General features: G+C 69.7%; 53 protein-coding genes (2 of these 53 cut by a window edge). 25 read left to right on the top strand and 28 right to left on the bottom strand.

Annotated features, from left to right (window positions below; translation table 11 throughout):
* Positions 1-674, top strand: partial view of an NAD(P)-dependent oxidoreductase gene (locus AC07RM_RS22435; protein ID WP_495335925.1) — the 3' portion only. Its footprint begins 196 nt before the window's first position; the window shows 674 of its 870 coding nt (coding positions 197-870); its start codon lies off the left edge, out of view; its stop codon occupies positions 672-674.
* Between the two features lie 15 nt (positions 675-689).
* Here the strand turns inward: AC07RM_RS22435 and hslO are convergent, their stop codons facing one another.
* Together hslO and AC07RM_RS22425 are read right to left on the bottom strand one after the other, a co-directional pair.
* A complete protein-coding gene (gene hslO / locus AC07RM_RS22430; RefSeq protein ID WP_057595926.1) occupies positions 690-1688 on the bottom strand; it encodes an Hsp33 family molecular chaperone HslO in 999 nt (332 codons plus the stop codon).
* Between the two features lie 37 nt (positions 1689-1725).
* Positions 1726-2250, bottom strand: coding sequence for a gamma carbonic anhydrase family protein (locus AC07RM_RS22425; RefSeq protein ID WP_495335924.1), 525 nt, complete (start codon positions 2248-2250; stop codon positions 1726-1728).
* A 50-nt stretch (positions 2251-2300) separates the two neighbouring features.
* Between AC07RM_RS22425 and AC07RM_RS22420 the strand changes: the two genes are divergently transcribed.
* On the top strand, positions 2301-3113 hold the full coding sequence (locus AC07RM_RS22420; RefSeq protein WP_495335923.1) for a ferritin-like domain-containing protein: 813 nt from the start codon (positions 2301-2303) through the stop codon (positions 3111-3113).
* Positions 3114-3116: 3 nt separating this feature from the next.
* On the opposite strand, the gene AC07RM_RS22415 is transcribed toward AC07RM_RS22420, so the two are convergent.
* From AC07RM_RS22415 to phnD, 9 genes are all read right to left on the bottom strand, one after another.
* The gene (locus AC07RM_RS22415; protein WP_495335922.1) at positions 3117-3584 is read right to left on the bottom strand and encodes a MaoC family dehydratase; all 468 of its coding nucleotides are present in this window, start codon (positions 3582-3584) and stop codon (positions 3117-3119) included.
* 70 nt (positions 3585-3654) lie between these two features.
* Positions 3655-4788 carry a thiolase family protein gene (locus AC07RM_RS22410; RefSeq protein ID WP_495335921.1) on the bottom strand — a complete coding sequence of 378 codons (1134 nt, stop codon included), beginning with the start codon at positions 4786-4788 and terminating at the stop codon, positions 3655-3657.
* Between the two features lie 90 nt (positions 4789-4878).
* Complete coding sequence (locus AC07RM_RS22405; protein WP_495335920.1) at positions 4879-5469, bottom strand: TetR/AcrR family transcriptional regulator; 591 nt, start codon at positions 5467-5469, stop codon at positions 4879-4881.
* Between the two features lie 74 nt (positions 5470-5543).
* The gene (locus tag AC07RM_RS22400) at positions 5544-6551 is read right to left on the bottom strand and encodes a Bug family tripartite tricarboxylate transporter substrate binding protein (RefSeq protein ID WP_495335919.1); all 1008 of its coding nucleotides are present in this window, start codon (positions 6549-6551) and stop codon (positions 5544-5546) included.
* Positions 6552-6571: 20 nt separating this feature from the next.
* Positions 6572-7552: a Bug family tripartite tricarboxylate transporter substrate binding protein gene (locus AC07RM_RS22395; protein ID WP_495335918.1), complete on the bottom strand. Its 981-nt coding sequence runs from the start codon at positions 7550-7552 to the stop codon at positions 6572-6574.
* A 79-nt stretch (positions 7553-7631) separates the two neighbouring features.
* Entirely contained in the window at positions 7632-8735 is a 1104-nt protein-coding gene (gene psrA / locus AC07RM_RS22390) for an iron-containing alcohol dehydrogenase PsrA (RefSeq protein ID WP_495335917.1), read from the bottom strand.
* A 28-nt stretch (positions 8736-8763) separates the two neighbouring features.
* Positions 8764-9555, bottom strand: coding sequence for a phosphonate ABC transporter, permease protein PhnE (gene phnE / locus AC07RM_RS22385; protein WP_495335970.1), 792 nt, complete (start codon positions 9553-9555; stop codon positions 8764-8766).
* 26 nt (positions 9556-9581) lie between these two features.
* Positions 9582-10412: a phosphonate ABC transporter ATP-binding protein gene (gene phnC, locus AC07RM_RS22380; protein WP_431509514.1), complete on the bottom strand. Its 831-nt coding sequence runs from the start codon at positions 10410-10412 to the stop codon at positions 9582-9584.
* Positions 10409-11272, bottom strand: coding sequence for a phosphonate ABC transporter substrate-binding protein (gene phnD / locus AC07RM_RS22375; protein ID WP_495335916.1), 864 nt, complete (start codon positions 11270-11272; stop codon positions 10409-10411). Before phnD ends, phnC begins: the two co-directional genes overlap by 4 nt.
* Before the next feature lie 223 nt (positions 11273-11495).
* Here phnD and AC07RM_RS22370 point away from each other — a divergent pair, with 223 nt between their 5' ends.
* Positions 11496-12395, top strand: coding sequence for a LysR substrate-binding domain-containing protein (locus AC07RM_RS22370; RefSeq protein ID WP_208513310.1), 900 nt, complete (start codon positions 11496-11498; stop codon positions 12393-12395).
* 9 nt (positions 12396-12404) lie between these two features.
* Here AC07RM_RS22370 and xerD read toward each other — a convergent pair whose 3' ends face one another.
* Positions 12405-13316 carry a site-specific tyrosine recombinase XerD gene (gene xerD / locus AC07RM_RS22365; RefSeq protein ID WP_495335915.1) on the bottom strand — a complete coding sequence of 304 codons (912 nt, stop codon included), beginning with the start codon at positions 13314-13316 and terminating at the stop codon, positions 12405-12407.
* Positions 13317-13437: 121 nt separating this feature from the next.
* Entirely contained in the window at positions 13438-14412 is a 975-nt protein-coding gene (locus AC07RM_RS22360) for a tripartite tricarboxylate transporter substrate binding protein BugE (RefSeq protein WP_093354595.1), read from the bottom strand.
* Between the two features lie 102 nt (positions 14413-14514).
* Here AC07RM_RS22360 and AC07RM_RS22355 point away from each other — a divergent pair, with 102 nt between their 5' ends.
* The gene (locus AC07RM_RS22355; RefSeq protein ID WP_093354593.1) at positions 14515-15432 is read left to right on the top strand and encodes an AEC family transporter; all 918 of its coding nucleotides are present in this window, start codon (positions 14515-14517) and stop codon (positions 15430-15432) included.
* Positions 15433-15749: 317 nt separating this feature from the next.
* On the opposite strand, the gene AC07RM_RS22350 is transcribed toward AC07RM_RS22355, so the two are convergent.
* The 3 genes from AC07RM_RS22350 to msuE all read right to left on the bottom strand — a co-directional run bounded on the left by AC07RM_RS22350 (position 15750) and on the right by msuE (position 18482).
* On the bottom strand, positions 15750-16775 hold the full coding sequence (locus AC07RM_RS22350; RefSeq protein WP_495335914.1) for a methionine synthase: 1026 nt from the start codon (positions 16773-16775) through the stop codon (positions 15750-15752).
* A gap of 93 nt (positions 16776-16868) precedes the next feature.
* A complete protein-coding gene (locus AC07RM_RS22345) occupies positions 16869-17852 on the bottom strand; it encodes a DUF1852 domain-containing protein (protein ID WP_495335913.1) in 984 nt (327 codons plus the stop codon).
* Positions 17853-17900: 48 nt separating this feature from the next.
* Positions 17901-18482 carry an FMN reductase gene (gene msuE, locus AC07RM_RS22340; protein WP_495335912.1) on the bottom strand — a complete coding sequence of 194 codons (582 nt, stop codon included), beginning with the start codon at positions 18480-18482 and terminating at the stop codon, positions 17901-17903.
* Positions 18483-18571: 89 nt separating this feature from the next.
* Here msuE and AC07RM_RS22335 point away from each other — a divergent pair, with 89 nt between their 5' ends.
* Positions 18572-19480, top strand: coding sequence for a LysR family transcriptional regulator (locus AC07RM_RS22335; protein ID WP_495335911.1), 909 nt, complete (start codon positions 18572-18574; stop codon positions 19478-19480).
* Between the two features lie 42 nt (positions 19481-19522).
* Here the strand turns inward: AC07RM_RS22335 and queG are convergent, their stop codons facing one another.
* Positions 19523-20596, bottom strand: a complete 1074-nt coding sequence (gene queG, locus AC07RM_RS22330; protein ID WP_495335969.1) for a tRNA epoxyqueuosine(34) reductase QueG — start codon at positions 20594-20596, stop codon at positions 19523-19525.
* On the opposite strand from queG, the gene tsaE reads away from it, so the two are divergent.
* From tsaE to AC07RM_RS22315, 3 genes are all read left to right on the top strand, one after another.
* A complete protein-coding gene (gene tsaE / locus AC07RM_RS22325; RefSeq protein ID WP_057597919.1) occupies positions 20582-21070 on the top strand; it encodes a tRNA (adenosine(37)-N6)-threonylcarbamoyltransferase complex ATPase subunit type 1 TsaE in 489 nt (162 codons plus the stop codon). The two genes, queG and tsaE, sit on opposite strands and share 15 nt — an antisense overlap.
* Positions 21067-22659: an N-acetylmuramoyl-L-alanine amidase gene (locus tag AC07RM_RS22320; RefSeq protein WP_495335910.1), complete on the top strand. Its 1593-nt coding sequence runs from the start codon at positions 21067-21069 to the stop codon at positions 22657-22659. The genes tsaE and AC07RM_RS22320 overlap by 4 nt, the downstream gene beginning before the upstream one ends.
* 179 nt (positions 22660-22838) lie before the next feature.
* Positions 22839-23123: a YMGG-like glycine zipper-containing protein gene (locus AC07RM_RS22315; RefSeq protein WP_057597702.1), complete on the top strand. Its 285-nt coding sequence runs from the start codon at positions 22839-22841 to the stop codon at positions 23121-23123.
* Positions 23124-23204: 81 nt separating this feature from the next.
* Here the strand turns inward: AC07RM_RS22315 and AC07RM_RS22310 are convergent, their stop codons facing one another.
* Complete coding sequence (locus AC07RM_RS22310; RefSeq protein ID WP_093354573.1) at positions 23205-23867, bottom strand: DedA family protein; 663 nt, start codon at positions 23865-23867, stop codon at positions 23205-23207.
* Between the two features lie 46 nt (positions 23868-23913).
* On the opposite strand from AC07RM_RS22310, the gene AC07RM_RS22305 reads away from it, so the two are divergent.
* The 3 genes from AC07RM_RS22305 to AC07RM_RS22295 all read left to right on the top strand — a co-directional run bounded on the left by AC07RM_RS22305 (position 23914) and on the right by AC07RM_RS22295 (position 26639).
* Positions 23914-24411: a GNAT family N-acetyltransferase gene (locus tag AC07RM_RS22305; RefSeq protein ID WP_495335909.1), complete on the top strand. Its 498-nt coding sequence runs from the start codon at positions 23914-23916 to the stop codon at positions 24409-24411.
* Between the two features lie 61 nt (positions 24412-24472).
* A complete protein-coding gene (locus AC07RM_RS22300) occupies positions 24473-25687 on the top strand; it encodes a dienelactone hydrolase family protein (protein ID WP_495335908.1) in 1215 nt (404 codons plus the stop codon).
* A 13-nt stretch (positions 25688-25700) separates the two neighbouring features.
* Positions 25701-26639 (top strand): LysR family transcriptional regulator, encoded by a 939-nt coding sequence (locus AC07RM_RS22295; RefSeq protein WP_296777219.1) that lies wholly within the window; start codon positions 25701-25703, stop codon positions 26637-26639.
* Positions 26640-26646: 7 nt separating this feature from the next.
* Here the strand turns inward: AC07RM_RS22295 and AC07RM_RS22290 are convergent, their stop codons facing one another.
* Positions 26647-27999, bottom strand: coding sequence for an MFS transporter (locus tag AC07RM_RS22290; protein WP_495335907.1), 1353 nt, complete (start codon positions 27997-27999; stop codon positions 26647-26649).
* A 45-nt stretch (positions 28000-28044) separates the two neighbouring features.
* Entirely contained in the window at positions 28045-29832 is a 1788-nt protein-coding gene (locus AC07RM_RS22285) for an IlvD/Edd family dehydratase (RefSeq protein ID WP_495335906.1), read from the bottom strand.
* A 160-nt stretch (positions 29833-29992) separates the two neighbouring features.
* Between AC07RM_RS22285 and mutL the strand changes: the two genes are divergently transcribed.
* Both mutL and AC07RM_RS22275 read left to right on the top strand, forming a co-directional pair.
* Positions 29993-31921, top strand: coding sequence for a DNA mismatch repair endonuclease MutL (gene mutL / locus AC07RM_RS22280; RefSeq protein ID WP_495335905.1), 1929 nt, complete (start codon positions 29993-29995; stop codon positions 31919-31921).
* A 226-nt stretch (positions 31922-32147) separates the two neighbouring features.
* A complete protein-coding gene (locus AC07RM_RS22275; RefSeq protein WP_208513732.1) occupies positions 32148-33116 on the top strand; it encodes an alpha/beta hydrolase in 969 nt (322 codons plus the stop codon).
* Between the two features lie 52 nt (positions 33117-33168).
* Here the strand turns inward: AC07RM_RS22275 and AC07RM_RS22270 are convergent, their stop codons facing one another.
* The 3 genes from AC07RM_RS22270 to AC07RM_RS22260 are packed head-to-tail and all read right to left on the bottom strand — an operon-like array spanning position 33169 to position 36272.
* Positions 33169-35415: a xanthine dehydrogenase family protein molybdopterin-binding subunit gene (locus AC07RM_RS22270; RefSeq protein ID WP_495335904.1), complete on the bottom strand. Its 2247-nt coding sequence runs from the start codon at positions 35413-35415 to the stop codon at positions 33169-33171.
* A 10-nt stretch (positions 35416-35425) separates the two neighbouring features.
* On the bottom strand, positions 35426-35899 hold the full coding sequence (locus AC07RM_RS22265) for a (2Fe-2S)-binding protein (protein WP_057596845.1): 474 nt from the start codon (positions 35897-35899) through the stop codon (positions 35426-35428).
* A gap of 31 nt (positions 35900-35930) precedes the next feature.
* Complete coding sequence (locus tag AC07RM_RS22260; protein ID WP_495335903.1) at positions 35931-36272, bottom strand: c-type cytochrome; 342 nt, start codon at positions 36270-36272, stop codon at positions 35931-35933.
* A gap of 217 nt (positions 36273-36489) precedes the next feature.
* Here AC07RM_RS22260 and AC07RM_RS22255 point away from each other — a divergent pair, with 217 nt between their 5' ends.
* From AC07RM_RS22255 to AC07RM_RS22240, 4 genes are read left to right on the top strand one after another with little or no spacing between them, the layout of a single operon-like run.
* The gene (locus AC07RM_RS22255) at positions 36490-37407 is read left to right on the top strand and encodes an AraC family transcriptional regulator (protein ID WP_495335902.1); all 918 of its coding nucleotides are present in this window, start codon (positions 36490-36492) and stop codon (positions 37405-37407) included.
* 41 nt (positions 37408-37448) lie between these two features.
* On the top strand, positions 37449-38423 hold the full coding sequence (miaA, locus tag AC07RM_RS22250; RefSeq protein WP_495335901.1) for a tRNA (adenosine(37)-N6)-dimethylallyltransferase MiaA: 975 nt from the start codon (positions 37449-37451) through the stop codon (positions 38421-38423).
* Positions 38420-39073: an ABC transporter ATP-binding protein gene (locus tag AC07RM_RS22245; protein ID WP_495335900.1), complete on the top strand. Its 654-nt coding sequence runs from the start codon at positions 38420-38422 to the stop codon at positions 39071-39073. Before miaA ends, AC07RM_RS22245 begins: the two co-directional genes overlap by 4 nt.
* On the top strand, positions 39073-39804 hold the full coding sequence (locus tag AC07RM_RS22240; protein WP_495335899.1) for a hypothetical protein: 732 nt from the start codon (positions 39073-39075) through the stop codon (positions 39802-39804). The genes AC07RM_RS22245 and AC07RM_RS22240 overlap by 1 nt, the downstream gene beginning before the upstream one ends.
* Before the next feature lie 110 nt (positions 39805-39914).
* Here the strand turns inward: AC07RM_RS22240 and AC07RM_RS22235 are convergent, their stop codons facing one another.
* The 4 genes from AC07RM_RS22235 to AC07RM_RS22220 all read right to left on the bottom strand — a co-directional run bounded on the left by AC07RM_RS22235 (position 39915) and on the right by AC07RM_RS22220 (position 46962).
* Complete coding sequence (locus AC07RM_RS22235) at positions 39915-40880, bottom strand: threo-3-hydroxy-L-aspartate ammonia-lyase (RefSeq protein WP_495335898.1); 966 nt, start codon at positions 40878-40880, stop codon at positions 39915-39917.
* A 121-nt stretch (positions 40881-41001) separates the two neighbouring features.
* A complete protein-coding gene (locus tag AC07RM_RS22230; protein ID WP_495335896.1) occupies positions 41002-44076 on the bottom strand; it encodes an efflux RND transporter permease subunit in 3075 nt (1024 codons plus the stop codon).
* 10 nt (positions 44077-44086) lie between these two features.
* Positions 44087-45286: an efflux RND transporter periplasmic adaptor subunit gene (locus AC07RM_RS22225; protein ID WP_495335895.1), complete on the bottom strand. Its 1200-nt coding sequence runs from the start codon at positions 45284-45286 to the stop codon at positions 44087-44089.
* Between the two features lie 74 nt (positions 45287-45360).
* Positions 45361-46962 (bottom strand): efflux transporter outer membrane subunit, encoded by a 1602-nt coding sequence (locus AC07RM_RS22220; RefSeq protein WP_495335894.1) that lies wholly within the window; start codon positions 46960-46962, stop codon positions 45361-45363.
* Positions 46963-47162: 200 nt separating this feature from the next.
* Between AC07RM_RS22220 and AC07RM_RS22215 the strand changes: the two genes are divergently transcribed.
* The 5 genes from AC07RM_RS22215 (at position 47163) to AC07RM_RS22195 (ending at position 52059) form a co-directional block, all read left to right on the top strand.
* Positions 47163-47894, top strand: coding sequence for a GntR family transcriptional regulator (locus AC07RM_RS22215; protein ID WP_495335893.1), 732 nt, complete (start codon positions 47163-47165; stop codon positions 47892-47894).
* On the top strand, positions 47891-48763 hold the full coding sequence (locus AC07RM_RS22210) for a phytanoyl-CoA dioxygenase family protein (RefSeq protein WP_495335892.1): 873 nt from the start codon (positions 47891-47893) through the stop codon (positions 48761-48763). The genes AC07RM_RS22215 and AC07RM_RS22210 overlap by 4 nt, the downstream gene beginning before the upstream one ends.
* 37 nt (positions 48764-48800) lie before the next feature.
* On the top strand, positions 48801-50162 hold the full coding sequence (locus AC07RM_RS22205) for an NAD(P)H-dependent oxidoreductase (RefSeq protein ID WP_495335891.1): 1362 nt from the start codon (positions 48801-48803) through the stop codon (positions 50160-50162).
* Between the two features lie 282 nt (positions 50163-50444).
* On the top strand, positions 50445-50807 hold the full coding sequence (locus AC07RM_RS22200) for a YciI family protein (RefSeq protein ID WP_093354525.1): 363 nt from the start codon (positions 50445-50447) through the stop codon (positions 50805-50807).
* A 19-nt stretch (positions 50808-50826) separates the two neighbouring features.
* On the top strand, positions 50827-52059 hold the full coding sequence (locus tag AC07RM_RS22195) for an RNA polymerase sigma factor (RefSeq protein ID WP_093354523.1): 1233 nt from the start codon (positions 50827-50829) through the stop codon (positions 52057-52059).
* Between the two features lie 12 nt (positions 52060-52071).
* Here AC07RM_RS22195 and AC07RM_RS22190 read toward each other — a convergent pair whose 3' ends face one another.
* Positions 52072-52824, bottom strand: coding sequence for an NUDIX hydrolase (locus AC07RM_RS22190; RefSeq protein ID WP_398498758.1), 753 nt, complete (start codon positions 52822-52824; stop codon positions 52072-52074).
* Positions 52825-52907: 83 nt separating this feature from the next.
* Here AC07RM_RS22190 and AC07RM_RS22185 point away from each other — a divergent pair, with 83 nt between their 5' ends.
* The 3 genes in view from AC07RM_RS22185 to AC07RM_RS22175 are tightly spaced (at most 38 nt apart) and all read left to right on the top strand, a layout consistent with a single transcriptional unit that may run on beyond the window.
* Positions 52908-53720, top strand: coding sequence for a TIGR02452 family protein (locus tag AC07RM_RS22185; protein WP_495335890.1), 813 nt, complete (start codon positions 52908-52910; stop codon positions 53718-53720).
* 38 nt (positions 53721-53758) lie between these two features.
* A complete protein-coding gene (ybiA, locus tag AC07RM_RS22180) occupies positions 53759-54325 on the top strand; it encodes a riboflavin biosynthesis intermediates N-glycosidase (RefSeq protein ID WP_398498756.1) in 567 nt (188 codons plus the stop codon).
* Positions 54326-54329: 4 nt separating this feature from the next.
* Positions 54330-54938, top strand: the 5' portion of a protein-coding gene (locus AC07RM_RS22175) for an ADP-ribosylglycohydrolase family protein (RefSeq protein WP_495335889.1). It continues 306 nt past the right edge of the window; the window shows 609 of its 915 coding nt (coding positions 1-609); its start codon is at positions 54330-54332; its stop codon lies off the right edge, out of view.

Genomic DNA, 54938 nt, shown 5'->3' with positions numbered 1-54938 from the left:
TGGCCGACTACGCGGCCTGGCGCGCGATCCTCGCGCAGCCGGGCGTGGCCGAGGCACTGCGCGGCAAGGTGCTGGTGCAGCTGAGCACCGGCACGCCGCAGGATGCGCGCGACGACTGGGCGCGACTCGATGGCGTGGCCTACCTCGACGGCGCGCTGCTGGCCACGCCCTCGCAGATCGGCCGGCCCGACACGCCGTTGTTCATCTCCGGCGAGGAGCGCGCGCTCGCGGCCTGCCGGCCGGTGCTCGAGGCCATCGCGGGCCACATCGCCTACCTGGGCGAGCCGATCGGCAACGCCGCCGCCTGGGATCTGGCCACGCTGTCGTGCATGTTCGGCGCGATGGCCGGCTTCTTCCACGGCGTGCGCATCTTCGAATCGGAGCAGTTGCCGGTGCGGGACTTCGCACAAATGATCGGCACCATCTCGCCCGTGCTCGGCGAGATGATCCGCGCCGAGGGCGAGAGCATCCACGACCAGCGCTACGGCGAACCCGAGAGCTCGATGGCGACCTGCGCGGGCTCGGGCCGGCTGTTCGTGCGGCAGGCGCGCGAGGCGCGGCTCGACACGGGCTTTCCCGATTTCCTGATGGGCTGGTTCGACCGCGCGCTCGCGGCCGGCTATGCGAACGAGCGGCTCGCGGCGATGGTCAAGGTGCTGCGGCAGCCGGGCTGAGCGCCCGGCACCGACTCACTGCACCACCGGCGTGCCGGGGATCTGGTCGCCCGGCGGGCGGAAGATCTGCGCCGCATCGACCGCGTCGAAGCGGTACTGCTTGCCGCAGAAGTCGCAGCCCACCTCGATGTCGCCGCGCTCGGCGAGGATGCTCTCGGCTTCCTCGGCGCCGAGGCCGCGGATCATCTGCGCCACGCGCTCGCGGCCGCAGGTGCAGGCGAAGTGCGGGCCCAGCATGCCGCGCTGCGGCTCGAAGCGCAGCAGCTTCTCTTCCCAGAACAGGCGCCGCAGGATGGTCTCGACGTCGAGCGTGAGCAGCTCCTCGCGCGTGAGCGTCGAGGCCAGGATCGAGATCCGGTTGTAGTCCTCGTTGCGGCCGATCTGGTCCTCGTTCGCCTGGTCGCGGTCGGCCGGCGAGGTGCCCTCGAGGTTGCCCTCGCCCTTGACCGGCAGGCGCTGGATCAGGAGGCCCGCGGCCACCTTGTCGTCGGCCGCCAGCACCAGCGTGGTGTCGAGCTGCTCGCTCTGCAGCATGTAGTGCTGCAGCACCTCGCTGAGCTTGCCGAGCTTCTCTCCCTCGTCACCGAACAGCGGCACCACGCCCTGGTAGGGCTGCTGGCCGGGCAGCTTGTCCTTGGGGTCGAGCGTGATCGCGCAGCGGCCCTTGTTGTTCACGTTGACCATGTCGGGCAGCCGTGCATCGGCCGGCAGCTCGCCGATGGTCTTGGCGGTGGCGCGCAGGCTCAGGTCGGGCTTGACCTCGGCCACGGCCACCTTCACCGGGCCGTCGCCGAAGATCTGCAGGATCAGCGCGCCGTTGAACTTGATGTTGGCCTGCATCAGCGTGGCCGCGGCCGTCATCTCGCCGAGCAGCTCGACCACCGGCGGCGGATAGGCGCCGGTGGCGGTGTTGGAGGCGCGCCGCGCGAGGATCTCCTGCCAGGCGTCCGTCAGGCGCACGATCATGCCGCGCACCGGCAGGCCATCGAACAGGAATTTATGCAGCTCGCTCACAACGGGGTTCTTTCTTCGGGTGCCCTCGCGCGCTGGCTCAGGCGATCTTCTTCAGGCCGGCCGCAAAGCGGCGAGCGTTCTTGACGTAGTGCTCCGCACCCTGGCGCAGCTTGGCGGCGGCCGCTTCGTCGAGCGTGCGCACCACCTTCGCGGGCGATCCCAGGATCATCGAGTTGTCGGGGAATTCCGAGCCCTCGGTCACGAGCGCACCGGCGCCGACGATCGAGTTGCGGCCGATCTTCGCGTTATTCAAGACCACCGCCTGCATGCCGATCAGCGTGTTGTCGCCGATGGTGCAGCCGTGCAGCATGACCTGGTGGCCCACGGTGACGTTCTCGCCCACCGTCAGCGGGCAGCCGATGTCGCAATGGAGCACCGACAGGTCCTGGATGTTGCTGTTGCGCCCGATGGTCATGGCCTCGGTGTCGCCGCGCAGCACGGCGCCGAACCAGACATTCGCGTTCTCGCCCAGCGTCACGCGCCCCATCACCTCGGCGCTGTCGGCGACCCAGGCGCCGTCGCCGAGTTGCGGCGCCACGCCGTCGAGTTCATAGAGGGCCATCGTGGGAGTCTCCGGAAAGGGAAAGAGGGGTGAAACCTAGAATTGTAGGGATGCACCCCCGATTGAGCGCCCTGGCCGCGCTGCGCCTCACCGACCCCGACGAGAAAGTGGCGGCAACCCGCGCGCTGGCAACGCACATTGCTATCAAAACCATAGCAGATGAACCCGTGCGCGTGCCCGGCGACGAGCTCGGCGTGCCGGGCCGCCCCGAGCGCCCGCTGCGCGTGTCGGCCATGGCGGTGGGCAAGCGCTCGCCGTTCAACACCGAGGGCCGCGCGGCCCTGGTCCATTCGATCTGCCACATCGAGTTCAACGCCATCAACCTCGCGCTCGACGCCGCCTGGCGCTACGACGGCATGCCCGCGCGCTACTACCAGGACTGGCTGCGCGTGGCCGACGAGGAGGCGCAGCACTTCACGCTGCTGCATGCGCACCTGCAGACCATGGGCTGGCGCTATGGCGACTTCACGGGCCACGACGGCCTGTGGAGCATGTGCGAGAAGACGCGCGACGACGTGCTCGCGCGCATGGCGCTGGTGCCGCGCACGCTCGAGGCGCGCGGGCTCGACGCCACGCCGCTGATCCAGGCCAAGCTCAAGCGCGTGAACACGCCCGATGCGCTGCGCGCGGTCGAGATCCTCGACATCATCCTGCGCGACGAGGTGGGCCACGTGGCGATCGGCAACCACTGGTACCGCTGGCTCTGCGAGCGCGCGGGCATCGACGCCGAGGCCGCCTACCCCGCGCTCGTGGCGCGCTACGAGGCGCCGCGGCTCAAGCCGCCGTTCAACCTCGAGGCGCGCACGCGCGCGGGCTTCAGCGACGAGGAACTGAAGGCGCTGGGCGGCGGCAGCGCCGCCTAGGAGTCAATCCGGCTTCTTCATCACCACCAGCTTGGGCGAGAAGTGCTGCAGCACCTCGCCGCGCTGGTTGCGCGTCTCGCAGCGCACGCGGACCATGGCGCGGCCCGGCTTGGAACGCGAGGGCACGATCTCGACGATCTCGCTGACCACGTGCAGCACGTCGCCGGGCCGCGTGGGCTGCGGCCAGCGGATCTCGTCGCCGCCCGAACCGATGATGCCGTCGGCCAGCGGGATGCCGCTGTCGACCAGCAGGCGCATGGTCACGGCCGCCGTGTGCCAGCCGCTCGCGGCCAGGCCGCCGAAGAAGGTGCGCTTGGCGGCCTCCTCGTCGGTGTGGAAGGGCTGCGGGTCGAACTGCAGCGCGAAGGCCTTGATCTTCTCGGCGTCGAGCGTGTACTCGCCGCTGGTGAAGCGGTCGCCCACGGCGAGGTCGTCGAGGTAGAGCTTGGCGCGGGTGGTGGTGTCGGTCATGGTGCGTTCCTCCTTCGCTGGTGGCACGGCGGCATTGTCGCCACCGTGCCGCGTCGTGTCGCGTGGACGCTCAGACGCGCTCGAGGATGGTCGCGATGCCTTGCCCGCCGCCGATGCACTGCGTGGCCAGCGCATAGCGGCCGTTCTCGCGCGCCAGCAGCGAGGCCGCCTTGCCCGTGATGCGCGCGCCGGTCGCGCCCAGCGGATGGCCGATAGCGAGGCCGCCGCCGTCGAGGTTGACCGTGGCCGGGTCGAGCCCGAGGTCGCGGATGCAGGCCAGCGCCTGCGAGGAGAAGGCCTCGTTGATCTCGACCACGTCGAGGTCGGCCACCGTCAGGCCGGCGCGCGCCAGCGCCTTGCGCGTGGCGGGGATCGGGCCGATGCCCATGATGGCCGGGTCGACGCCCACGGTGGCGAAGGACTTGATGCGCGCCAGCGCCTTCAGGCCATGGCGCGCGGCGAAGGCATCGCTGGTCACCAGCACCGCGGCCGCGCCATCGGTCAGCGGCGACGAGGTGCCGGCCGTCACCACGCCATCGGGACGGAAGGCCGGCTTGAGGTTGGCCAGCGCCTCGGCCGAGGTGGTGGGACGGATGCAGCCATCGGCCTCGACCAGTTCGCCCGAGGCCAGGCGCACCGGCACGATCTCGCCGGCCAGGCGGCCCTGCTCGCGCGCGGCCGCGGCCTTGCGGTGCGACTCGACCGCCAGCGCCTCCTGGTCGGCGCGGCTCACGTTCCAGCGCTGCGCCACGTTCTCGGCGGTCTCGCCCATCGAGATGTAGGCGTCGGTGTCGGCCAGCAGCTCCGGGCTCGGCGAGAAATTGAAGCCGCCCTGCGGCACCATGCTCATCGACTCGACGCCCACGCAGAGGAAGGCCTCGCCCATGCCGGCCTCGATCTGCGCGGCCGCGATGTGCACCGCCTGCATCGACGAGCCGCAGAAGCGGTTGACGGTCATCCCACCCACCTCGTGCGGCAGGCCGGCCAGCAGGCCGACGATGCGCGCGAGGTTGTTGCCCTGCGAGGCCTCGGGATAGGCGCAGCCCAGGACGATGTCCTCGAGCAGCGCGGGATCGAGGTCGGTGCGCTGCAGCAGGCCCCGGACCACGCCGGCGGCCAGCGTGTCGGGACGCACCTCGGCCAGCGCGCCCTTCTTCGCGAAATGGAACGGCGAACGGGCATAGGCGGAAATGACGGCTTTCATGATGTGCTCCTAAAAACTACCATCCAATCGGTAGGCTGACAGGTCAAAAAAGAGGCACGCGGGGCGTGCCTTCGGGTGGATGCCGGGGCGTCAGACGGGCAGCGAACTCCTCAGTTGCGCGACCGCGTCGTCGAAATCCTCCACGCGGCCGGTCATGCGCGCCGCGATCAGCGCGCCCTGGCAGACCGCGAACACATAGGCCGCGAGCGCCGCGGGGCCCGCGCTGCCGGCGCCCTGGGCGCGCTCGGACACCAGCGCGCCGAGCACGCCGGTCAGCCACAGCACCTGCATCTGGCGCAGCTCCTGCACCGTGCGGCGCAGCTCGTCGTTGATGCAGTCCCAGCCCGGCGCCAGCGCGCCCGCGGGACAGACCGCCGAGCCGGCGCGCAGGCCGTTGCGGTACATGCGGAAATAGGCGTCGAGCGACTCGCGCGGCGTGCGGGCCTTGGCCTCGTCCCAGCGGCGGAAGCCCTGGATCGCGTCGCGCAGCACGGCCACGCCCAGCGCCTCCTTGGACGGGAAGTGGTGGTAAAGGCTGGCCTTGCGCACGCCGACCGCGTCGGCCACGTCCTGGAAGCTGAAGCCCAGGTAGGAGCGCGTGGCGATGAGCTCGCGCGCCGCGCCCAGGATCTGGTCGCGCGTGCTGCCGGTGGCGAGGGCTGCTGAGGAAACGCTGGGCATGGCTACCTACTATAAGGTAGGGAAATCGGAGTGGCTATCGCGCGGGCGACAAGCCCGCGCGGCCGGCGGGGTTCTCAGTCGGCCTTGATGCCGGCCGCCTTCACGATCCTGCCATTGCTCTCGAACTCGCTGGCGATCTCTTTCGCGAAGTCGGCCGCGGGGCCGCCCGTGGGCACGTTGTCGGTGGCCGTGAGCTTGGCGCGCAGCTCGGGGCTGGCCAGCGCCTTGTTGATCTCGGCGTTGTAGCGCGCGAGCAGCGCCGGCGGCGTGGCGGCCGGCGCGAACACGCCGAACAGCGAGTTGATGTTGGCCGCCTTGTAGCCCAGCTCGCCCAGCGTGGGCACCTGCGGCAGGCTCTCGAGCCGCGCCGGCGCGCCCACCGCGAGCGGCCGCAGCTTGCCCGACTGGATGTGCGCGCCCAGCGTGGGGCTGGCGTTGGTCGAGAGGATCTCGAACTGCCCGCCCAGCGCATCGTTGAGCTGCTGGCCGCCGCCCTTGTAGGGCACGTGCGTGATGTCGACGTTGGCGGCCGAGCGCAGCTGCTCGAGCACGATGTGGCCGAGCGAGGCCGGCCCCGAGGTGGCCCAGCGCACCGCGCCCGGATGGGCCCTGGCGTCGTCGAGCAGCGCGCGGAAGTCCTTCGCCTTGCTCGCGGGTGTGGCGATCAGCAGCACCGGCGAATACATCACGCTGGCCACCGGCGCCACGTCCTTCAGCGGATCGAAGGGCAGCTTGCCCAGGTGCGGGCTCAGCACCAGCGGGCTGATGGCCGAGAAGCCCAGGGTCGCGCCGTCGGGCGCGGCCTTGGCCACCGCGTCCATGCCGATCGCACCGCTGGCGCCCGCGCGGTTCTCGACCACCACGGTGGTGCCGAGCTGCGTCGCGAGCCGGTCGCCGAGCGCGCGCGCGACCACGTCGCTGACGCCGCCGGCCGGATAGGCCACGATCAGCCGCAGGGTCTTGGGCACGGCCGGGGTCTGGGCCGCCGCGGCGCCGCAGAGGAAGGCGCCGGCCGCGGCCAGCGAGGCGAGCACCGCGGTGCGGCGCGTCGGGGAGAAGAAGGAATGCATCGGGTTCGTCATGGCCCTCGAGTCTGCCTCCATCAATCGAGCTGCAGCTTGCGCTCGCGGATCAGCTTCGACCATTTCTCGTTGTCGGCCTTCACGAAGGCCGCGAACTCCACCGGGCCCAGCGAATGGACCTCGGCGCCCGCCGCGGCGAACTTGGCGCGGATCGCCGGCTGCGCGAGCGCCTTGGCGAGTTCGCCCGACAGGCGGTCCACCACCTCCTTGGGCATGCCCGCCGGTCCCACCAGGCCCTGGAAGCCCACCGACTCCATGCCCGCGAGGCCCAGTTCCTTCACGGTAGGCACGTCGGGCAGCTGCGGATCGCGCTGCGGCCCGGTCACGGCCAGCGCCTTGAGCTTGCCGCCCTTCACCTGCGGCAGCAGCACGCTGCCCGCGTCGATCAGGATCTGCGTCTGCCCGCCGATCAGGTCCTGCACCGCGGGCGCGCTGCCCTTGTAGGGCACGTGCGTCATGTCCAGGCCCGTGACCTGGTTCATCAGCTCGCCGTTGAGGTGCGTCGAGGTGCCGTTGCCGCCCGAGGCGAAGTTGACCTTGCCGGGCTGGCCCTTGGCCCAGGCCACGAAGGCCTTGAGGTCCTTGGCCGGATGGTCGGGCCGCGTCACCGCGATGTAGCTGCCCTGGCTGATCTGGCCGATGTAGGTGAACTGCTTGATGGGGTCGTAGGGCGGCTTGCTCTGCAGGTACGGCGCGATCGCGAACGGCCCGGTGTTGGCCAGCAGCAGCGTGTAGCCGTCGGCCGGCTGGCGCGTGAGCTCGGTGGCCGCGATCATGCCGCTCGCGCCGGGCTTGTAGTCGACCACCAGCTGCTGCTTGAGCGCCTCCTGCAGCGGCACCTGCACCGTGCGCGCCGCGAAGTCGATGCCGCCGCCGGGCGGGTAGCCGACGATCAGGCGGATGGGCTTGGCGGAGGGGTAGCCCTGGGCCAGGGCCGGGGCAACGGTGGCGGCGGTCGCGGCCAGCGCGAGGCCGGCGAGGAAGACGCGGTGGATCCTCATGTCGATGTCTCTCGTGTTCGAAAGCCGCCGATTCTGCGGCAAGCCGCGAGCGACCCGGGATTCGCCGCGCCCCGCCTGCTCAGGCGGTGTCCTGCGCGATCGCGCCGCCGATGAAGTTGCGCCCGCGCGCGCCGCTCAGCGCCTGCAGCAGCATCCGCCGCGCCTCGTCCTCGCCCACGCCGTAGTCGGCGAAGCGGGTCTTCACGCCCAGCGATTCGATGAAGGCCGCGAGCCGGCGCGGCGCCTCCGCGAGCGGCAGGCCCAGCGCCTGCGCCAGCACCGCGTCGCGGTCGGCGCGCCGGCCGATCGCGCGCTCGAGCACCAGCGGCAGCGGGAACGAACAGGCGATGCCGTGCGGCAGGCCGTAGCGCAGCGTCATCTCATAGGAGATCGAGTGCGCCAGCGCGGTCTTGGTGTTGGAGAAGGCCATGCCCGCTTTCAGCGCGGCCAGCGCCATGCGCCCGCGCAGCGCCACGTCGTCGAGCCGCCCCATCAGCTGCGGCAGCACCTCGAGCGTGTCGCGCACCGCGGCCACCGCGAAGGTGTCCGACACCGGGTTGGCATTCACGTTCCAGATCGACTCGAGCGCATGCGAGAGCGCATCGAGCCCGCTCTGCAAGGTGACCGCCGCGGGCAACGACAGCATCAGCTCGGGATCGATCAGCGCATGGCGCGGCCAGGTCTGCGCCAGGTGCAGCGAATACTTGCGCTGCCGGCCGCGGTCCCAGATCGTGGCCCAGGGCGTGACCTCGCTGCCGGTGCCCGCGGTGGTCGGCACGGCGATCAGCATCTTGGCGTGCACCGGCACGAAGGCCCGCTCGCCGGCCAGGCCGGCCACCAGGTCGTCGAAGCGCGCGCCCTCGCCCGCCACCATCAGCGCCTTCGCGGTGTCGATGGCGCTGCCGCCGCCGACCGCTACGATCGCCTCCACCTGCGGATGCGCGCGCCAGAACTGCGCGTAGGTCGCGGCCAGCTCGGCCACGTCGGGGTTGGGCCGCACGTTGTCGATCACGCAGGCCAGCGCATCGCCGAGCACCGCCTCGAGCCGGCCCAGCAGGCCGATCGCGCGGGCCTCCTGGAAGGTCACCAGCGCGGCGCGGCGGCCCGCGAGCAGCTTCGGCAGGGACGACAGGGCCCCGGCCCCGTACGTGCTCTGCACGGGGTTGAAGTAGTGGAAGGTCATGGTCGGGGTCGGTCGTCGGCGCGCGGCCTCAGGAACGGCTGCCCTGCTGGATCCAGGCGCGCAGCCGGGTCGAGAGGTAGTCGGCGGTCATCACCATGACCACGATGACCAGGATGCAGGTCGCCGTGTCCTGGTACTGGAACAGCTTCATGCTGCCCACCAGCTCGAAGCCGATGCCGCCCGCGCCCACCATGCCCAGCACGGTGGCCTGGCGCAGGTTGGTCTCGAAGCGGTAGACGATGACGCCGATCCATGCCGTCACGACCTGCGGGATCACGCCGAAGACGATGGTCTGGATCGGGCCCGCGCCCGTGGAGCGCAGCGCCTCGATCGGCCCCTGGTCGATCTCCTCGATCGACTCGGCGAAGAACTTGCCGAGCATGCCCGCGCCATGCAGCGCCAGCGCCAGCACGCCGGGAAAGGGCCCGAGGCCGACGGCCGCCACGAAGATCAGCGCGAGGATGATCTCGTTGATGCCGCGCGTGATGTTGAGCACCTGCCGCATCGCATGGAACACCGCCGGATTGGGCGAGATGTTGCGCGCCGCGAAGAAGCACAGCGGCACCGCGAGCACCACCGCCAGCAGCGTGCCCCAGAGCGCGATCTGCACCGTCTCGATGGCGGGCTTCACCAGCTTGCCCATGAACTCCCAGTTGGGCGGCAGCATGCGGCCGAGGAAGTCGGCGATCCAGGGCATGCCCTTGGCGAGTTCGCCGAAGCTCACCTGCGCGCCGATCGCGGCCCACCAGAGCACGCCGAGCCCGGCCGCCGCGGCGACCAGGTACTTCCACCAGCCGGGGTTGCCGCCGCTGCGGGCGATCAACAGGTTTTAGCGTCCGATCGCGATCATGGCTGCTCCAGGGCGAGTTGCTGGACCGGCGGCAGCGCCGGCGCGTGCGCCGCGGCCACGGCCGCGTCTTCCTTCGGTTCCCCGGGGTCGGGCTCGAGGCCGCCCGGATAGATGCGCTGCAGCACCTCGTCGGTCAGCTCATCGGGCCGGCCCTCGAACACCACGCGTCCGCCCGCCACGCCGATCACGCGCTGCGCGAACTCGCGCGCGTAGTCGACCTGGTGCAGGTTGCAGATCACGGTGATGCCATCCTCGCGGCTGGCCTGCCGCAGGTAGTTCAGCACCTTGCGCGAGGTCTTCGGATCGAGGCTGGCCACCGGTTCGTCGGCCAGGATCACCTTGGGCCGTTGCGCCAGCGCCCGCGCGATGCCCACGCGCTGCTTCTGGCCGCCCGAGAGCGTGTCGGTGCGCAGGTCGGCCTTGTGGTCGAGCTCGACGCGGCGCAGGCATTCGCGCGCGATCGCGATGTCGCGCGCCGGAAAGACCTGGAACCACGAGGCCAGCGCCGGCATCGAGCCCAGGCGTCCGGTCAGCACGTTCTTCAGCACCGACAGGCGCGGCACCACGTTGTAGTGCTGGAAGATCATCGCCACGTCGCGGCGTACGCGGCGCAGCCCCGCGCGATCGCGCCGCACGGGCGCGCCGTCCACGCGTACCTCGCCCTGCGTGGGCTCGGCGAGCTGGTTGATGCAGCGAAGCAGGGTGGACTTGCCGGCGCCCGAGGCACCGAGGATGACGACGAACTCGCCCTTGCCGACCGCGAGGTCGACCTGGTGGAGCGCGGTGAAGTCGCCGTAGCGCTTGCAAAGGCCGCGGATCTCGATCATTTCATCTTCCCCAGGTCGAGCTTCAGGATCTTGGCCGTGTCGCGGATCACGTTGTAGGCCGCGTCGTTGGTGGGATGGAAGCCGTTGAGCAGGCCCTGGTCGGACCAGGGGATGTCCCTCACCTGCAGGAAGGCCGCCTGCACGCGCTGCTTGAGATCGGCGCCGAGGTCCTTGCGCCAGACCGTGGGCGACTCGGGGATCGGCTCCGAGCGCCAGACCTCGACCAGGTCCTCGCGCTTGACCAGCCCCTTCGCCACCGCGGCATCGAGGATGCGGTCGGCGATGGCGGCCGCGTCGACCTTGCGGTTCTGCACTGCGATCGCGCTCGAGTCGTGCGAGCCCGAGAAGATCACGCGGCCGAAGTCCTTGTCGGGATCGAAGCCGGCCTTCATCAGCCCGGCCTTGGGGAACAGGTGGCCCGAGGTGGAGCTGGGGTCGACGAAGGCGAAGGTGCGGCCCTTGAGGTCCTTCACGCTCTTGATGCCGCTGTCCTTGTGGGCCACCACCTGGCTGTAATAGAAGGTGCGGCCGGCCTTCTTGGTCTCGGCGACCGCGAAGGCCTCGATGTCGGCCACCGTGGTGCCCAGCACGTACGAGAACGGGCCGAGGTAGGCCACGTCGAGCCGCTTCGAGCGCAGCGCCTCGATCACGCCGTTGTAGTCGGCCGCCACGAAGGGCTTGACCGGCATGCCGAGGCCCTGGGCCAGCATGTCCATCATGCGCTGGCTGTTGGCGATCATCGCGCGCGAATCCTCGGAAGGAATCAGCCCGACCGTGAGCGCCTGCTGCGCCCTCGCCGGTGGAAGGAAGGCCGCGCCCACGCCGGCGGCAGCTCCGAACAGCAAGCTTCTGCGTTTCATCATCTGTGTCTCCAGTCTTCTGCGGTTCCGGTCCCCCGCGCCGCCGTCATGGCGGCCCGGGGATTCGTGGCGTTCCGGTCGTCTTTTGGGTGCCGACCTGGAGCGCCTGGCGGCGAGTACATCACCGGCCCATTCATCGATCCAATTCAAATTTTTTCGTCGATGTATTCAATGAACCTATAGTCGGATTCATCGAGAATTCCGCTTTTTCCGGAGCCACCGCATGCGCCTGACCCAGCTTCGTTCCTTCTTCGCGGTGGCCCGCGAAGGCAGCTTCACGCGCGCCGCCGAGAGCCTGCACGTGAGCCAGCCCACCATCACGACGCAGGTGCGCTTTCTCGAGGAGGCCTACAAGGTCGAGCTGTTCCACCGCCGCGGCCGGCGCGTGCAGCTCACGGTGATGGGCGAGCAGCTGATGCAGCTCGCGCAGCAGATCTTCAGCCTCGAGGCCGACGCCGTGAACCTGCTGGGCGACGCGGGCGAGCTGCGCACCGGCCACCTGCGCGTGGCGGCCGTGGGGCCCTACCACGTGACGAAGATGCTGGTCGACTTCAACCAGCGCTATCCCGGCATCAAGGTGACGGTGAGCACCGGCAACTCGCAGGACGTGCTGAACCAGTTGCTCGACTACAGCGCCGACGTGGGCGTGCTCGCGCAGATGGTGCGCGACGAGCGCTTCCTCTCCGTGCCCTTCATGAAGCAGCCAGTGGTGGTCTTCGTGCCCTCCTCGCACCGCTTCGCGCGCCGCCGCGCGATCCGGCTGGCCGAGCTCGAGGGCGAGCGGCTGATCATGCGCGAGCAGGGCTCGACCACGCGCAAGGCGCTCGAGCTCGCGCTCGACAAGGCGCGCATCCGGACCGACGTGGTGATGGAGATCGGCAGCCGCGAGGTGATCCGCGAAGCCGTGCTGCAGGGCCTGGGCATCGCCGCGGTGTCGGAGGTCGAGTACGTGCCCGCGCCCGACCTGCACCGCGTGGCGATCAGCGACACCGAGATCTTCACCTCGGCCCACGCGCTGTGCCTGGCCGAGCGGCGCGACATGCGCATGGTCAGCGCCTTCTTCGACACCCTCTCGCCCGCGCTCTCCGCCGCGCCCGAGGGCCGGCGGCGCAGGAGCCACTGAGCGCGGGGCTCAGCCGCGCGGGTGGTGCTGCGCGTGCAGCTGCTTGAGCCGCTCGCGCGCCACGTGGGTGTAGATGGTGGTGGTCGAGATGTCGGCATGGCCCAGCAGCATCTGTACCGCGCGCAGGTCGGCGCCATGGTTCAGCAGGTGGGTCGCGAAGGCATGGCGCAGCGTGTGCGGCGACAGCGGCACGTGGATGCCGGCCGCGGCCGCCTGCTTCTTCACGATGACCCAGAACATCACGCGCGTCATGCCCGCGCCGCGCGCGGTCACGAACAGGTCGGGCGTCTGCTGGCCGTCGAGGATCACGGGGCGCGACTCGTCGATGTAGCGCTCGATCCAGCGCCGCGCCTCGCCGCCGAAGGGCACGAGGCGCTCCTTGCTGCCCTTGCCGAGCACGCGCAGCACGCCGTCGTTGAGGCTGATGTCGATCACCTTGAGCGACACCAGCTCGCTCACGCGCAGCCCGCTCGCATACATCAGCTCGAGCATCGCGCGATCGCGCAGGCCCAGCGGCGTGTCGACGTCGGGCGCGCCCAGCAGGTCGTCGACCTGCTTCTCCGACAGCAGCTTGATCGCGCGCGGCATCTGGCGCGCCGGCATCAGCCGCAGGCTGGGGTCGGCCACGATGCGGCGCTCGCGCAGCGCCCAGCGGTAGTAGCGCTTGAACACCGTGAGCCGCCGGTTGGCCGAGGTGGCCTTGCCCTTGGCCGACAGCCGCACGCCCATGTAGGCCTGCAGGTCGGCCTCCTGCGCCGCGCCGAGCGTCATGCCGCCGCGTTGCTGGTCGAGCCAGTGCGCGAACAGCGCGAGGTCGCGCCGGTAGGCGGCGAGCGTGTTCTTCGACAGGCCGTCCTCGAGCCAGAGGGCGTCGATGAATTCGTCGATGTCGGGGGTGGGTGCGGCGGCGGCCTCGGTCATGGGTGGGCAAGATAGCAAAAAGCGCGGCCCCCGCGCCGAGCCTGGGCGACAACCATGGCGATGGCCATGAAAAAAGGCCGTTCCCCTCTGCAGGGAACGGCCCCTTCGGGATCGGGCAGGCTCAGTCGAGCTTGAGCTTCTGCTTGGCCACGACGTCCTTGTAGACCTCGTACTCGGCCTTGATCTGGGCCGAGAACTGCTCGGGCGTGTTGGCCACGATCAGCGAGCCGGTGTCCTCGATGCGCTTCTTCACGGCCGGATCTTCCACCGCCTTCTTCACGCCGGCGCTGATCTTGTCGACCACTTCCTTCGGCAGGCCCTTCGGGCCGAGGATGCCGTAGTAGGCCATGCGGTTCACCGGCTCGAGGCCGACTTCCTTGAAGGTCGGCACGTTCGGCAGCGCGGCCAGGCGCTGCGGCGCCGACACCACGATCGGGATCAGGCGGCCGCTCTGGATGAAGGGCATGGCCGAGGGGATGTTGTCGAACATGATCGGCACCTGGCCGGCCACCACGTCGTTGAGCGCCGGGCCCGCGCCGCGGTAGGGGATGTGCGTGACGAAGGTGTTGGTGAGGCTCTTGTAGAGCTCCATCAGCAGGTGGCCGATGCCGCCCGTGCCCGACGAGGCGTACGAGTACTTGCCGGGGTTCTTCTTGAGTTCGGCCACGAACTCGGCGTAGTTCTTCGCCGGGAAGCTCGGGTTGACCGCGATGATGTTCGGCGTGGCCGCGATGTTGATGATCGGCGTGAAGTCGTTGATCGGGTCGTACGGCGTCTTCGGGTTGATGGCCGGGTTGGCCGCGGTGCTCGACACCGTGGCCACGCCGAGCTTGTAGCCGTCGGGCGCCGAGCGCGCCGTCTCGGCCGCGCCCACGATGCCGCCGCCGCCGGCGCGGTTGATCACCACCACCGGCTGGCCCAGCACCTTGCCCAGCGGATCTGCCACCACGCGCGCCACGATGTCCGTCGTGCCGCCCGGGGCAAAGGGAACGCTCAGTTCGACCGGCTTGTTGGGATAGCCCTGGGCGAAGGCCGGGCCCGCGACCGCGACCAGCGCGGCGGCACCGACGAAGGCACTCCATTGACGACGTTGCATCGATTACTCCTTGAACGATGGGGACGAAAATTGCGAAAGCAGCGATGCTAGCGGCTCGCCGCCGCGGCCCGGGCTGTGGAATACCCATGGTTTGGGCGGTTTATGCTCGGCGCGGTGAACTACGCGCAGCTGCTTTTCCCCGACTTCTCCCTGATCGCCATCGGCTGGCTCCTGTGCCGCTACACCGCGCTGGACCGCAAGGTCTGGGACCAGGTCGAGAGCCTCGTCTACTACTTTCTTTTTCCCACGCTGCTGTTCCATTCGATCGTGCGCAGCCCGCTCGATTTCGGTGCGACCTCGAGCCTGCTGATGGCCGGTGTGGGCGTGAGCCTGTGCGGCGTGGCGCTGGCCTATGCGCTGCCCTGGGTGCCCGGCATCGGCTCGCACCTCGATCGGCGCGACCATGCGGCGAGCGTGCAGGTCGCTTTCCGCTTCAACTCCTTCATCTGCCTCGCGATGGCCGAGCGGCTCGCGGGACCCGAAGGCCTGCTGCTGATCGCGGTGCTGATCGGGGTGTGCGTGCCGATGATGAACATCGCGGCGGTGTGGCCGATGACGCGGCATGCGCAGACCGGGTTCGCGCGGCAGCTGGTGCGCAATCCGCTGATCGTGGCGACGGTGGCGGGGTTGCTGGCGAACGTGCTGGGGTTCACGGTGCCTGGCTGGCTCACGCCGACCTTGTCGCGGATCGGGGCGGCTTCGTTGGCGCTCGGGCTGCTGGCGGCGGGGGCTGGGATGCAGTTCGCTACGCTGGGGCGGGGGAAGGTGCTGGCCGCTTCGGTGCTTTCGATTCGGCACTTCATCTTGCCGCTGGTGGCCTGGGGGCTGGCGCGGTGGTTGCGGCTGGATGCGGCGCAGGCTTCTGTGTTGATGGCTTTTTCTGCGGTTCCTACGGCTTCGAGTGCTTATGTGTTGGCGCAGAGGATGGGGTACAACGGGGCGTTTGTGGCGGGGTTGGTGACTATGTCTACGGTGTTGGGGGTGGTCAGTTTGCCGTTTGCCTTGGCGCTGCCTCGTTGAATGCTTCGACCGCTGTTTTTCTTGCATTTTTTGTTGGTCGTGCGGAGGTCGTTGGCCGGGTCTCGCCCCGGCGGGCGAGTCACTTTCTCTTGTCTCGCCAAGAGAAAGTAACCAAAGAGAAGGCGACCCCACTGTCTGTGTCCCTCCGCTTCGCTGCGGGCAACCTGCGGTGCTCGGAGAAAGCGGGGGTCCGCAGAACTCGCTCCACTTCGTTGCGCTCAGACAGCTGCGGCCCTGATCCCGCTTTCTCCTGCGCTCCTCGGCACAGCCAGAGGGGATCAGGGTCAACGCGCCGTGGCGCGTCCTTCTTTTTGGTGTTACGCCGTGGCTAGGCGCTCCTTGGCCAGCTTGGTGCCTTCTGCGAGGGCTTTGAGCTTGCGCCATGCGACGTCCCTGCCCATCGGGGCCAGGCCGCAGTTCGTGCACGGGAACAGGCGCTCCTTCGGAACGAACTGCAGGGCGCGGCCGATGGTGTCGGCCACTTCCTCGGGGGTCTCGATCGCTTCGCTGGCCACATCGATCACGCCGACCATCACGTCCTTGCCGGCCAACAGGCTCATCAGGTCGGGCGGTACGTGGGAGTGGATGCACTCCAGGCTCACCTGATCGATTCGGCTCTTGGCCAGCGCGGGGAACACCGTCTCGTACTGGCGCCATTCCTCGCCGAGGGTGCTCTTCCAGTCCGTGTTGGCCTTGATGCCGTAGCCGTAGCAGATATGCACCGCGGTCGTGCAGGTCAGGCCCTGCGCCGCGCGCTCGAGTGCCTGCACGCCCCAGTCGGCGGCATCCTTCATGTAGACATTGAAGGCGGGCTCGTCGAACTGGATGATGTCCACGCCATCGGCCTGCAGCGCCAGGGCCTCCTGGTTGAGCAACTCGGCGAAGGCGAAGGCCATCTTCACCTTGTCGCCGTAGAAGCGATCGGCCACGGTGTCGACGATGGTCATCGGGCCCGGCAGGGTGAACTTGAGCTTCTTCTTCGTGTGCGCACGCGCCAGCTGCGCCTCGAAGGCATGCACGCGGCCCTTCAGGCGCAGGGCCGAAACCACCTGCGGCACCATCGCGTCGTAGCGGTTGTCGCGGATGCCCATCTTCACCTTGTGCTCGAAGTCGATGCCCTCGACCTGCTCGAGGAAGCCGTGCACGAAGTGCTGGCGAGACTGCTCGCCGTCGCACACGATGTCCAGGCCCGCGTCTTCCTGGGCCTTGATCCACAGCAGGGTCGCGTCGGCCTTGGCTTGGCGCAGTGCATCGCCTTCGGCCGCCCATTGAGGCCAGAGCTTGTTGGTTTCAGCGAGCCAGGCTGGCTTCGGCAGGCTGCCGGCGATGGAGGTTTCGAACATCTGGAGTTTCCTTTTTTCAAGCGAAGACGGGATGGCGAGCGTACTGCGGGGCCTGTGGGGCCGCGCAGCCGCTCGATGGCATGGGGATGGGGGTCAGACAACGCAGTCGGCAACCCACTGCGCGAGAACGTTCCTGTAGGGCTTGATGAAATGCTCCTCCGCGAACTTCCCCTGCTTGACCGCCAGCTGGCTGCGTTCTTCCCGGTCATAGACGATCTGCGTCAACGAGTAATCCTGGTTCTTCAGGCTCGGGCTGTAGATTGTTCCGGCCGAGGAATTGGCGTTGTAGATCTCGGGGCGATAGATCTTCTGGAAGGTTTCCATCGTGCTGATGGTGCCGATCAGCTCGAGACTCGTGTAGTCGCCCAGCAGGTCGCCATGGAAGTAGAAAGCCAGGGGCGCCACGCCATTGGGCGGCATGAAGAAGCGAACCTGCATCCCCATCTTGGCGAAGTACTGGTCGGTCGAGGACAGTTCGTTCTGTTGGTACTCGGCACCCAGTACCGGGTGCTGGTTTCCGGTCCGCTGATAGGTCTTGCTGGTCGAGGCGCTGATGCAGATGACAGGCGGCTTGCCGAAACGCTCCTTGTAGATGCGCGAGTTGGCGAACTGCTGGAACAGCTTTCCGTGCAGGTCGCCGAAATCCTCCGGCGTGCCGAATTCAGCCCGATGGGCGTTGTATTCCGGGAGCAGCACGCTGAAGTCGTAGTCGCGCACGTAGGAAGAGAAGTTGTTCCCCGCGATGCCGTCGATGCGCTTGTTCGTCTTCTTGTCGAGGATGCAGGTCTTCAGTATCTCGATCAGCGGGAACAAGGCATTGCCGCTCTCGCCATCCAGGCTCATCTCCACGGAGATGATCTCGAGCTCGACGGCGTAGCGATCGCCCGTCGGGTTGTCCCAGTGCGCCAGGTCGTTGAAGCGGTTGTCGATCATCCTCAAGGTGTTGCGCAGGTTCTGCTGCCGGCTCGTTCCCCGGGCCAGGTTGGCAAAGTTGGTGGTGATGCGCGTGCTGTCCGATGGCTGGTAGTTCTCATCGAAGCGGATGCTCTTGAGGTTGAAGGCGAGTTCTTTGTTCATTGGGATCCGGCGATCTGATTTTTTTGAGAGAGAAGACGAATTCCTGTTTCAGGCCAGAGCCACTTCCTCGGCCGCGGAGGACGTGGTTTGGCGCGGCAATTCGAGCAATGGCAAGGCCCGCTGGACCGCCAACCTCGACCGCTCGATGAGGGCCTGGTTCCGCAGGCGGTGGTCGACGAAATCGTTGTCGGTCGCGTAGACACCCAGCGGCAATGTGCGCGCCTGAAAGAAGCTGAACAACGGTCGCAGCTGATGGTCGATCACCAGGGCATGACGCTCGCTGCCGCCAGTGGCGGCCAGCAGCACGGGCTTGTCGATCAGGGCGTCCTGATCGATGAAGTCGAAGAAGTGCTTGAACAGTCCCGTGTACGAGCCGCGGTAGACCGGCGTTGCGACCACCAGCACGTCGGCTCGTTCGATCGCCGCCAGTTCCCGTTCCACCGTTTCGGGCAGTTGGGAGCGCCAGACCGCACCGGCGAACTGCGGCGCGAGTGGGCCGAGTTCGACCAGGCGCTGTTCGCAAGGGAACGCGTCGGCGATCAGCTCCAGCAGGTGCTCAGCCAGCGCGGCGGACTTCGATGGGCGTTGCAGTCCGCCGGAAACAGCGACGAGACGGAGTGGACGTGTCATTTCTTCTTTCATCCGGCTGGATGCTAGCCAGGGGAATCGATGACGTAAAATGGTTTTATTTCAACAATCCATGAGCAGGAGTCATGTGAATGCTTGAACGCCTCCACCTCAGCATCGTTCGGCAGGTCGAACAGCAAGGCTCGCTGACGGCCGCCGCGGGCGTGCTGAACCTGACCCAGTCGGCCCTGAGCCACAGCATGAAGAAGCTGGAGCAGCAGTTGGGCACCGACATCTGGCTGCGCGAAGGCCGAAGCCTGCGCCTGACGCAGGCCGGCCAATACCTGCTGGCGGTGGCGAACCGCGTGCTGCCGCAACTCGACTTGGCCGAGGAGCGCCTGGGCCAGTTCGCGCAGGGCGAGCGCGGCGCGCTGCGCATCGGCATGGAATGCCACCCTTGCTACCAGTGGCTGCTCAAGGTGGTTTCACCCTATCTGGCCGCATGGCCCGATGTGGACGTGGACGTGAAGCAGAAATTCCAGTTCGGCGGGATCGGCGCGCTCTTCGGCTACGAGATCGACCTGCTGGTCACGCCCGACCCGCTCTACAAGCCGGGCCTGAAGTTCGAGCCCGTGTTCGACTACGAGCAGGTGCTGGTCGTGGCCAAGGGCCATGCGCTGGCTTCGGCGCCCTACGTGAAGCCTCGGCAGCTGACCGAGGAGGTGCTCATCAGCTATCCCGTGGACGTCGAGCGCCTGGACATCTACAACCATTTCCTGTTGCCGGCCGGTGTCACGCCCAAGCGCCACAAGGCCATCGAGACCACCGACATCATGCTGCAGATGGTGGCCAGCGGCCGTGGCGTGGCCGCGCTGCCGCGCTGGCTGGTCGAGGAGTACGCGCAGAAGATGGACGTGGTGCCGGTGCGGCTCGGACCGCGCGGCATCGCCAAGCAGATCTTCCTGGGGGCGCGCGAGGCGGACACCGCCATCGATTACGTGCGGGCCTTCATCGAACTGGCCCGACAGCCTGCCATCGCCGTTGCGCGCGAAGCCGACTGACGGACACCGAGGTCGAACGCAGCCGGCCAATCCCCAAAAAAACTATTCGGAAGCAGCGGCCCCCAAGGCCCACTCCACGTGCTCCCGAACCAAGGCACTGGAACCGTCCTTGCGAGACACCAGGGCCTCGCGAGCCCCCTCCTCGCCGGCCCTCAGCGCATTCCCCAGCGCCACCGCGATGTTCCGCAGCCAGCGCTCATGCCCGATCCGCCGGATCGGACTGCCCTCGGTCCTGCGCAGGAACTCCTCCTCGGTCCAGGCAAACAGCTCGGCCAGGCCTCGCCCCGTCAACCCTTCCCTCGCATCGAAGTCCGCCAGCGAACTCTTCTTCGCGAACTTGTTCCACGGGCAGATCAGTTGGCAGTCGTCGCAGCCATAGATCCGGTTGCCCATCAACGCCCGCAGCTCGACCGGGATCGCTCCCCCATGCTCGATCGTGAGGTAGGAGATGCACCGCCGCGCATCGAGCCGCCGCGGCGCCACGATCGCCTGCGTCGGGCACACGTCGATGCAGGCGCTGCAACTGCCGCAATGCGAGCTCACCGGCTCGCTCTCGGGCAGGACCATGTCCACATAGATCTCGCCGAGGAAGAACATCGAGCCCGCGTTGCGATCGAGCACCAGCGTGTGCTTGCCGCGCCAGCCCTGCCCGCTGCGTGAGGCCAGCTCGGCCTCGAGCACCGGCGCCGAATCGGTGAAGGCGCGATGCCCGAAAGGCCCGACCTCCTGCGCGATGCGCTCGGCCAGTTTCGCGAGCCGGTTGCGCAACACCTTGTGATAGTCGCGGCCGCGCGCATACACCGAGACGATCGCCTCGCCGGGCCGGCGCAGGCGTTCGAACTCGATCGCCTGCCAGTCGGGATCGGTGTCGCGCGGCAGGTAGTCCATGCGCGCGGTGATCACGCTCACGGTGCCGGGCACCAGCTCGGCGGGCCGCGCGCGCCGCGTGCCGTGCGCGGCCATGTAATCCATCTCGCCATGGAACCCATGGGCCAGCCATTGCATCAGACCGTCCTCGGCGCTCGACAGATCGACGCCCGCGATTCCGATTTGGGAGAATCCGAGTTCCCGGGCCAAGGCCTGAATACGCACAACGAGTGGATGGCTGCTGACGATCACTTGCCGATTGTAGAAATGCGCTGGCGCGACGAGGCCGACACCGAGGCCTTCGCTCGCTCGCTCGCGGCCTCCCCCGCGCTGCGCGATGCCTTCGTCGAACTGCACGGCGACCTCGGGGCCGGCAAGACCACCTTCGTGCGGCACCTGCTGCGCGCGCTCGGCATCACGGGGCGCATCAAGAGCCCGACCTATGCAGTGGTCGAGCCGCACGAGGCGCCCGACGGCCTCGCGATCTTCCACTTCGACTTCTACCGCTTCAGCGATCCGCGCGAATGGGAAGACGCGGGCTTCCGTGACATCTTCGCGGGCCCGGGCCTCAAGCTGGCGGAATGGCCCGAAAACGCGGCGGGGCGCACTCCAATTGCGGACCTAGCTATTAAAATCGAAGCAATGACCGACGACACACGCAGCGTGACACTCCTGGCGAACACACCTCGCGGCGGCGACCTGCTGTCCCACGCCGCCGCATGAAGGCGGGCGGCCTCAAGCGGCGCGTGCTGCTGCAGGGCGGCAGCCTCGCGCTGGTGCTCGGCGTCCATCAGATCGCGCGCGGCGCCAGCATCCTCGCGGTGCGCGTCTGGCCCGCGGCCGACTACACGCGCGTGACCATCGAGTCCGACGTGCGCCTGCATTCGCAGCAGCTCGTGGTCGGCAACCCGCCGCGGCTCGCGGTCGACATCGAGGGCATCGACCTCAGCAGTGAGCTGCGCGAGCTGGTCGGCAAGATCAAGCCCGGCGACCCCTACATCAACGGCCTGCGCGTGGGACAGAACGCACCGAAGGTGGTGCGCATCGTGTTCGACCTCAAGCAGACCGTGGCACCGCAGGTGTTCTCGCTCGCACCGATCGCCGCCTACAAGCACCGGCTGGTGCTCGACCTCTATCCCGAGAAGGCCATCGACCCGATGGAGGCGCTGATCACCGAGCGCCTGCGCGACGCCCCGCGCACCAGCGGCGGCAACGACACCTCGGTGGCCAGTGCCCCCGCGGTGCCGCCGCCCGCGACGCCGCCCTCGGGTCTGGCACCCGATGGCGGCCCGCCGATCCTCGTGCGGCCCTCGCCCAACGTGCCGGCACCGCGGCCCGTGCCCACGCCCGTCGCGCCGCCCGCGCGCCCGCCCGTCGTTGCGACCGCGCCGGCCCCCGCGCAGGATCCGCTGGGCGATCTCATGGCGCAGCAGTCGATGCGGCCCGGCCCCGCGACGCCGCCGCCGGTGGTCGCGGAGAACCGCCCGCTGCCGATGCCGCCGAGCCCGCCCGCGGCCGCGCCCCGGCCCGTGGCCCCACCGCCGCCGGTGGCGGTCGCGCGCGGCGGTGCCACCACCAGTCGCACCGACCGCATCATCATCGTCGCGCTCGATCCCGGCCATGGCGGCGAGGACCCCGGCGCCATCGGCCCGGCCGGCACGCGCGAAAAAGACATCGTGTTGCAGGTCGCGTTCCGCCTGCGCGACCGCATCAACGCCAGCAGCATCAACGGCAACCCGATGCGCGCCTTCCTCACGCGCGATGCGGACTTCTTCGTGCCGCTGGGCGTGCGCGTGCAGAAGGCGCGGCGCGTGCAGGCCGACCTGTTCGTGAGCATCCATGCCGACGCCTTCACCACGCCGGCCGCGCGCGGCGCCAGCGTGTTCGCGCTGAGCCAGAGTGGCGCCTCGAGCAGCGCCGCGCGCTGGCTCGCCAACAAGGAGAACGACGCCGACAAGGTCGGCGGCGTGAACGTCGGCAACCACGAGGCGCAGGTGCAGCGCGCGCTGCTCGACATGAGCACCACCGCGCAGATCAACGACAGCCTCAAGCTCGGCGGCGCGATGCTCGGCGAGATCAAGGGCATCGGCGCGCGGCTGCACAAGGGCCAGGTCGAGCAGGCCGGCTTCGCGGTGCTGAAGGCGCCCGACATCCCGAGCGTGCTGGTCGAGACCGCCTTCATCAGCAACCCCGAGGAAGAAGCCAACCTGCGACGCGTGCAGTACCAGGAAGACCTGGCCGATGCGCTGATGCGCGGCATCCAGCGCTATTTCGCGCAGAACCCGCCGCTGGCGCGCAGCCGGCAGCTCTGAGCGGTCTGCGGCCCTGTTTTCAGAGGGCGGCGTGGGCAGCGCCGACCCCGCGCAGGCTCCCCTTCCCACGCTGCGGCCCGGCGCCCCGCACAGGCAGGCGCGGCGGGCTCCTACACAGGATGGAACGCCGTTTTGCAGAAGATCACTCCATCGATTTTTTAAACAGAAAGGTGGACATCATGAAAGCACGCATCTGGATTGCCGCTGCGGCGGCCACCTCCGTGATGGCGCTGGCAGGCTGCGCGTCGGGCCCGAACCAGAACCTGGGCACGGGCGTCGGCGCGGTCGGTGGCGCGCTGGTCGGCAATGCGATCGGCGGCAACACCGCCAGCACCGTGGGTGGTGCCGCCATCGGCGGGATCATCGGCAACCAGGTCGGCCGCAATGCCGACGAACGCAACTACTACAACCAGCAGCGCTACCCGCAGGGCAACTACTACCCGCGCAACGGCCCGAACTATTGATCGGCCGGGTGCTTGCCACCCGCACTGCCTGAACGAAAAGAGCGCCCCGCGGGGCGCTCTTTTTTTCGTGGGCGGACGGCCTCAGGCGCCCTGCTGCGCGCGCGCCTTCTCGGCCCGCGCCGCGCGCCAGGCGCCGAAGATCGCGAGCAGGCCCGGCACGAAGATCAGCGCCCAGATGATCTTGTCGAGATGCTGGCGCACCAGCGGCAGGTTGCCGAAGAAGTAGCCCGCGGTCGCGATGCCCAGCACCCACAGCAGCGCACCGCCGACGTTGAACATGCTGAACTTGGCGCGGCTCATCTCGGCCACGCCGGCCACGAAGGGCGCGAAGGTGCGGATGAAGGGCATGAAGCGCGCGAGCACGATGGTGATGCCGCCGTAGCGTTCGTAGAAGGCATGCGCCTGGTCGAAGGCCTTGCGGTTGAAGAAGCGCGAACTCTCCCACTGGAACACCTTGGGCCCGAAGTAGCGGCCGATGCTGTAGTTGCACTGGTCGCCGAGGATGGCCGCGATCACCAGCAAGGTGCAGGCGATCGGAAAGCTCATCAACCCCACGCCGCACAGCGCACCCACGATGAACAGCAGCGAATCGCCGGGCAGGAAGGGCATCACCACCACCCCCGTCTCGACGAACACGATCAGGAACAGGAGCGCGTAGACCCAGGGGCCGTAGGCGATGACGAAGGCCTCGAGGTGCTTGTCGACATGCAGGATGAAGTCGACGAGAAAGCTGATGATTTCCATGGGGGCGGATTATCCTTGCAGCGTCCGCCCCCCGACCGAAGACCCCATGCTGCAACTGCGCCTCGCCGAAACCGCCGACTGGCCCGCGATCTGGTCGGTGCTCGAGCCCAGCTTCCGCCGCGGCGACACCTACACCTTCGCGACCGACATTTCCGAGGACGAAGCGCGCTCGCTGTGGCTGAACTCGCGCCTGGCCACCTACGTGGCCTGCGATGCGCAGGGCGCGGTGCTCGGCACCTACGTGCTCAAGGCCAACCAGCCGGGCCAGGGCGCGCACGTGGCCAACTGCGGCTACGTGGTGTCCGACGCGGCGCGCGGGCTGGGCGTCGCCTCGGCGATGTGCGAGCACTCGCAGCGCGAGGCCGTCGCACGCGGCTTCCTCGCGATGCAGTTCAACTTCGTGGTCTCGGCCAACGCGCCCGCAGTCCATCTCTGGCAGAAGCTGGGCTTCGCCATCGTCGGCACGCTGCCAGGGGCCTTCCGGCATCCGCGGCAGGGTTTCGTCGACGCCTTCGTCATGTACAAGCAGTTGCAGCCGGCCTGAGCCTTCGGGCCCGGGCGCGCCGCATGCAGCGCCACTCACCCACCCCCACTTGGAGACACCCATGACAGGTCAATACATCCAGCTCGCCGCCAAAGACGGCAGCGGCAGCTTCCGCGGCTACCTCGCCGTGCCGGCCTCGGGCCACGGGCCCGGCCTGGTGATCGCGCAGGAGATCTTCGGCGTGAACAAGACCATGCGCGACGTGGCCGACTACTACGCCGAAGAAGGCTACGTGGCGCTGGTGCCCGACCTGTTCTGGCGCCAGCAGCCCGATGTGGAACTGGGCTACAGCGAGGCCGACTGGCAGCAGGCCTTCAAGTTCTACGGCGGCTTCGACGAGGCCAAGGGCATGGAGGACATCCAGGCCGCGCTCGACGTGCTGCGCGACCGGCGCGAGGTGGTCGAACGCAAGGCCGGCGTGCTGGGCTTCTGCCTCGGCGGCAAGCTGGCCTACCTCGCGGCCTGCCGCACCGATGCCGACGTGTCGGTCGGCTACTACGGCGTAGGCATCGACGCGGCGCTCGAGGAAGCGAAGAACATCAAGAAACCGCTGCTGCTGCACGTGGCCGAGCTCGACAAGTTCTGCCCGCCCGAGGCGCGCGAGCGCATCGTGCAGGCGCTCCAGGGCCATCCGAAGGTGGCGCTGCACGTCTATCCGGGCGTGGACCACGCCTTCGCGCGCGCGGGCGGCGACCACTTCCACAAGCCCTCGGCGCTGATGGCGCACGAGCGCAGCATCGCCGCGCTCAAGGCCGCGATCGGCCCGCACTACGACCTCTCGGCGCTGTGGGACAAGCACTGCGAGTACGAGTTCGGCACGCGCAACGTCGACGACACCATGTCGACCATGGTGGCCGAGCCCTACGTCAACCACATCCCGACCATGACCGGCGGCGTGGGCTACAAGAACCTGCACGCCTTCTATACCAACCACTTCGTCAACAGCAATCCGCCCGACACCGCGCTGACCTCGATCTCGCGCACCGTCGGTGCGACGCAGGTGGTCGACGAGCTGCTGTTCACCTTCACCCACACCACCGAGATCCCGTGGATGCTGCCGGGCGTGGCGCCCACGGGCCGGCGCGTGGAGGTGCCGCTGCTCGCGGTCATCAAGTTCCGCGGCGACAAGCTCTACCACGAGCACATCTACTGGGACCAAGCCAGCGTGCTGGTGCAGGTGGGGCTGCTCGACCCGAAGCTGCTGCCGGTGGCCGGCATCGAGACGGCACGCAAGTTGCTCGACGAGACACTGCCTTCAAACACGCTGATGCCCTGAGCGTACGCGCCGCATGAAGAAGATCGACCCGCGGCTGCTGCAGGCCTTCGTGGCCGTCGCGCGCGAGGGATCGGTGTCCAAGGGCGCGCAGCGCTTGTTCCTCACGCAGCCGGCGGTCAGCCTGCAGCTCAAGGAGCTCGGCGCGCTGGTCGAGCTCGAGCTGTTCCAGCGCACGCCCACCGGCCTGCTGCTGACGCGCGACGGCGCGGCGCTGCTCAACCACGCGGAACACGCGCTCGAAGGCCTCAACGATTTCGCGATCGCCGCCGAGCGCATGAAGGGCGGCGTGCGCGGCGCGCTGCGCATCGGCACCATCCTCGACCCCGAGTTCACGCGCCTGAGCGGCCTGCTCAAGGAGCTGGTGACGCTGGCGCCCGAGCTCGAGACCGAGCTGCACCACGGCACCAGCGGCGAGGTGCTGGCCAAGCTGCTGAACAAGGAGGTCGACGTCGGCTTCTACCTCGGCGATCCCGATGCAAGCGACCTGCCGCAGGCCAGCTCGGCCTCGCGCCGCAGCGAGGGCAAGGCCTTCCATTCGACCGTGCTCACGCGCTTCAGCTACCAGGTGATCGGCCCGCCGGGCTGGGGACCGCAGGTGATGGGCCGCGACTGGCCCGACCTGAGCTGCCTGCCCTGGGTGCTGGCACCGGCGACCTCCTCGCATTCGAGGCTGCTGGCGCCGGTGCTGCAGGCGCGCGGGCTGGTGCTGAAGAAGGCGGCGCAGGCCGACCAGGAGTCGTCGATGCTCGCGCTGGTGCGCGCGGGCGTGGGCATCTCGCTGGCGCGCGACGCGGTGGCGCTGCGCGCCAGCCAGCGCGACGGACTGGTGATCGCCGACCAGGTCGGCATCGAGAGCGACCTGCGCTTCGTCTGCCTCGCGGGCGCGCTGCGGCGCCCCGAGGTCGACTGCGCGATGCAGGCGCTGGCGCGCGCCTGGCGGCTATCGCTCTGAACCGGCCTCAGGCGCGCGGCAGCGCGGAGCCTTCGAGCGCCGCGCCGGGCCGCGAGGCCTCGCGCGGCACGGCGGCCACCGTGCGCCAGCCCCTGGGCATCAGCGCCAGCATCAAGGCCGCGAGCAGCGCCGCGCCGCCCAGCGTGTAGAGGCCGGCGGCCGAGCCGCCATGGTTCTGCTCGACATAGGTGCGCAGGCTCGGCGCCACGAAGCCGCCGAGGTTGCCGATGGAATTCACCAGCGCGATGCCGGTGGCGATGCCCAGGCCCGACAGGCGCTCCGACAGGAAGGCATAGAAGATCGGCGTGCCCGACAGGTAGGTCGAGGCGCCGATCGACAAGGCCGCGATCGCGAAGATCGGCGAGCCGTGCGCCGACAGGCAGACGCACACGCCGAACACCGTGTAGAGCGAGGCCACCGTGAGGCGCCGCCGCTCGTGGTGCCGGTCCGACCAGCGCGTGACGAAATAGACGACGAACAGCGCCAGCAGCCACGGGATGCTGGTGACGAAGCCCACCATCAGCCCGATCTTCTGGCCGAGGATCTGAGACACCTGGCTCGGCAGGTAGAAGATCAGGCCATAGGCTGCGATCTGCACGATGAAGAAGTTCAGCGCGAAGAACATCACCTTCGGGTTGCGCAAGGTCTGCATCACGGTGTGCGGGCTGCCGGCCGCCTTCTGCGCCGCCTCCTGGTCGAGCACGGCCTGCAGCGCGTCCTGCTCCGCGGGCGCGAGCCACTTCGCGGCATGCGGCCGGTCGACGATCACGAAGAAGGCCGCGATGCCGACCACCACCGCCATCGCGCCCTCGATCAGGAACATCCACTCCCAGCCCTTGAGCCCGCCGATGCCGTGCATCTCGAGCAGCGCGCCCGAGACCGGCCCGCCGATCACCAGCGCGCCCGCGAAGCCGAACAGCAGGATGCCGTTGGCCTGCGCCCGCACCTTGGCCGGGAACCAGTAGGTCAGCGTGAGCAGCACGCCCGGGTAGAAGCCAGCCTCGGCGATGCCGAGCAGGAAGCGCAGCAGGTAGAACGAGGTCTCGGTGGTCGCGAACATCATGGCCGAGGCCACCAGGCCCCAGCTCACCATGATCCGGCTGAGCCAGATGCGCGGACCAACGCGCGTCATGATCACGTTGCTCGGCACCTCGAAGATGGCGTAGCTCACGAAGAAGATGCCGGCGCCGAGCGCGAAGGCGCCGTCGCTGAGGCCGGTGTCGATCTGCAGCGCGTTCTTCGCGAAGCCGACGTTGACGCGGTCGAGGATCGACATGATGTACATGAGGATCAGCATCGGCAGCAGGCGCCAGCGCGCCTTGTGGACGGCGGCGCCGACCAGGGGGCTGTAGGGATTCATCGTTGTTGTCTCCTGAAAAAATTCTCGGGATGAAGCGCGTTCTGGCTAGTGGTTGCGGCGCGGAATCCCCGCGGTCTGCGCCACGCGCTGGTACTTGACGGCCGGCTTGAGCACCATGCCTTCGGACAGCGTGTCGACCATCGCGCGCTGGATCTCCTGCCACGGCGTCTGGCTCGCGGGGATCGGGTAGCCACCCGCGGCCTCGAGCTGGCGCGCGCGGGAGCGCAGTTCCTCGTCGTCCACGAGCATGTCGACGCGACGCGCCTTGAGGTCCACGCGCACGCGGTCGCCGGTGCGCAGCAGCGCCAGGCCCGCGCCCGCCGCGGCCTCGGGCGAGGCATTGAGGATCGAGGGCGAACCCGAGGTGCCCGACTGCCGGCCGTCGCCGATGCAGGGCAGCGCCGAGACGCCGCTCTTGAGCAGGTGCGCGGGCGCGCGCATGTTCACCACCTCCGACGAGCCCGGGTGCCCGATCGGCCCCACACCGCGCATGAACAGGATGCAGGAGGCGTCGATGTCGAGCGCCGGGTCCTCGATGCGGCGCTCGTAGTCCTCGGGGCCGTCGAACACGATGGCGCGGCCGACGAGGGCATCGGGGTCGCCGGGCGCGCTCAGGTAGCGTGCCCTGAACTCGTCGGAGATCACGCTGGTCTTCATGATCGCGCTGTCGAACAGGTTGCCCGACATCACGAGAAAGCCAGCGTTCTGTCGCAGCGGCGCCTCGAAGGGGCGGATCACGTCGGTGTCCTTCACCGGCGCCTGCGCGCAGTTCTGCGCCAGCGTGCGGCCCGTGACAGTGAGCGCGCCCTCGCGGATCAGGCCGTGGCGATGCAGCTCGGCCACCACGGCCGGCACGCCGCCGGCGCGGTAGAACTCCTCGCCCAGGTACTTGCCGGCCGGCTGCATGTCGAGCAGCAGCGGTACTTCGAGCCCCACGCTCTCCCAGTCCTGGATGGCCAGGTCCACGCCCGCGTGCTTGGCGATCGCGATCAGGTGGATCGGCGCGTTGGTCGAGCCGCCGATCGCCGAGTTGACGACGATCGCGTTCTCGAAGGCCGCGCGCGTGAGGATGTCCGAGGGCTTGAGGTCCTCGCGCACCATCTGCACGATGCGCCGCCCGGTCTCGTAGGCCATCTGCCCGCGCTCGCGGTACGGCGCCGGAATCGCGGCGCAGCCCGGCAGGCTCATGCCCAGCGCCTCGGCCAGCGCGTTCATGGTCGAGGCCGTGCCCATCACGTTGCAGTGGCCGATCGAGGGCACGGTGGAGCCGACCAGGTCGATATAGCCCGGAAAGTCGATGCTGCCCTTGGCGAACAGCTCGCGCGCCTTGAACAGCGTGGTGCCGGTGCCGGTGCGCTGCCCGTCGTGCCAGCCGTTGAGCATCGGCCCGCCCGACAGCACGATGGCCGGGATGTTCGCGGTGGCCGCGGCCATCAGCGCGGCCGGGGTGGTCTTGTCGCAGCCGGTGGTCAGCACCACGCCGTCGATCGGGTAGCCGGTCAGCGTCTCGACCAGGCCCAGGTAGGCCAGGTTGCGGTCGAGCGCGGCCGTGGGCCGGCGGCCGTTTTCCTGGATCGGGTGCATCGGGAATTCCATCGCGATGCCGCCCATCTCGCGGATGCCGTCGCGCACCCGCTGCGCGAGCTCGCGGTGGTGCCGGTTGCACGGCGTCAGGTCGGAGCCGCTTTGCGCGATCGCGATGATGGGGCGGCCGGACTGCAGCTCCTCGCGCGTCAGGCCGTAGTTGAGGTACCAGGCCAGATGGAGGACCGAGAGTTCGCTGTGCTCGGGGTTGTCGAACCAGGCGGCGGAACGGAGGGGACGGGGGGTCATGGAGGTCTTTCTCGAAGGGCGTTCTCGTGGAGCGGCCGGAGCTTAGGGAGAGCGCCGCGCGAGCGCCAATGAGATCGGTTGCGAGGCCGTATAAGCGCTGCAAATACAGCCGATGCCCCGCCCGGGGGGTCCGGTCCGGGCCAGCTTCTAGAATGGTTCGGTGAGCGCCCTTCCCACCTCCTCCCTCCCCCCTGCCGAACGCCGCCCGATCCGCGAACTGCCCGACGAGCTGATCAGCCAGATCGCCGCGGGCGAGGTGGTCGAGCGCCCGGCCTCGGTGGTGCGCGAACTGCTCGACAACGCGCTCGACGCGGGCGCGACGCAGGTCACGGTGCGGCTGGCGGCCGGCGGCGTGCGGCTGATCTCGATCGAGGACGACGGCCTGGGCATTCCGCGCGAGGAACTCGTGGTGGCGCTGCGGCGCCATGCCACCAGCAAGATCGCGAGCCTCAACGACCTCGAGACGGTCGGCACCATGGGCTTTCGCGGCGAGGCGCTGGCCGCCATCAACGCGATCGCCGAGCTGAGCCTGCAGTCGCGCGCGGTGGGTGCCGACGGCGCCTGGTCGCTCGACGGCCGCACAGGCGAGCTGCGCCCGGTGGCGCGTTCGCGCGGCACCACGGTCGAGGTGCGCGAGCTGTTCTTCGCGACCCCGGCGCGGCGCAAGTTCCTCAAGACCGATGCCACCGAGCTCGCCCACTGCATCGAGGCGGTGCGCCGCCATGCGCTGGCACGGCCCGACGTGGGCTTCTCGGTCTGGCACGACGGCAAGCTGGTCGAGCAGTGGCGCGCCAGCGAGCAGCGCGAACAGCGCCTGGGCGACGCGCTCAGCGAGGATTTCGTGGCGCAGAGCGTCACGGTCGAGCATGTCGGCGGCCCGGTGCGCGTGGTCGGCCGCGCCGGCATTCCCGATGCCGCGCGCTCGCGCGCCGACCACCAGTTCTTCTACGTCAACGGTCGCTTCGTGCGCGACAAGGTGCTGTCGCACGCGGTGCGCAGCGCCTACGAGGACGTGTTGCACGGCCAGCGCCAGCCGGTCTACGTGCTCTACCTCGAGATCGACCCCGCGCGCGTCGACGTGAACGTGCACCCGACCAAGATCGAGGTGCGCTTCCGCGACGGCCGCGAGGTGCACCAGGCGGTGCGCCATGCGGTCGAGAACGCGCTGGCCGCGCCGCGCGCCGGCGACGCCACGCAGGCGGCCCAGGCGCAGCAGCCCTTCTTCAAGCCGGTGTCGCCGGTCACGACCGGCTCGTGGTCGCAGCCCGCCATCAATTTCAGGGCCGCCGAGCGCGGCGCCGGCGATTTCGAGGCCATGTGGCCGCGGCGCGCCAGCGAAACCCTGCTGGCGCCCGAAGCCTCCTCGGCCCACTGGCCCGTGCTGTCCGATTCCGGCGTCGGCGCGGCGCCCGCCGCCGCCTTCGGCACCCAGGCCCCGGCCGCGCCGTTCCAGGCCCCCGCGGGCCTGGCGGCCGAGCCCCGGACGCTGGCCCACAACGACGAAGCCTGGCCGCTGGGCCGCGCGCTGGCGCAGTTGCAGGGCATCTACATCCTGGCCGAGAACAGCCAGGGCCTGATCGTGGTCGACATGCACGCGGCCCACGAGCGCATCGTCTACGAGCGCCTCAAGACCCAGCTCGACGGCGCCGCCATCTCGAGCCAGCCGCTGCTGATCCCCGCCACCTTCGCCGCCACGCCCCAGGAAGTGGCCACGGCCGAGGCCTGCACCGCCGTGCTCGCCACGCTGGGCCTGGAGATCACACCCTTCTCGCCGCGCACCTTGGCGGTGCGCGCGGTGCCCGGCACGCTGGCCGACGGCGACCCGGTCGAGCTCGCGCGCAGCGTGCTGGCCGAGCTGTCGCAGCACGACGCGAGCACCGTGGTGCAGCGGGCCCAGAACGAGCTGCTGTCGACCATGGCCTGCCACGGCGCGGTGCGCGCCAACCGCAAGCTCACGATCGACGAGATGAACGCCCTGTTACGCCAGATGGAGGCAACCGAGCGTTCGGACCAGTGCAACCACGGTCGCCCGACCTGGCGCCAGCTCTCGATCCGCGAGCTCGACGCCCTGTTCATGCGCGGCCGCTGAGCCGAATCCGCGCGAAAAGCCGTCCCAAAAGCCGCCAATTGGCGGCTTTTTGAGGGTTTTTCCGGGTTTCGGGCCGTCATCCGCATGGCGGGCACGCACGTTGCATGGTGAGTTCGCCAAAGACGCCATGAAGCGCTGGCCAGGGAGGTGTCGAAATGCACGTCGGCGTGTTTCGGCAGAAAGCAGATGAACTTTTTCGCCGGCTTCGCTGTCCCTCATTCCCATGATGAAACGCTGGACCCTCCTCGCGTCAGTCCTTTCGCTTTGCGCCATTCTTGCCGCCGGCTGCTCGACCTTCGACGAGCAGCAGCGTGAATGGATCTTCCAGCCCAGCGACCGCAGCTGGGGCAACACCGCCACCATGGCCCAGGGCATGCAGGACGTGTGGATCGACTTCCAATCCTCCATCACGGGCGAGCCCGCGCGCCTGCACGGCCTGTGGCTCGGCGGCGAGCCCGAGACCACCGACACCCCGGTGCTGCTGTACCTGCACGGCGCACGCTACAACGTGGCGGGCTCGGCCCCGCGCATCCAGCGCATGCACGAGCTGGGCTTCTCGGTGCTGGCCATCGACTACCGCGGCTTCGGCAAGAGCTCCAAGGGCCTGCCCTCCGAGGAATCGGCGCGCGAGGACGCCCGCGCCGCCTGGACCTGGCTAGCCGCGCGCCATCCGCGCCAGCATCGCTACATCTTCGGCCACTCGCTGGGCGGCGCCATCGGCATCGACCTGGCCGCGCGCGTGAACGACGAGAGCGGCACCATCGTCGAGAGCACCTTCACCTCGATCGCCGACGTGGTCGGCAGCTTCAAGTGGGGCTGGCTGCCCTTCCGTCCCTTCATCACCCAGCGCTTCGAGGCCATCGACAAGGTCAAGGACATCGGCGCGCCGCTGCTGGTGGTGCACGGCACCGCCGACAGCCTGATCAACCCGACCCTGGGCCGCAAGCTCTACGACGCGGCCACCGTGCCCAAGCTCTTCGTGCTGGTGGAGGGCGGCTCGCACCACAACACCAACTCGGTCGGCGAGGCCCAGTACCGCGCGGCGCTCACGCAGCTGTTCCGCATGAAGCCCGACAACATGGTGGCGCGCAACCAGCCCAAGCTGTCGCCGCCCTCGCCGGCGCTGCCGCCCGCGGTGTCGCCGCAGGACGTGCGCGGCGAAGCGCGCGCGAGCACCGTGCCCGCGGCGATCTAGCAGCGTCGCCGGTCCGTGCCCGAGGGCACGGACCTTCCTCACCGCCCCGTTTTCAGGCCAGGTCGAACGGCAACTGCCGCAGCGGCTTGCCCGTCAACTGCGCCACGGCATTGGCGAACGCGGGCGCCAGCGGCGGCAGGCCCGGCTCCCCCATCCCCTTGGGCGCATCGGCGCTCGGCACGATGTGGATGTCGAACTCCGGCACCTGCGTGATGCGCGCCACCGTGAAGTCGCCGAAGTTGCCCTGCTGCACCACGCCGTCCTTGAGGGTGATCGCGCTGCCCGGCAGGCAGGTCGACAGCCCCATCACGGCCGCGCCCTGCACCTGCGCTTCCACGCTGCGCGGATTGACGGCCAGGTTGCAGTGCACGCCGCTGGTCACGCGGTGCAGCACCGGCTGGCCGTCCTTGACCGAGGCTTCCACCACGTAGGCCACCACCGATTCGAAGGACTCGTGAACCGCCACGCCCCAGGCGCGGCCGTCCGCGAGCTTCTTCTTGCCGTAGCCGCTCTTGTCGACCGCCAGCTGCAGCGCGGCGCGATGGCGCGGATGCTTGTCGCCGAACAGCTGCATGCGGTAGGCCACCGGGTCCTGCTTCGTGCTGCGCGCGATCTCGTCGATCAGCGTCTCCATCACGAAGGCGGTGTGGGTCGAACCCACGCTGCGCCACCACAGCACCGGCACGTTGAGCTGCGGATGGTGCACCGTCAGGCGCATCGGCAGCGGATAGGGATCGCGCATGCCCTCGACCGCCGTGGCGTCGATGCCGTCCTTCACCATGGCGCCCGCGAACACCGTGCCCGCGGTGATGGATTGGCCCACGATGACGTGGTCCCAGGCGAGGATCTTGCCGCGCTCGTCGAAGCCGATGCGCGCGCGATGCAGGTGCATCGGCCGGTAGTAGCCGCCCTTGATGTCGTCCTCGCGGCTCCACAGCAGGCGCACCGGCACGTCGAGGCCGGCCGCGCGCGTGGCCTTGGCGATCTCGCAGGCCTCGACCACGAAGTCGCTGGTGCTCACGAAGCGCCGGCCGAAGCCGCCGCCCGCCATCTGCACGTTGACCTTCACCTGCGCGGGCTCGAGCTTCAGCGCGCGCGCCGCGGCGAAGCCGTCGAGGTCGGCGGACTGGGTGCCGACCCACAGCTCGGCGCGACCGTTCGACAGCTTCACGGTGCAGTTCAGCGGCTCCATCGGCGCATGCGCCAGGTAGGGAAACACGAACTCGGCCTCGAGCTTGCGCGGTGCGCTGGCCAGCGGCGCCATGTCGGCGTCGAACTTGCGGTTGCCGGGGCGGCCGGCCAGTTCGCGGTACTGGGCCAGTTGCTTGTCGGAGTCGACCTTCTCGACGGCGGCCGTGTCCCACTGCAGCTTGAGCGCGTCGCGGCCCAGCTTGGCGGGCCAGTAGCCGTCGGCCACCACCGCCACGCCCTCGGCGCCGCGGTCCAGCGGAATGCGCACGACGGCCTTCACGCCCTTGACGGCGCGCGCGGCGCTGTCGTCGACCGACGCCAGGCGGGCGCCGAACACCGGCGGATGGGCCACCACCGCCGTGAGCTGGCCCGGGTGCTTGACGTCGATGCCGAAGTCCTGCCGGCCGCTGCTCTTGGCGGCCGCGTCGAGGCGCTGGGTCGGGCGGCCGATGATGCGGAAGTCCTTCGGGTCCTTGAGCACCACCTTCTCGGGCACCGGCAGCGCCATCGCCGCCTCGGCCAGTTCCCCGTAGCTCGCCTTGCGCCCGCCCGGCCCGAGCACCGTGCCGGCCTGCGTGCGCAGGGTGGAGGCATCGACCTTCCAGCGCGCCGCCGCGGCCGACAGCAGCATGGCGCGGGCGCGGGCGCCGAGCTCGCGGTACTGCACGAAGCTGTTCTTGATGGTGTTCGAGCCGCCGGTCAGGTGCATGCCGAAGAAGGGATCGGCATAGGCGGCGTCGTTGGTGCCGCTGCGGCTGCGCACCAGGGCCCAGTCGGCGTCGAGCTCCTCGGCCAGGATCATCGGCAGGCCGGTCTGCACGCCCTGGCCGAACTCGAGCCGGTTGATGGTCACCATGACCTCGCCGTTGGGCGCGATCTGCACGAAGGCCAGCGGCTGCTGCGTCGGCTTGAGGCCGCCGGCCGCCGGGGCCGTGCCACCGGCCTGCGCCAGGGCCAGGTGCGGGAAGGTGCCGAGCGCGAAACCGCTCGCGCCGACGATCTTGAGGAAGCTGCGACGCGGCAGCGCAGCGGCCTCATCGGCCGCGGGGCGGGCCATCAGGCGTTGCAGCGAACGCGGCAGGTCGTGGTAGTCGATGTGGGGCAGCATGGCTTTTCCTTCAGGCGAGGTTGCGGGCTGCATCGGCCACGGCCGCGCGGATGCGCGCATAGGTGCCGCATCGACAGATGTTGCCGGCCATGGCCGAGTCGATCTCGTCGGCGCTGGGCTGCTTGCCCGCGGGCAGCGACTGCAGGAAGGCGGTCGCGCTCATGATCTGGCCGCTCTGGCAGTAGCCACACTGCGCGACGTCGTGCCGCACCCAGGCGGCATGCACGGCCGCGCCGACGCGGTCGCTGCCGTCGGTCATGCGTTCGATGGTGGTGATCTTCTTGCCGTCGGCGGCGGCGATCGGCGTGATGCACGAGCGGATCGCCTGGCCGTCGAGGTGCACGGTGCAGGCGCCGCACAGCGCGGCGCCGCAGCCGAACTTGGTGCCGGTCATGCCCAGCGTGTCGCGCAGGGCCCAGAGGATGGGCGTGCCGGGGTCGGCATCTACCGTGTGGTCACGGCCATTGACGTGGAGCGCTGTCATTGCTTCTTTCTCCGTGGGGGGTGGATGGAATTCACTTGGCGCCGTCGAGCAGCCATTGCGCGAGCGCCTGCAGGTCGGCGTCGGGCACCTGGGCCTGCGGCGGCATCGGCATCGAGCCCCATTTGCCCGAGCTGCCGGCCTTGATGCTGGCCGCGAGCTGCGCGGCCGTGCCCTTGCCGTCGCCGTACTTCGCGCCGATGTCCTTCCAGGACGGGCCCACCACCTTGGTGGCGGGTTGATGGCAGGCGACGCAGGCGTATTTCTGGGCCAGCGCGAGGCTGGCGTCGGCCTGCAGCGGCCACAGCGCGCCGGCGCCGACGGCCAGGGCCAGTACGAGCGGTGCTGCGATGGAGGTGATCTTTTCTGTGTTCATCGTGGAAAGGAGGGTTGCCTGATTCGACGGCGGGCCCGTGGCGCATGGCACCGCATGGCCGCGCACCCACCGCCGGCGAGTGTGGGGCGAAGACCGGCCGCGCGTTTGCCTGATTCGCTCGCGTTCTTGCCTGAAACACCGAGACTGCGGCGGAAATGCGCGCCGCGCGAAAGCGGCGGGCTAGACTTTTCACGACCTGTACTTCGAAAGGATCCAGATGGACCTCGCCGAATCCGCGCGGCTGGATTCCCCGGCCGTGCTCGACGACCTGCAGCGTGCCGTGGCGCGCACCGCGCATGCCGACGGCGATTACCTCACGGCCATTCCCGCGCTCTCGCTGCACCGCCGCAGCGCCGCGACCGCGCCGCTGCACTGCCTCTACGGCTTCGGCCTGGGCATCACGGTCAGCGGGCAGAAGCGGGTGGCGCTCGGCGGCGAGGTGTTCGATTACGCGGCGGGCCAGTCGCTACTGACGACAGCCGACCTGCCCGTGGTCTCGCACATCACCCGCGCCAGCACGGCGCAGCCCTTCGTCGGCCTGGCGCTGCAGCTCGATCCGCGCGCGGTCGTGCAACTGGCCGCCGAGATGGCGCTGCCCCCGCCGACCCGCGACGGCAACCAGCGCGCCATGTCGCTCGGCGACCTCGACCCCACGCTGCTCGGCGCGGTGACGCGGCTGGTCGACCTGCTCGCCGAGCCGCGGCTGATCCCGCAGCTCGCGCCGCTGCTGCAGCGCGAGATCATGGTGCGGCTGCTCGCGGGCCGCCACGGACCGCAGCTGCAGCGCCTGGTGGCGATCGGCTCGCCGAGCCAGCAGGTGGCGCAGAGCATGGCCTGGCTCAAGCTCAACTTCACGCGCAACGTGCTGGCCGACGAACTGGCCGCCTCCGCGAACATGAGCCCCTCGACCTTCCGCCAGCACTTCCGCGCCGTGGCGGGCATGAGCCCGATGCAGTACCTCAAGCAATTGCGGCTGCAGGAAGCGCGGCAGCTGATGCTGAACCAGGGCATCGACGCCGGCACCGCGGGCGTGCGCGTGGGCTACGAGAGCGCCTCGCAGTTCAGCCGCGAATATGCGCGGCTCTTCGGGGCGCCGCCGCTGCGCGACATACGGCGCATGCGCGAGACGAGCTGACACGGAATCGGGGCCGGGCCATTTGCTACGCTCGACCTCTCATGGGTTCCTCTTCCTCGCCTCCCGGTCCTCCGCGCTTCATCGCCCTCGCCGGCCCCACCGCCTCGGGCAAGACCGCCGTCGCGCTGGCGCTCGCGCGCGAACACCCGGTGGAGATCGTCAGCGTCGACTCGGCGCTGGTCTACCGCGGCATGGACATCGGCACCGCCAAGCCCAGCGCCGACGAGCTGCGCGCGGTGCCGCACCACCTGATCGACATCCTCGACGCGCGCGAGAGCTACAGCGCCGCGGCCTTCGTGGCCGATGCGGCGCGGCTGATCGACGAGATCCACGCGCGCGGCGCGATGCCGCTGCTGGTCGGCGGCACGATGCTGTACTTCAAGGCGCTGTTCGACGGCATCGACGCGATGCCCGCGGCCGACGCCGCGGTGCGCGCGCGCATCGATGCCGAGGCCGCCGAACTCGGCTGGCCCGCGATGCATGCGCGGCTCGCGCAGGTCGATCCGGTCACGGCCGCGCGGCTCGCGCCGCAGGACAGCCAGCGCATCCAGCGCGCCCTCGAGGTCTACGAGAGCAGCGGCCAGCCGCTGTCGCACTTCCACGCCAGCGACAGCAAGTCCACGCGCGGCGTCGAAGGCGGCCGGCTGTTCTCGCTCGAGACCGCCGACCGCGCCTGGCTGCATGCGCGCATCGCGCAGCGCTTCGACGCCATGCTGGCCTCGGGCCTGCTCGACGAGGTGCGCGCGCTGCGCGCGCGCGGCGACCTCTCGCCCGAGCTGCCCTCGATGCGTTGCGTGGGCTATCGGCAGGCCTGGGAGACCCTGGCCGTCGCCGACCCGCCCGATGCCGCCGCCCTGCAGGATCTGCGCGAACGCGGCATCGCCGCCACGCGCCAGCTCGCCAAGCGCCAGGTCACCTGGCTGCGCGGCATGCCCCACCGCACCGTGATCGCCTGCGACGCGCCCGACGCGCTGCAGTCGGCGGTGCGCCTCATCGCGCCCACGCTCCTCCCATGACCCTGCGCATCTCCGACCTGGGCAAGCACTACGGCCAGGCGCCGGTGTTCGAGCACGTCAGCCTCGCGATCGAGCCCGGCGAGTTCGTCGCCATCGTCGGCGAATCGGGTGTCGGCAAGTCCACGCTGCTCAACTGCATGGCCGGCCTCGACCGCTGGGACACCGGCAGCGTGGTGCACGACGGCACCGACATCGGCGCGCTCGACGCCGAGGCCTGCGCGCTCTGGCGCCGGCGCCACGTGGGCTTCGTGTTCCAGGCCTTCCACGTGCTGCCGCACCTCGACGTGACGCAGAACGTCGCGCTGCCGCTGATGCTGCTCGGCGAGCGCCGCGACGAGGCGCGCATCGCGCGCATGCTCGAGGCCGTGGGCCTGCCGGGCATGGGCGCGCGGCTGCCGCAGACGCTCTCGGGCGGCCAGCTGCAGCGCGTGGCGATCGCGCGCGCGCTGGTGCACCGGCCCGCGCTGCTGCTGGCCGACGAGCCCACCGGCAACCTCGATCCCTCGACCGCCGCCAAGGTCATGGACCTGCTGATCGCGCAGACGCGCGAGCATGGCGCCTCGCTGGTGCTGGTCACGCATTCGGAGAGCGCGGCCGCGCGCGCCGACCGGCTGCTGCACCTCACGGCCGCGGGCATCCGCGTCGGCTGATGGCGCGCGCGCCCTGGCCGCTGGCCGCGATCGCGGCGATCTACGTCGCCACCGAGCTGTGGCAGGTGGTCGCGCGGCCCAGTTCGATGATCGGCATCCGGCTGGCCGTCTATGCGCTGGTGTTCCTGGCCGCGCTCCATGGCAGCCGCGCGGCGGCCTGGCTCTGGGGCGCGATCAGCGCGGTCGCGGCCGTCGCCAGCGCCTTCGCGCTCTGGACCTTGATTTCCACGCGCAACGCCCATGGCGTGGGCCCGGCGACGATCGCCTTCATCGGCTTCCAGGCCGTCTTCTATGCGGTGGGCACGGCCTACATCTTCGGCAGCCGCTCGCTACGGGCGTTCCAGCAGGCACGTGGCGCGCTGCGCGGCAAGGGGCCGGCCGCTCCGTCGCAATCGCCCTACGACGGCGCGCGCATCGCGCTCGGCAGCGATGCGCTGATGCTGGTGCGCCAGGGCAGCGTGCAGACCCGTGTCGAGCTCGCGGCCATCGATGCGATCGCGGTGCGCTCGCAGACGATGGCCGAGGGCCTGCCGCGCGTGTGGATCGAGCCCTGCGCGCAGCGCGACGGCACGCAGCCGCTGATGGCGGTCACCACGCTGGCCGGTGGCTTCGCGCGCTTCGAGGCCTGGCTGTTCGAACTGCCGGGCTTCGATGCGCCGGCCTACCGGCAGTTGCTCGAATGCGGCGAGAACGCGCGCCGCGTCGTCTGGCGCAGGCCTCACAAGGTGTGAAGAAACCGTAGCGAGCGCCCCGAGGTCGCGCCGAGGACCGGAGCCGTACCTTGTACGGTGAGGACCGCAGGTGCGAGATCGGGGCGCGCAGTAGGTTTATTCACACCTTGTCAGGCCGTGCCGCCGAGCAGCGCCGCGTAGCGCCCCAGGTCCACGTTGCCGCCGCTGATCAGCACGCCCACGCGCTGGCCGGCGATCAGCGGGCCCGCCGCGCAGGCGGCCGCGAACGCGAGGCAGCCCGTGGGCTCGACCACCATCTTCATGCGCTCGGCGAAGAAGCGCATCGCCTCCACCAGTTGCGCATCGCTCACCGTGAAGATGTCGTCGACGTCGCGCCGGATGATGCCGAAGGTGTACTCGCCCAGGTGCTGCGTCTGCGCGCCGTCGGCGATGGTCTTGGGCGTGTCGATGTGCACGATGCGGCCCGCGCGGAACGACTGCTGGCCGTCGTTGCCGGCTTCGGGCTCGACGCCGTAGACCTTGCAGCCGGGCGCGAGTGCGCGCGCCGACAGGGCCGAGCCCGACAGCAGCCCGCCGCCGCCGAGGCAGACGAACAGGTGGTCGAGCGGGCCCGCCTCCTCGATCAGTTCCTTCACGGCCGTGCCCTGGCCGCTGAGCACGTCGGGATGGTCGTAGGGCGGGATCAGCGTCATGCCGCGCTCGGTGGCGAGCCGGCGCGTCAGCGCCTCGCGGTCCTCGGTGAAGCGGTCGTACTGCACCACCTCGGCACCGTAGCCGCGCGTGGCCGCGAGCTTGGCGGCCGGCGCGTCCTTGGGCATCACGATCACCGCGGGCATCGACAACAGGCGCGCGGCGAGCGCGATCGCCTGCGCATGGTTGCCCGACGAGAAGGCGATCACGCCGCCCTTGCGCTGCTCGGCGTCGAACTTCGACAAGGCATTGAAGGCGCCGCGGAACTTGAAGGCGCCCATGCGCTGGAAGTTCTCGCACTTGAAGAAGAACTGGGCGCCCCAGCGGGCATCGGCGGTGCTGGATCGCAGCACCGGCGTGCGGTGGGCATGGCCTTCGAGCCGCGCGGCCGCGGCGGTGACGTCGTCGTAGGTGGGGAGTTGCATGGGCCTAGTGTCGCGCAGTTGAAAGCGCGCGGGCAAGGCCGCCGGAGGGGGGAAGGCAGGCCCCAAAAAAGAAACCCGCGGCCGTCACGACCGCGGGCGCTTCATCGCAGGGGCGTGAGGCTCAGGCCTCGGGTGCCACCTGCCCCTGCGGCGCGACGACGTCGGCCCGGCTCGTCTCTTCCTTCTCGTGCCGCGCCGCGATGAACAGGTACATCGCCGGCACCACGAACAGCGTGAACAGCGTGCCGATCGACAGCCCGCTGAAGATCACGATGCCCATCGCCTTGCGGCCCGCCGCGCCCGCGCCCGAGGCGATCACCAGCGGCAGCACGCCGAACACCATGGCGGCCGTCGTCATCAGGATCGGGCGCAGCCGCGTGCCCGAGGCCTCGACGATGGCGTCGAGCTTGCTCAGGCCCTGCTTCTGCAGCCGGTTCGCCACCTCGACGATCAGGATGCCGTGCTTGCTGATCAGGCCCATCAGCGTGACCAGCCCGACCTGCGTGTAGATGTTCATCGAGGCGAAGCCCCAGAAGATGAAGATCATGGCGCCGAACAGCGCCAGCGGCACCGACACCAGGATCACGATCGGGTCGCGGAAGCTCTCGAACTGCGCCGCCAGCGCCAGGAACACGATGATCAGCGCGAACACGAAGGTGATCGCGAAGTTGCCCGACTCCTGCACGAACTGGCGCGACTGGCCCGCGTAGTCGACCGTGTAGCCGCTGGGCGCGAGCTGCTGCACCACGCCGCGCAGGTACTCGAGCGTCTCGCCCTGCGTGCCGCTGGGCACGCCCTGGATGGTCACCGAGTTGAGCTGCTGGAAGTGGTTCACCGTCTCGGGCTGCACGCTGTACTTCAGGCTCGCGACCGTGCTGGCCGGCACCACGCCATTGGGCGTCTTGATGTAGAAGTTCAGCACGTCCGAGGGGTTGAGCCGGTCGACCTGCTGCACCTGCGGGATCACCTTGTAGGAGCGGCCCGAGATCGAGAAGTAGTTGACGTAGCCGCCGCCGAGCGCCGCGCCCAGCGCGTTGCCCACGTCCTGCTGCGTGATGCCGAGCGAGGCAATCTTGTCGCGGTCGACCACCACGGTGGCCTGCGGCAGGTCGATCTTCAGGTCGGCGTCGATGTAGTAGAACTTTCCTTCGGCGCGCGCCTTGTCCATGATCTGCTGCGCGAGCGTGTTGAGGTTCTCGAACGGCTCGGTGGTCTTGATCACGAACTGCACCGGCAGCCCCGAGGCGCCCGGCAGCGCCGGGAACTGGAAGGCCACCACCTTGGCGCCGGCGATGCCGTTCCAGCGCCGCTGCAGGTCGGCCTGGATGTCGTGCGCGCTGCGCGTGCGCTCGTCCCAGGGCTTGAGCAGCACGCCGGCGATGCCCGCGTTGGTGCTCGGCACGCCGGTCAGCTGGAACAGCTGCGCGTACTCGGGCGTGTCGTGCGCGACCTTGAAGATCTGGTCGGCATAGGTCTGCATCTGCGTGATGGTGGCCGTGGGCGCGCCCACCACCTGCGACAGCACGATGCCCTGGTCCTCCTCGGGCGCCAGCTCGGACTTCGACATCTTGAACATCACGAACAGCAGCCCGATGAGGATCACCCCCATCACGATCATCACCGGCCAGGTGCGCAGCACGCCGCGCAGGATCAGCTCGTAGCGGTGGTGCACGCGCTCGAAGATGTGCTCGATCTTCGACGCGAACTTGCCGCTGTCCTGCTCGGGCTTGAAGATGCGCGAGCACATCATCGGCGACAGCGTGAGCGCGACCACGCCCGACACCACCACGGCGCCCGCGAGCGTGAAGGCGAACTCGGTGAACAGCGAGCCGGTCAGCCCGCCCTGGAAGCCGATGGGCACGTACACCGCCACCAGCACCACGGTCATCGCGAGGATGGGCCCGCCGAGCTCGCGCGCCGCGAGCAGCGCGGCCTGCATCGGCGTCTTGCCCTCGCGCATGTGGCGGTCGACGTTCTCCACCACGATGATGGCGTCGTCCACCACCAGCCCGATCGCCAGCACCAGCGCCAGCAAGGTGAGCAGGTTGATCGAGTAGCCGAGCACCAGCATCACGAAGAAGGTGCCGATCAGCGACAGCGGCATCGCGATCACCGGCACCAGCACCGCGCGCAGGCTGCCCAGGAAGAGATAGATCACCACCGTCACGATCAGCAGCGCCTCGACCAGCGTCTTGATCACCTCGCTGATCGAGGTGTTGATGAAGTCGGTCGAGTCGTAGACGATCTTGCCGGTCAGCCCGCTGGGCAGCTGGGCCTGCAGCTCGGGGAAAGTGGTGCGCACCTGCTTGGCCACGTCGAGGATGTTGGCCTCGGGCGCGACCTTGATGCCGATGAACACCGAGCGCACGCCGTTGAACGCGACGTTGAAGTCGTAGTTCTCGGAACCCAGCGTCACGTTGGCCACGTCCTGCAGCCGCACGATGGCGCCGTTGCTGCTCTTGATGGACAGCTGCTTGAACTCGTCCACGCTGTGCAGCGAGGTGCCCGCGGTGAGCGGCACGCTCACCATCTGGCCCTTGCTCTGGCCGACGGCGGCGAGGTAGTTGTTGGCGGCCAGCGCGGCGCTCACGTCGGTGGCGGTCACGCCGTAGGCGGCCATCTTCTGCGCGTCGAGCCAGGCGCGCAGCGCGAAGGTGCGCGCGCCCAGGATCTCGGCGGTCTGCACGCCGGGAATGGCATTGAGCTTGGGCTGCACCACGCGCACCAGGAAGTCGGTGACGTTGTTGTTGGGCAGCGTGTCGCTGTAGAAGCCGATGTACATGGCATCGGTGGTCTGGCCGGTGGCCACCGTCAGCACCGGCTGCTGCGCCTGCGGCGGCAGCTGGTTGCGCACCGAGTTGACCTGCGTGTTGATCTCGGTCAGTGCGCGGTTCGAGTCGTAGTTCAGCCGCAGGGTGGCGGTGATGGTCGACACGCCCAGGCTGCTCGACGACGACAGGTAGTCGATGCCCTGGGCCTGGGACACGGCGGCCTCGAGCGGCTGCGTGATGAAGCCCGCGACCGTGGCGGCGTCGGCACCGTAGTAGGCGGTGCTGATGGTGACCACGCCGTTCTCGGTCTTCGGGTACTGGTTGACCGGCAGGCCGGACAGCGCGCGCAGCCCCAGCACCACGATCAGCAGGCTCACCACCATCGCCAGCACGGGCCGGCGGATGAAGATGTCGGTGAAGTTCATGCGTGCGACCTCATTTTTCCTGCGGCGTCGGGTTCGGGCTGTTGGTCGGCTGGACGCTGTTGTCGACCGTGACCGGCGTGCCGTTCTTCAGCTTGTTCTGTCCGCTGCTCACCACCACCTGGCCGGCCTCCAGGCCCTTGACGATGGCGATCTGGTCGCCGCGCGTCGGGCCGGTCTCGACGAAGACCTGCTGCGCGACGAGCTGCTGTCCGCTCGGCGCATTGGCGTTGGCCGCTGCCGCCGGCGCGGCCGGTGCGGCGCCCGATGCCGAGGCGGCGGGCGCGGTCGCGGCCTTGAAGGCATCGGCCGTCTTCACGACGAACACCGTCGAGCCGTAGGGGTTGTAGGTGACGGCGGTGGACGGCAGCGTGAGCTGTTCGCGCGCGCCGCCGATGTCGATCTTCACGGTGGCGAACATGCCCGGCAGCAGTTGCTGCTTCGGGTTCGAGACGGTGGCCTGCACCTGCACGTTGCGCGTGGTGGCGTCCACCTTGGGGCTGATCGCGTTGATCTTTCCGCTGAAGGCCTGGCCGGTGAAGGCATCGACCCCGAGGTTCACCATCTGGCCGACAGCGAGGCCAGCGAGCTGCTGCTGCGGCAGCGTGAAGTCGACGTAGATCGGGTCCAGCGTCTGCAAGGTGACCAGCTTGTCGCCCGCGTTCACGTACTGGCCCGGGTTCAGCGTGGTGATGCCCAGGCGGCCCGCGAACGGCGCGCGGATCGACTTCTTCGCCACCACGGCGGCCTGCTGCTCGACCTGCGCGCGCTTGGCCTTGAGGTCGTTGGTGTCGGCATCGATCTGCGCCTGGCTCACGGCCTGCACCGCGAGCTGCGCCTGGTCGCGCTTGAGCACGGTGGCGGCCTGCGCGGCCGCGGCTTCCGCGGAATGCAGCAGCGCGATGTCGGAGTCGGCGTTGAGTTCGACCAGCAGCGCGCCGGCCTTCACGTCCTGCCCGGACTTGAAGTGCACCTGGCGCACCAGCCCGGCCACCTCGGTGCTGAGGTCCGCGCCGCGCACCGGGTTCAGCGTGCCGACCGCGGAGAACTGCGATTGCCACTGCAGCTTCTGCACCTCGACCGTCGACACGGTCTGCGGGCCCGGCTTGGGCACGGCGGCAATCAACGCGCGGATCTGCAGGAACTTGCCGAGCGCCAGGGCGGCGACCAGCAGCAGCACGCAGCCGATCATGATGATCATTCTCCGGGTCATGGGTAGGCTTCTCTTCGAGTTATGGATGAGGGGGTGAGGTGCCGCGGCAGGATGACGTCGTGCCGCGGCGGGGTTCAGTTCTGCGCCGGCGCGGCTGCGGGCGTGGCGTCGGCGGCCGGGGCGATGGTGGCGTCGGCAAGTTCGCCGCGGTTCCACCAGCCGCCGCCCAGCGCCTGGAACAGGACCGCCGTGTCGGCATAGCGCGCGGCCTGGGCCTGCACTAGCGCGGTGTGCGTCTGCAGCCAGGCCTGCTGCGCGGTCAGCAATTGCACGTAGCTGACGGCACCGGCGCGGAACTGCGTCGTCGTCAGGTCGAGCGACTGCCGCGCGAGCGACTCGGCCGTGGCCTGGGTCTGCAGCGCGGTGGCGTCGATCTCGAGCGCGCGCAGGGCATCGGCCACGTTCTGGAAGGCACCGAGCACGGTGTCGCGGTACTGCCCCGCCGCCGCATCGTAGGCCGCGACCGCCGCGCGCTTCTGCGCGCGCAGCGAGCCGCCGTCGAAGATCGGCTGCGCGAGCGCCGCGCCCACGCTCCAGAAATCGCTGGCCGAGCGGAACAGCTCGCGCGTGCGCGTGGCGCTGCTGCCGTAGCTGCCGGTCAGGTTGAACTTCGGATAGAGGTTGGCGGTGGCCACGCCGATCTCGGCGCTGGCCGCGTGCAGCCGGGCCTCGCTGGCGCGCACGTCGGGCCGCTGGCGCGCGAGCTCGGAGGGCAGCGACAGCGGCAGCTCGGCGGGCAGGCTCAGGCTCGCGAGATCGAATTCGGGCAGGCCGGCCTCGCTCGGCAGCCGGCCCGCGTAGACCGCGAGCTGGTGGCGCGTCTGCGCGAGCGACTTCTCGATCGCGGGAATCGTGGCCAGCGTCTGCGCGAGCTGGGTGCGCTGCTGCAGCACGGTCGACTTGGGGATCGCGCCGGTGTCGAACTGCTTTTCGATCACGTCGAGCTGCTGCTGCTGCGCCTGCAGCACCTCGCGCGTGGCCTGCAGCTGCGCGCGCAGCGCGGCCTCGCGGATCGCGGTGGTCACGAGGTTGCCGGTCAGCGTCAGGTAGACCGCCTCGACCTGGTAGCGCTGCGCCTCGAGCGTGGCCTGCGCGCCCTCGAGCGCGCGGCGGTTGCCGCCGAAGACGTCGAGCGCATAGCTGACGTTGACCTGCGCGTTGTAGAGCGTGAGCAGCTGGCCGCCCGGCACCTGGGTCGAGACCTGCGAGGCGCGCTGGCGCGTGCCGCCCAGCGTGCCGTTGACCTGCGGCCACAGCAGGCTGCCCGACTGCGCCTCGTAGTTGGCCTGCGCCTCGCGCAAGGTGGCCTGGGCCGAGGCCAGCGTCGGGCTCTGCGCGAGCGCGTCGCGGATCAGGCGGTCGAGCGGCTCGGAACGGAACACGGCCCACCACTGCGCGGGAATGTCCTGGCCCGGCAGCAGTTGCTGCGACTGCCCACCCGGAACCGGCGCCTGGGCGGTGCGCGCCGGCATCGGCGAAGGCGTGTAGTCGGCGCCCTGCGCGGCGGCCGGCAGGCCCGGTGTCTTGAAGTCGGGGCCGAGCGTGCAGGCGCTCAGCACCAAGGCAGCCCCGAGAACGGCGCCCTGGCGGGGCCAGCCTGCGCGCCTGCGCACCGGGTCGGCCTGCCAGCGACGGGGGGGAGGATCCTGCGGTGCGTTGTTTTCTTGGTTTTGCATTGGGCGAGGGTTGTACACCCGGAACGTCACGAAAAGCTGACCTGAAAAGAAAGAAAGGCCGGCCGGAACCGGGGCGGATTGTCTGGCCCGGCGTTACGCGAGCATTGCGAACGCTGCCGGCCGTTGCGGTGAAAACCCTAGCTGCGCCGCCGCTCCGAATTTCGTACTCTGTATACAGAGTTCAGAAACGGAGTCCTTCCATGCCCGCCCAGCTCGTCAGCATCGAGGTCGCGCCCGACCTCGTCGACCAGGTGTACCGCGCCCTGCTCGGCGCGATCAGCAGCGGCGAGCTCGCGCCCGGCGAGCGGCTCACGCAGGAGGACATCGCGCAGCGGCTTTCGGTGTCGCGCCAGCCGGTGCTGCAGGCGCTGCGGCTGCTCAAGAAGGACGGCTTCGTGCACGACGCACCGGGCCGCGGCGTGCTGGTGGCGCCGCTCGACGCCGACTGGATGCGCAAGGTCTACCAGGTGCGCGGCGCGCTCGACGTGCTGGCCGCGCGGCTCGCGGCGGCCGAGCGCTTTCGCATCGATCCCAAGCTGATGGAGCGCGGACGCCGCGCCGCGCGCGGGCGCAACGTCGAGGCCATGATCGATGCCGACATGGCCTTCCACCAGGCCATCTACGCGGCCTCGGGCAACCCGCTGATCGCGCAGAGCGCCGACCAGCACTGGCGCCACCTGCGCCGCGCGATGGGCGCGGTGCTGCAGGCCGAGCCGCAGCGCGAATCGCTGTGGGACGAACACGAGGCCATCGCGGCTGCCATCGCCGCGGGCGACGCCGAGCAGGCCGCGCGCCTGAGCGAGGAGCACGTGGCGCAGGCCAGCGAGGCGCTGGGCCGGCGCCTGGCCGCGCAACTCGCGCGCGCAGCCTCACCCGCATCGGCCCCCTGTTCCCCTTCCCACCCCCGCACGACCCAAGGAGACACCGCATGAAGCTGACCCCCGAGCAACGCGCGCAGTTCGAGCGCGACGGCTACCTGTTCTTTCCCGGCCATTTCTCCCCCGAGGAGACCCGCGTGCTGACCGACGCGGTGCCCGAGCTCTACGGCCGCCGCGAGGCCTTCAACGTGCGCGAGAAGGGATCGGACGCGGTGCGCACGAACTTCGCGGCCCACCTCTACAGCGAGCCCTTCGCGAAGCTCGCGCGCCATCCGCGCATGGTGGGCCCGGTGCGCGACCTCTTCGAGGAGGAGGTCTACATGCACCAGTTCAAGATCAACGGCAAGATGGCCTTCGAGGGCGACGTCTGGCAGTGGCACCAGGACTACGGCACCTGGCTCAACGACGACCTGATGCCGACCGAGCGCGCGATGAACGTCGCGATCTTTCTCGACGACGTGAACGAGCACAACGGCCCGCTGATGTTCATCCCGGGCAGCCACCGCAAGGGCGTGGTCGACGCGAAGCACGACCTCACGACCACCAGCTACCCGCTGTGGACGGTCGACAACGCGCTGATCCGCCAGCTGGTGGATCGCGCCGGCGGCAAGGACGGCGGCATCGTCTCGCCCAAGGGCCCGGCCGGCTCGATGATCCTGTTCCACAGCTGCCTGGTGCATGCCTCGGGCAGCAACCTGTCGCCGTTCAACCGCGTGGCCGTGTACCTGAGCCTGTGCGCGGTCAGCAACCACATCCGCCGCCACAAGCGCCCCGAGTACATCGCGCACCGCGACTTCGCGCCGATCGAGATGCTGCCCGACGACTGCCTGCTGCAGCCCTACCCGGTCGACCTGCCGTGGAAGAGCGGCCTGCCCGAGAGCGCGCTGCGCACCTCGACCGAGACGCTCGAGGCCGTCGCCTGAGCCCCGCCAGAAGAACCACCGAGACGAAGCCCCTTCCATGAGCCTCCACGAGAAACTCCAGCAGCGCGCCGCCGAAGGCCGCCCGATCCGCATCGGCCTGATCGGCGCCGGCAAGTTCGGTTCGATGTACCTCGCGCAGATCCCGCGCACGCCGGGCGTGCAGCTGGTCGCGATCGCCGACCTCTCGCCCGCGGCCGCGCGCGCCAACCTCGAGCGCGTGGGCTGGGAGGCCGCGCGCGCCAACGCAACGTCGGTGCAGGAAGCGCTGAAGTCCGGCGCCACCTGGATCACCGAGGACTGGCAGGCCGTGACGCGCGAGCCTTCGATCGACATCGTGGTCGAGTGCACCGGCAACCCGGTGGCCGCGGTCGACCACTGCCTCGATGCCTTCGCGCACGGCAAGCACGTGGTCAACGTGACGGTCGAGGCCGATGCCTTCTGCGGCCCGCTGCTGGCGCGTCGCGCGCAGCAGGCCGGCGTGGTCTATTCGCTGGCCTTCGGCGACCAGCCCGCGCTGATCTGCGACCTGGTGGACTGGGCCCGCACCTGCGGCTTTCCGGTGGTGGCGGCCGGGCGCGGCCACAAGTGGCTGCCGCATTTCAGCGAATCCACGCCCGAGACCGTCTGGGGCAACTACGGCCTCACGCCCGAGCAGGCGCAGCGCGGCGGGCTCAACCCGAAGATGTTCAACAGCTTCCTCGACGGTTCCAAGCCCTCGATCGAAAGCTCGGCCGTGGCCAATGCCACCGGGCTGGGCGTGCCCTCCGACGGCCTGCTCTATCCGCCGGCCAGCGTGGAGGACATCCCGTTCGTGACCCGCCCGCGCAGCGAGGGCGGCGTGCTCGAGCGCAAGGGCATGGTCGAGGTGGTCTCCTCGCTCGAGGCCGACGGCCGCAGGATCCCCTACGACATCCGCATGGGCGTGTGGGTCACGGTCGAGGCCGAGACCGACTACATCAAGAACTGCTTCGAGGAATACAACGCCCACACCGACCCGAGCGGGCGCTACTTCACGCTCTACAAGCGCTGGCACCTGATCGGGCTCGAGGTCGGCCTGTCGGTCGCGAGCGTGGCGCTGCGCGGCGAACCCACGGGCGTGGCCACCTGCTGGAACGCCGACGTGGTCGCCACCGCCAAGCGCGACCTCGCGCCCGGCGAGCTGCTCGACGGCGAAGGCGGCTACACGGTCTGGGGCAAGCTGCTGCCGGCCGAGCGCTCGCTGCGCATCGGCGGCCTGCCGCTGGGGCTGGCGCACGGCATCAAGCTGGTGCGCCCGGTGCGCAAGGGCCAGAGCCTGACCTGGGCCGACGTGGCGATGGACACCGGCACCCACGCCTTCAAGCTGCGCAGCGAACTCGAGGCGATGTTCGCGCCGAAGGAACAGGCCCGGGCGGCCTGAACCCGAGCGACGCGGCTCGGGCCGCGTCCGCCACCGGCAGGCAGACCTCGTGCCACGGCACGAGCCCGCCGAGCGCGCCGAACCGCAGCAGCAACAGCAACTTCGCGTCGAAGATCGATTCGGCCGGCCGCATCGCGCCCAGGCTGAAGGTACGTGCGACCGGCATTGCGCTGCCGGCCGGGTCGTAAAAGAATATGCAACTCGCTGTCGAAATGCCGGTTGGCCGGCCGTCATTGGTGTGAGCGATCTTGCTCGGTCCGCTTTTCATGACGGAGTTGCACCATGCAGTACATGCTTTTGTTCTATCAGACGCCTGCCGAATTCGAGCAGCGCGACGATGCGTCCGCCCAGGCCCGGCGCGCGAGCTGGGTGGCCTACGCCGACGCGGTGCGCCAGTCGGGCCTCGCGCTCGGCGGCCACGGCCTGATGCCGCCGATGACCGGCACCACCCTGCGCATCCGCGGCGACAAGCGCCAGGTGCAGGACGGCCCCTTCGCCGACACCAAGGAGCAGCTCGGCGGCTACTTCGTGATCGACGTCCCCGACCTCGACGCCGCGCTCGAATGGGCCGCGCGCGCGCCCTGCGCCGCCACCGGCGGCGTGGAAGTCCGTCCGGCCTTCACCGCCAGCGCCCAGGGCGGTTGAGGCCGCCGAGGCACGCGCCATGAACGACACGGCCGCCCGCGAGGCTGCCGAGCGAGCGGCCCGCCAGTCCTATGGCCGGCTGCTCGCGATCCTCTCGGCACGCACGCACGACATCGCCGGCTCCGAGGACGCGCTGGCCGATGCCTTCGCGCGCGCGCTCGAGCGCTGGCCGGCCGACGGCGTGCCCGAACGGCCCGACGCCTGGCTGCTGAGCGTCGCGCGCAACCGCCGGCTCGATGCCTGGCGCCACACCCGCGTGCAGGACGACGCCACCCAGACCCTGCTGCTGCTCGCCGGCGAGATGGACACCGCCGAGGCCGAGGGCCATGCGGTGCCCGACGACCGGCTGCGCCTGTTCTTCGTCTGCGCCCATCCGGCCATCGACGCCGCCGCGCGCACGCCGCTGATGCTGCAGACCGTGCTGGGCCTCGACGCCGCGCGCATGGCCGGCGCCTTCCTCACCTCGCCCGCCACCTTGAGCCAGCGGCTGGTGCGCGCCAAGACGCGCATCCGCAGCGCCCGCGTGCCCTTCGAATACCCGCAGCAGCGCGAGCTGCCGCAGCGGCTGCAGGACGTGCTCGACGGCATCTATGCCGCCTACGGCACCGGCTGGGACGACGTCGACGGCGCCGACGCGCGGCCCGACGGCCTGACCACCGAGGCCATCGACCTCGGCCGCATCCTCTGCGCGCTGATGCCCGAGGAGCCCGAGCCGCTGGGCCTGCTCGCGCTGATGCTGTTCTGCGAGAGCCGCGCCGAGGCGCGCCGCAGCGACACCGGCGCCTACGTGCCGCTCGACCAGCAGGACACCGCGCGCTGGGACCCCGACCTGCTCGCCGAGGCCGAGGCCTGCCTGCGCCGCGCCTCGGCCATGCAGCGCCTGGGCGCCTACCAGCTCGAGGCCGCGATCCAGTCGGCGCACTGCGAGCGCCGCGTCGGCGCACCGGTGCCGCCCGAGGCGCTGGTGTCGCTCTACGAGGGCCTGCTCGCCCTGCGGCCCAGCATCGGCGCGCAGGTGAGCCTGGCCTGCGCGCTCGCCAACGCACGCGGACCCGACGCGGGCCTGCGCACGCTCGATGCGATCCCCGCCGAGGACGTCGCGAACTACCAGCCCTTCTGGGCCGCGCGCGCGCACCTGCTGGCAGCCGGTGGCGCGCGCGCCGCGGCGCGCCAGGCTTACGAGCGCGCCATCGGCCTCGCGAGCAGCGCGGCGGTGCGCACCTACCTCGGCGCGATGATGCTGCGCCTGTGAGGCGCGGCGCGCTCAGCCCGCGTCGGGCCGGGCATTGAAGGTGCGCGGGAACAGCGCCGCCTGCGAGCGGTCGCGCAGCCGGTAGCTCATCGCCGGACGCCCCGGCCCGCCCGCGAGCATGCCGGCCTCCTCCATGAAGCCGCCGTCGAGCATGCGCTTGCGGAACGCGCTCTTGTCGACCGGGCGCCCGAGCACCACCTCGTAGGTGTGCTGCAGCGCCGGCAGCGTGAACGGCTCCTCGAGCAGGAAGGCCGGCAGCGAGGTGTATTCGACCTTGCTGCGCAACCGCGCCACCGCCGCCGCGAGCAGCTCGCCATGGTCGAAGGCCAGCCGCTTGCGCAGCGCCGCCTCGACCTCGAACCACGCCACCTCGGCCGCGTTGGCACCGCCACGCAGCTGCATCGCCTGCGCCGGGATCAGCGCATAGAAGCAATGCGTGGCCGACCAGCCGCGCGGATCGCGCTTCGCCCCACCCCAGCTGCCGAGCTGCTCGAGGTAGGGCGTGACCACACCGGTCTTCTCGCGCAGCTTGCGCAGCGCGCAGTCGAGCAGCGTCGCGTCCTCGTCGACATTCACGAAGCCACCCGGCAGCGCCCAGCGTCCCGGATAGGGTTCGGCGCTGTCGGCGGGGCGGCGCACCAGCAGGACCTGCAGCGCGTCGTCGAGCACGGTGAACATCGCCACGTCGACGGTGACGAGGGGGCGGGGAAAGTCGAGCGAGGGAAAGGTCGATGCGGAGGCGTTCACGAAGGACTTGACGAGCATTCGATTAGTTGTACTATACAACCCTTGTTAGTTGTACAGAACAACTAACAATCAAGACCAACAGAACAACAAGAAGGAAAGACATGAACAGGGCACAACGCGCCAAGCTCGCGCACGAAACACTGGAGATCCTCGACCGCGGCGCCTACGCCACCGCGGAAGGCCGCACGATCGGCCTCGAGAAGGAGATCGCCGCCTGCCTCGCGCAAACGCGCTACTTCGACGAGGCACAGGCCGGCGAGCTCGTGCGACAGGTCGAACGCTCGGCCACCGGGCCGCACCGCGCCACCATCGAGGTCGTCAACGAGACCACCCTGGCCGGTATCTCGCGCCTCTCGGGCGCGGGCCGCCATCGCATCGCCGCACTGAACTTCGCCTCCGCGCGCCATCCCGGCGGCGGCTTTCTGGGCGGGAGCCTCGCGCAAGAGGAGTCGCTGGCCACCAGCTCGGCGCTGTACGCATCGCTGCTGCGCGCACCGCAGTTCCACGAGACGCATCGGGCGGTACCTTCGCTGCTCTATTCGCACGCGATGGTCGTCTCGCCCGACTGCCCCGTCTTCCGCCACGACGACGGGAGCCTGATGGAACGGCCCGAGACCGCCACCTTCATCACCTGTGCCGCGCCGAACGCGGGTGCCATTACGCGCAACCAGCCCGACGCGCTGCCGCAGATTCCGCGGGTGCTCCAGGCACGCGTGGCGTGCGTGCTGGTGCTCGGTGCCTGGGGCTGCGGCGTCTTCCGCAACGATCCGCGGGTCGTCGCGCAGGCGTTCCGTCATCACCTGGGCGCCGACAGCCCGTGGGCGACGCGCTTCGAGCGGATCGTCTTCGCGGTGCTCGATACCTCGGCGCAGCAGGAGACCTTCGCGGCGTTCCAGGACATCCTGGCCGCCTGATTCGCGCCCATGCCGGCGCTTCGATGAAAAGAAACACCATGACCCCCTCTCTTTCGATCCACACCCGCACCGCCCTGATCGAGCGCATCGCCCAGGGCTTCGAACCCCGCTACCTGCTGTTCTGGGGCCACCAACCCGAGAAGGACGGCAGCGCCGGCAAAGGCTGCTTCAGCCAATGGTTCGAGGCGCCGTTCGAGATCGAGGGCGTGCGCTATGCAACGGCCGAGCACTTCATGATGGCCGGCAAGGCGCGGCTGTTCGGCGACACCGAGGTCCTGGGCCAGGTGCTCGCCGCGCGCACGCCGGCCGAGGCCAAGAAGCTGGGCCGCGCGGTGCGCGGATTCGACGACGCCACATGGACGAACGCGGCCTTCGACCTGGTCGTGCAGGGCAACCTCGCGAAGTTCTCGCAGCACGCGGCAATGGGCGAATTCCTGCTGCGCACCGGCGAGCAGGTGCTGGTGGAAGCCAGCCCCTACGACGCGATCTGGGGCATCGGCATGGCCGCGAGCCATGCCGACGCGCGCGAGCCGGCGCGCTGGCGTGGCCAGAACCTGCTGGGCTTCGCGCTCATGGCCGTGCGCGACCGGCTGCGGGCGGGCTGAAACCATGACGACCTCGATGGAAGACCGCTTCCGCGGCGCCCTGCTCGGCCTGGCCTGCGGCGATGCCGTGGGCACGCGCGTGGAATTCAGCCCGCGCGGCAGCTTCGTGCCCGTCACCGGCATGCAGGGCGGCGGGCCCTTCGGCCTCGCGCCCGGCGAATGGACCGACGACACCTCGATGGCGCTGTGCCTCGCGGCCAGCCTGATCCATTGCCGCGGCTTCGATGCCGTCGACCAGATGAACCGCTACTGCAACTGGCGCAGCGTGGGCTACATGAGCAGCAACGGCCGCTGCTTCGACATCGGCATCACGGTGTCGAACGCGCTGTCGCGCTACCTCGCGAACGGCGATCCCTTCGCGGGCGATCCCGATCCGCGCACCGCCGGCAACGGCGCGCTGATGCGGCTCGCGCCGGTCGCGATGTTCGGCGTGGCCGAGACGCCCGCACTGCTGCGGCTTGCCGCCGACAGCACGCGCACCACGCACGGCGCGGCCGAGGCCATCGCCTGCTCGCGCCTGTTCGCGCTGCAGCTGCAGGCCGCGCTGCGCGGCGAGGACAAGGCGTCGATCCTCGCGCCGCGCGACCTCGGCGAAGCACCGAGCCCCGGCGTG

It is taken from the genome of Variovorax sp. GW821-FHT09B05 (genome assembly GCF_059418265.1).
Note: the sequence above shows the minus strand (reverse complement) of the source record. Positions and strands in the feature narration are given on the sequence as shown.

What these genes read in the sequence shown, in the direction of transcription:
- AC07RM_RS22415 (WP_495335922.1), bottom strand. Translation starts at nt 3,584, where the DNA reads ATGACCGACACCACCACCCGCGCCAAGCTCTACCTCGACGACCTCGCC.
- AC07RM_RS22235 (WP_495335898.1), bottom strand. Translation starts at nt 40,880, where the DNA reads ATGCAACTCCCCACCTACGACGACGTCACCGCCGCGGCCGCGCGGCTC.
- AC07RM_RS22360 (WP_093354595.1), bottom strand. Translation starts at nt 14,412, where the DNA reads ATGCAACGTCGTCAATGGAGTGCCTTCGTCGGTGCCGCCGCGCTGGTC.
- phnC (WP_431509514.1), bottom strand. Translation starts at nt 10,412, where the DNA reads ATGATCGAGATCCGCGGCCTTTGCAAGCGCTACGGCGACTTCACCGCG.
- AC07RM_RS22290 (WP_495335907.1), bottom strand. Translation starts at nt 27,999, where the DNA reads ATGAATCCCTACAGCCCCCTGGTCGGCGCCGCCGTCCACAAGGCGCGC.
- AC07RM_RS22425 (WP_495335924.1), bottom strand. Translation starts at nt 2,250, where the DNA reads ATGGCCCTCTATGAACTCGACGGCGTGGCGCCGCAACTCGGCGACGGC.
- AC07RM_RS22210 (WP_495335892.1), top strand. Translation starts at nt 47,891, where the DNA reads ATGAAGCTGACCCCCGAGCAACGCGCGCAGTTCGAGCGCGACGGCTAC.
- AC07RM_RS22300 (WP_495335908.1), top strand. Translation starts at nt 24,473, where the DNA reads ATGACAGGTCAATACATCCAGCTCGCCGCCAAAGACGGCAGCGGCAGC.
- AC07RM_RS22205 (WP_495335891.1), top strand. Translation starts at nt 48,801, where the DNA reads ATGAGCCTCCACGAGAAACTCCAGCAGCGCGCCGCCGAAGGCCGCCCG.
- AC07RM_RS22200 (WP_093354525.1), top strand. Translation starts at nt 50,445, where the DNA reads ATGCAGTACATGCTTTTGTTCTATCAGACGCCTGCCGAATTCGAGCAG.
- AC07RM_RS22230 (WP_495335896.1), bottom strand. Translation starts at nt 44,076, where the DNA reads ATGAACTTCACCGACATCTTCATCCGCCGGCCCGTGCTGGCGATGGTG.
- AC07RM_RS22405 (WP_495335920.1), bottom strand. Translation starts at nt 5,469, where the DNA reads ATGCCCAGCGTTTCCTCAGCAGCCCTCGCCACCGGCAGCACGCGCGAC.
- AC07RM_RS22255 (WP_495335902.1), top strand. Translation starts at nt 36,490, where the DNA reads ATGGACCTCGCCGAATCCGCGCGGCTGGATTCCCCGGCCGTGCTCGAC.
- AC07RM_RS22305 (WP_495335909.1), top strand. Translation starts at nt 23,914, where the DNA reads ATGCTGCAACTGCGCCTCGCCGAAACCGCCGACTGGCCCGCGATCTGG.
- AC07RM_RS22370 (WP_208513310.1), top strand. Translation starts at nt 11,496, where the DNA reads ATGCGCCTGACCCAGCTTCGTTCCTTCTTCGCGGTGGCCCGCGAAGGC.
- AC07RM_RS22335 (WP_495335911.1), top strand. Translation starts at nt 18,572, where the DNA reads ATGCTTGAACGCCTCCACCTCAGCATCGTTCGGCAGGTCGAACAGCAA.
- AC07RM_RS22185 (WP_495335890.1), top strand. Translation starts at nt 52,908, where the DNA reads ATGAACAGGGCACAACGCGCCAAGCTCGCGCACGAAACACTGGAGATC.
- AC07RM_RS22240 (WP_495335899.1), top strand. Translation starts at nt 39,073, where the DNA reads ATGGCGCGCGCGCCCTGGCCGCTGGCCGCGATCGCGGCGATCTACGTC.
- AC07RM_RS22315 (WP_057597702.1), top strand. Translation starts at nt 22,839, where the DNA reads ATGAAAGCACGCATCTGGATTGCCGCTGCGGCGGCCACCTCCGTGATG.
- xerD (WP_495335915.1), bottom strand. Translation starts at nt 13,316, where the DNA reads ATGACCGAGGCCGCCGCCGCACCCACCCCCGACATCGACGAATTCATC.
- AC07RM_RS22275 (WP_208513732.1), top strand. Translation starts at nt 32,148, where the DNA reads ATGAAACGCTGGACCCTCCTCGCGTCAGTCCTTTCGCTTTGCGCCATT.
- AC07RM_RS22295 (WP_296777219.1), top strand. Translation starts at nt 25,701, where the DNA reads ATGAAGAAGATCGACCCGCGGCTGCTGCAGGCCTTCGTGGCCGTCGCG.
- AC07RM_RS22190 (WP_398498758.1), bottom strand. Translation starts at nt 52,824, where the DNA reads ATGCTCGTCAAGTCCTTCGTGAACGCCTCCGCATCGACCTTTCCCTCG.
- AC07RM_RS22245 (WP_495335900.1), top strand. Translation starts at nt 38,420, where the DNA reads ATGACCCTGCGCATCTCCGACCTGGGCAAGCACTACGGCCAGGCGCCG.
- AC07RM_RS22195 (WP_093354523.1), top strand. Translation starts at nt 50,827, where the DNA reads ATGAACGACACGGCCGCCCGCGAGGCTGCCGAGCGAGCGGCCCGCCAG.
- phnD (WP_495335916.1), bottom strand. Translation starts at nt 11,272, where the DNA reads ATGAAACGCAGAAGCTTGCTGTTCGGAGCTGCCGCCGGCGTGGGCGCG.
- AC07RM_RS22220 (WP_495335894.1), bottom strand. Translation starts at nt 46,962, where the DNA reads ATGCAAAACCAAGAAAACAACGCACCGCAGGATCCTCCCCCCCGTCGC.
- psrA (WP_495335917.1), bottom strand. Translation starts at nt 8,735, where the DNA reads ATGACCTTCCACTACTTCAACCCCGTGCAGAGCACGTACGGGGCCGGG.
- AC07RM_RS22260 (WP_495335903.1), bottom strand. Translation starts at nt 36,272, where the DNA reads ATGAACACAGAAAAGATCACCTCCATCGCAGCACCGCTCGTACTGGCC.
- AC07RM_RS22400 (WP_495335919.1), bottom strand. Translation starts at nt 6,551, where the DNA reads ATGACGAACCCGATGCATTCCTTCTTCTCCCCGACGCGCCGCACCGCG.
- AC07RM_RS22215 (WP_495335893.1), top strand. Translation starts at nt 47,163, where the DNA reads ATGCCCGCCCAGCTCGTCAGCATCGAGGTCGCGCCCGACCTCGTCGAC.
- AC07RM_RS22270 (WP_495335904.1), bottom strand. Translation starts at nt 35,415, where the DNA reads ATGCTGCCCCACATCGACTACCACGACCTGCCGCGTTCGCTGCAACGC.
- ybiA (WP_398498756.1), top strand. Translation starts at nt 53,759, where the DNA reads ATGACCCCCTCTCTTTCGATCCACACCCGCACCGCCCTGATCGAGCGC.
- miaA (WP_495335901.1), top strand. Translation starts at nt 37,449, where the DNA reads ATGGGTTCCTCTTCCTCGCCTCCCGGTCCTCCGCGCTTCATCGCCCTC.
- AC07RM_RS22355 (WP_093354593.1), top strand. Translation starts at nt 14,515, where the DNA reads ATGCTCGGCGCGGTGAACTACGCGCAGCTGCTTTTCCCCGACTTCTCC.
- AC07RM_RS22420 (WP_495335923.1), top strand. Translation starts at nt 2,301, where the DNA reads ATGCACCCCCGATTGAGCGCCCTGGCCGCGCTGCGCCTCACCGACCCC.
- AC07RM_RS22410 (WP_495335921.1), bottom strand. Translation starts at nt 4,788, where the DNA reads ATGAAAGCCGTCATTTCCGCCTATGCCCGTTCGCCGTTCCATTTCGCG.
- AC07RM_RS22395 (WP_495335918.1), bottom strand. Translation starts at nt 7,552, where the DNA reads ATGAGGATCCACCGCGTCTTCCTCGCCGGCCTCGCGCTGGCCGCGACC.
- AC07RM_RS22345 (WP_495335913.1), bottom strand. Translation starts at nt 17,852, where the DNA reads ATGAACAAAGAACTCGCCTTCAACCTCAAGAGCATCCGCTTCGATGAG.
- AC07RM_RS22225 (WP_495335895.1), bottom strand. Translation starts at nt 45,286, where the DNA reads ATGACCCGGAGAATGATCATCATGATCGGCTGCGTGCTGCTGCTGGTC.
- AC07RM_RS22310 (WP_093354573.1), bottom strand. Translation starts at nt 23,867, where the DNA reads ATGGAAATCATCAGCTTTCTCGTCGACTTCATCCTGCATGTCGACAAG.
- AC07RM_RS22265 (WP_057596845.1), bottom strand. Translation starts at nt 35,899, where the DNA reads ATGACAGCGCTCCACGTCAATGGCCGTGACCACACGGTAGATGCCGAC.
- AC07RM_RS22320 (WP_495335910.1), top strand. Translation starts at nt 21,067, where the DNA reads ATGAAGGCGGGCGGCCTCAAGCGGCGCGTGCTGCTGCAGGGCGGCAGC.
- msuE (WP_495335912.1), bottom strand. Translation starts at nt 18,482, where the DNA reads ATGACACGTCCACTCCGTCTCGTCGCTGTTTCCGGCGGACTGCAACGC.
- tsaE (WP_057597919.1), top strand. Translation starts at nt 20,582, where the DNA reads ATGGCTGCTGACGATCACTTGCCGATTGTAGAAATGCGCTGGCGCGAC.
- AC07RM_RS22350 (WP_495335914.1), bottom strand. Translation starts at nt 16,775, where the DNA reads ATGTTCGAAACCTCCATCGCCGGCAGCCTGCCGAAGCCAGCCTGGCTC.
- AC07RM_RS22285 (WP_495335906.1), bottom strand. Translation starts at nt 29,832, where the DNA reads ATGACCCCCCGTCCCCTCCGTTCCGCCGCCTGGTTCGACAACCCCGAG.